This is a genomic window from Mammaliicoccus sp. D-M19, assembly GCF_022386695.1.
Classification (GTDB): Bacteria; Bacillota; Bacilli; order Staphylococcales; family Staphylococcaceae; genus Mammaliicoccus; species Mammaliicoccus sciuri.
Window position 1 is genome coordinate 115,343 of record NZ_JAJNHW010000003.1, and the last position, 57,671, is coordinate 173,013.

The 57,671-nt window shown below is 34.2% G+C and carries 71 protein-coding genes (2 of these 71 running past the window's edge); 9 read left to right on the plus strand and 62 right to left on the minus strand.

Features of this window, described 5'->3' with window-relative positions:
* The 33 genes from truA to rpsJ form a co-directional block, all read right to left on the minus strand.
* Nucleotides 1-6, minus strand: partial view of a tRNA pseudouridine(38-40) synthase TruA gene (gene truA / locus LQ675_RS08680; RefSeq protein ID WP_048541054.1) — the beginning only. It extends 798 nt beyond the left edge of the window; the window shows 6 of its 804 coding nt (coding positions 1-6); the start codon lies at nt 4-6; its stop codon lies off the left edge, out of view.
* Nucleotides 7-16: 10 nt separating this feature from the next.
* Nucleotides 17-814: an energy-coupling factor transporter transmembrane component T family protein gene (locus LQ675_RS08685; RefSeq protein WP_078354931.1), complete on the minus strand. Its 798-nt coding sequence runs from the start codon at nt 812-814 to the stop codon at nt 17-19.
* Nucleotides 807-1,670, minus strand: coding sequence for an energy-coupling factor transporter ATPase (locus LQ675_RS08690; protein WP_048541058.1), 864 nt, complete (start codon nt 1,668-1,670; stop codon nt 807-809). The genes LQ675_RS08685 and LQ675_RS08690 overlap by 8 nt, the downstream gene beginning before the upstream one ends.
* A complete protein-coding gene (locus LQ675_RS08695; RefSeq protein WP_048541059.1) occupies nt 1,667-2,473 on the minus strand; it encodes an energy-coupling factor transporter ATPase in 807 nt (268 codons plus the stop codon). The genes LQ675_RS08690 and LQ675_RS08695 overlap by 4 nt, the downstream gene beginning before the upstream one ends.
* A gap of 329 nt (nt 2,474-2,802) precedes the next feature.
* Nucleotides 2,803-3,168 (minus strand): 50S ribosomal protein L17, encoded by a 366-nt coding sequence (rplQ, locus tag LQ675_RS08700; RefSeq protein ID WP_025906481.1) that lies wholly within the window; start codon nt 3,166-3,168, stop codon nt 2,803-2,805.
* Nucleotides 3,169-3,184: 16 nt separating this feature from the next.
* A complete protein-coding gene (locus LQ675_RS08705; protein WP_025906483.1) occupies nt 3,185-4,129 on the minus strand; it encodes a DNA-directed RNA polymerase subunit alpha in 945 nt (314 codons plus the stop codon).
* An 82-nt stretch (nt 4,130-4,211) separates the two neighbouring features.
* Complete coding sequence (gene rpsK, locus LQ675_RS08710) at nt 4,212-4,601, minus strand: 30S ribosomal protein S11 (protein ID WP_025906484.1); 390 nt, start codon at nt 4,599-4,601, stop codon at nt 4,212-4,214.
* 22 nt (nt 4,602-4,623) lie between these two features.
* Nucleotides 4,624-4,989 carry a 30S ribosomal protein S13 gene (gene rpsM, locus LQ675_RS08715; RefSeq protein ID WP_048541062.1) on the minus strand — a complete coding sequence of 122 codons (366 nt, stop codon included), beginning with the start codon at nt 4,987-4,989 and terminating at the stop codon, nt 4,624-4,626.
* 20 nt (nt 4,990-5,009) lie between these two features.
* Nucleotides 5,010-5,123 carry a 50S ribosomal protein L36 gene (gene rpmJ / locus LQ675_RS08720; RefSeq protein WP_003156543.1) on the minus strand — a complete coding sequence of 38 codons (114 nt, stop codon included), beginning with the start codon at nt 5,121-5,123 and terminating at the stop codon, nt 5,010-5,012.
* 32 nt (nt 5,124-5,155) lie between these two features.
* Nucleotides 5,156-5,374 (minus strand): translation initiation factor IF-1, encoded by a 219-nt coding sequence (gene infA, locus LQ675_RS08725; protein WP_001118443.1) that lies wholly within the window; start codon nt 5,372-5,374, stop codon nt 5,156-5,158.
* Nucleotides 5,375-5,681: 307 nt separating this feature from the next.
* On the minus strand, nt 5,682-6,329 hold the full coding sequence (locus tag LQ675_RS08730; protein ID WP_048541064.1) for an adenylate kinase: 648 nt from the start codon (nt 6,327-6,329) through the stop codon (nt 5,682-5,684).
* Between the two features lie 18 nt (nt 6,330-6,347).
* Entirely contained in the window at nt 6,348-7,649 is a 1,302-nt protein-coding gene (gene secY, locus LQ675_RS08735; protein ID WP_048541066.1) for a preprotein translocase subunit SecY, read from the minus strand.
* Nucleotides 7,649-8,089, minus strand: a complete 441-nt coding sequence (gene rplO, locus LQ675_RS08740; RefSeq protein WP_025906782.1) for a 50S ribosomal protein L15 — start codon at nt 8,087-8,089, stop codon at nt 7,649-7,651. The genes secY and rplO overlap by 1 nt, the downstream gene beginning before the upstream one ends.
* Nucleotides 8,090-8,119: 30 nt before the next feature.
* Nucleotides 8,120-8,299 carry a 50S ribosomal protein L30 gene (gene rpmD, locus LQ675_RS08745; RefSeq protein WP_025906783.1) on the minus strand — a complete coding sequence of 60 codons (180 nt, stop codon included), beginning with the start codon at nt 8,297-8,299 and terminating at the stop codon, nt 8,120-8,122.
* 16 nt (nt 8,300-8,315) lie between these two features.
* Nucleotides 8,316-8,816 carry a 30S ribosomal protein S5 gene (rpsE, locus tag LQ675_RS08750; protein WP_025906784.1) on the minus strand — a complete coding sequence of 167 codons (501 nt, stop codon included), beginning with the start codon at nt 8,814-8,816 and terminating at the stop codon, nt 8,316-8,318.
* An 18-nt stretch (nt 8,817-8,834) separates the two neighbouring features.
* Nucleotides 8,835-9,197, minus strand: a complete 363-nt coding sequence (gene rplR / locus LQ675_RS08755) for a 50S ribosomal protein L18 (RefSeq protein WP_037589017.1) — start codon at nt 9,195-9,197, stop codon at nt 8,835-8,837.
* 27 nt (nt 9,198-9,224) lie between these two features.
* The gene (rplF, locus tag LQ675_RS08760) at nt 9,225-9,761 is read right to left on the minus strand and encodes a 50S ribosomal protein L6 (RefSeq protein WP_025906786.1); all 537 of its coding nucleotides are present in this window, start codon (nt 9,759-9,761) and stop codon (nt 9,225-9,227) included.
* 29 nt (nt 9,762-9,790) lie between these two features.
* A complete protein-coding gene (rpsH, locus tag LQ675_RS08765; protein WP_025906787.1) occupies nt 9,791-10,189 on the minus strand; it encodes a 30S ribosomal protein S8 in 399 nt (132 codons plus the stop codon).
* A 29-nt stretch (nt 10,190-10,218) separates the two neighbouring features.
* The gene (locus LQ675_RS08770; protein ID WP_016998812.1) at nt 10,219-10,404 is read right to left on the minus strand and encodes a type Z 30S ribosomal protein S14; all 186 of its coding nucleotides are present in this window, start codon (nt 10,402-10,404) and stop codon (nt 10,219-10,221) included.
* 27 nt (nt 10,405-10,431) lie between these two features.
* Nucleotides 10,432-10,971 (minus strand): 50S ribosomal protein L5, encoded by a 540-nt coding sequence (gene rplE, locus LQ675_RS08775; RefSeq protein WP_025906788.1) that lies wholly within the window; start codon nt 10,969-10,971, stop codon nt 10,432-10,434.
* A 25-nt stretch (nt 10,972-10,996) separates the two neighbouring features.
* Complete coding sequence (gene rplX, locus LQ675_RS08780; RefSeq protein ID WP_048541067.1) at nt 10,997-11,317, minus strand: 50S ribosomal protein L24; 321 nt, start codon at nt 11,315-11,317, stop codon at nt 10,997-10,999.
* Nucleotides 11,318-11,360: 43 nt separating this feature from the next.
* Nucleotides 11,361-11,729, minus strand: a complete 369-nt coding sequence (gene rplN / locus LQ675_RS08785; protein WP_016911102.1) for a 50S ribosomal protein L14 — start codon at nt 11,727-11,729, stop codon at nt 11,361-11,363.
* A gap of 33 nt (nt 11,730-11,762) precedes the next feature.
* A complete protein-coding gene (gene rpsQ, locus LQ675_RS08790) occupies nt 11,763-12,026 on the minus strand; it encodes a 30S ribosomal protein S17 (protein ID WP_016911101.1) in 264 nt (87 codons plus the stop codon).
* A 23-nt stretch (nt 12,027-12,049) separates the two neighbouring features.
* Nucleotides 12,050-12,265, minus strand: coding sequence for a 50S ribosomal protein L29 (gene rpmC / locus LQ675_RS08795; protein WP_016998808.1), 216 nt, complete (start codon nt 12,263-12,265; stop codon nt 12,050-12,052).
* Nucleotides 12,255-12,689 carry a 50S ribosomal protein L16 gene (gene rplP / locus LQ675_RS08800; protein ID WP_016998807.1) on the minus strand — a complete coding sequence of 145 codons (435 nt, stop codon included), beginning with the start codon at nt 12,687-12,689 and terminating at the stop codon, nt 12,255-12,257. The genes rpmC and rplP overlap by 11 nt, the downstream gene beginning before the upstream one ends.
* Before the next feature lie 2 nt (nt 12,690-12,691).
* The gene (gene rpsC / locus LQ675_RS08805; protein WP_025906790.1) at nt 12,692-13,345 is read right to left on the minus strand and encodes a 30S ribosomal protein S3; all 654 of its coding nucleotides are present in this window, start codon (nt 13,343-13,345) and stop codon (nt 12,692-12,694) included.
* 28 nt (nt 13,346-13,373) lie between these two features.
* Nucleotides 13,374-13,730 carry a 50S ribosomal protein L22 gene (rplV, locus tag LQ675_RS08810; protein WP_025906791.1) on the minus strand — a complete coding sequence of 119 codons (357 nt, stop codon included), beginning with the start codon at nt 13,728-13,730 and terminating at the stop codon, nt 13,374-13,376.
* Between the two features lie 25 nt (nt 13,731-13,755).
* Nucleotides 13,756-14,034, minus strand: a complete 279-nt coding sequence (gene rpsS, locus LQ675_RS08815) for a 30S ribosomal protein S19 (RefSeq protein WP_025906792.1) — start codon at nt 14,032-14,034, stop codon at nt 13,756-13,758.
* A 64-nt stretch (nt 14,035-14,098) separates the two neighbouring features.
* Nucleotides 14,099-14,932 carry a 50S ribosomal protein L2 gene (gene rplB, locus LQ675_RS08820; RefSeq protein WP_025906793.1) on the minus strand — a complete coding sequence of 278 codons (834 nt, stop codon included), beginning with the start codon at nt 14,930-14,932 and terminating at the stop codon, nt 14,099-14,101.
* 31 nt (nt 14,933-14,963) lie between these two features.
* Nucleotides 14,964-15,242 (minus strand): 50S ribosomal protein L23, encoded by a 279-nt coding sequence (rplW, locus tag LQ675_RS08825; RefSeq protein WP_025906794.1) that lies wholly within the window; start codon nt 15,240-15,242, stop codon nt 14,964-14,966.
* Nucleotides 15,242-15,865, minus strand: coding sequence for a 50S ribosomal protein L4 (rplD, locus tag LQ675_RS08830; protein ID WP_025906795.1), 624 nt, complete (start codon nt 15,863-15,865; stop codon nt 15,242-15,244). Before rplD ends, rplW begins: the two co-directional genes overlap by 1 nt.
* A gap of 29 nt (nt 15,866-15,894) precedes the next feature.
* Entirely contained in the window at nt 15,895-16,557 is a 663-nt protein-coding gene (gene rplC, locus LQ675_RS08835) for a 50S ribosomal protein L3 (RefSeq protein ID WP_025906796.1), read from the minus strand.
* 31 nt (nt 16,558-16,588) lie between these two features.
* The gene (gene rpsJ / locus LQ675_RS08840; protein WP_016998799.1) at nt 16,589-16,897 is read right to left on the minus strand and encodes a 30S ribosomal protein S10; all 309 of its coding nucleotides are present in this window, start codon (nt 16,895-16,897) and stop codon (nt 16,589-16,591) included.
* 317 nt (nt 16,898-17,214) lie between these two features.
* On the opposite strand from rpsJ, the gene LQ675_RS08845 reads away from it, so the two are divergent.
* Nucleotides 17,215-17,583: a hypothetical protein gene (locus tag LQ675_RS08845; RefSeq protein WP_048541070.1), complete on the plus strand. Its 369-nt coding sequence runs from the start codon at nt 17,215-17,217 to the stop codon at nt 17,581-17,583.
* 54 nt (nt 17,584-17,637) lie between these two features.
* Here the strand turns inward: LQ675_RS08845 and LQ675_RS08850 are convergent, their stop codons facing one another.
* Together LQ675_RS08850 and LQ675_RS08855 are read right to left on the minus strand one after the other, a co-directional pair.
* On the minus strand, nt 17,638-18,972 hold the full coding sequence (locus LQ675_RS08850; RefSeq protein ID WP_025906798.1) for an NCS2 family permease: 1,335 nt from the start codon (nt 18,970-18,972) through the stop codon (nt 17,638-17,640).
* A gap of 224 nt (nt 18,973-19,196) precedes the next feature.
* Complete coding sequence (locus LQ675_RS08855) at nt 19,197-21,332, minus strand: DNA topoisomerase III (protein ID WP_048541072.1); 2,136 nt, start codon at nt 21,330-21,332, stop codon at nt 19,197-19,199.
* Nucleotides 21,333-21,474: 142 nt separating this feature from the next.
* Between LQ675_RS08855 and LQ675_RS08860 the strand changes: the two genes are divergently transcribed.
* The 3 genes from LQ675_RS08860 (at nt 21,475) to LQ675_RS08870 (ending at nt 24,183) form a co-directional block, all read left to right on the plus strand.
* A complete protein-coding gene (locus LQ675_RS08860; RefSeq protein WP_048541074.1) occupies nt 21,475-22,347 on the plus strand; it encodes a GNAT family N-acetyltransferase in 873 nt (290 codons plus the stop codon).
* 162 nt (nt 22,348-22,509) lie between these two features.
* Nucleotides 22,510-23,367: a GRP family sugar transporter gene (locus tag LQ675_RS08865; protein WP_048541076.1), complete on the plus strand. Its 858-nt coding sequence runs from the start codon at nt 22,510-22,512 to the stop codon at nt 23,365-23,367.
* Nucleotides 23,368-23,397: 30 nt separating this feature from the next.
* Nucleotides 23,398-24,183, plus strand: a complete 786-nt coding sequence (locus LQ675_RS08870; protein ID WP_048541078.1) for a glucose 1-dehydrogenase — start codon at nt 23,398-23,400, stop codon at nt 24,181-24,183.
* 53 nt (nt 24,184-24,236) lie between these two features.
* Here LQ675_RS08870 and LQ675_RS08875 read toward each other — a convergent pair whose 3' ends face one another.
* The gene (locus LQ675_RS08875) at nt 24,237-25,148 is read right to left on the minus strand and encodes an AEC family transporter (RefSeq protein ID WP_037589023.1); all 912 of its coding nucleotides are present in this window, start codon (nt 25,146-25,148) and stop codon (nt 24,237-24,239) included.
* 104 nt (nt 25,149-25,252) lie between these two features.
* Nucleotides 25,253-25,735 (minus strand): Cys-tRNA(Pro) deacylase, encoded by a 483-nt coding sequence (ybaK, locus tag LQ675_RS08880; RefSeq protein ID WP_171992046.1) that lies wholly within the window; start codon nt 25,733-25,735, stop codon nt 25,253-25,255.
* A 45-nt stretch (nt 25,736-25,780) separates the two neighbouring features.
* Here ybaK and LQ675_RS08885 point away from each other — a divergent pair, with 45 nt between their 5' ends.
* Together LQ675_RS08885 and mspA are read left to right on the plus strand one after the other, a co-directional pair.
* Nucleotides 25,781-25,948, plus strand: a complete 168-nt coding sequence (locus LQ675_RS08885) for an SE1832 family protein (RefSeq protein ID WP_088592203.1) — start codon at nt 25,781-25,783, stop codon at nt 25,946-25,948.
* A 9-nt stretch (nt 25,949-25,957) separates the two neighbouring features.
* Nucleotides 25,958-26,284 carry a membrane stabilizing protein MspA gene (gene mspA, locus LQ675_RS08890; protein ID WP_231403564.1) on the plus strand — a complete coding sequence of 109 codons (327 nt, stop codon included), beginning with the start codon at nt 25,958-25,960 and terminating at the stop codon, nt 26,282-26,284.
* Nucleotides 26,285-26,353: 69 nt separating this feature from the next.
* Here mspA and LQ675_RS08895 read toward each other — a convergent pair whose 3' ends face one another.
* The 5 genes from LQ675_RS08895 to LQ675_RS08915 all read right to left on the minus strand — a co-directional run bounded on the left by LQ675_RS08895 (nt 26,354) and on the right by LQ675_RS08915 (nt 34,837).
* Complete coding sequence (locus LQ675_RS08895) at nt 26,354-27,514, minus strand: aminotransferase class I/II-fold pyridoxal phosphate-dependent enzyme (RefSeq protein WP_239727497.1); 1,161 nt, start codon at nt 27,512-27,514, stop codon at nt 26,354-26,356.
* Between the two features lie 428 nt (nt 27,515-27,942).
* Nucleotides 27,943-31,107: an efflux RND transporter permease subunit gene (locus tag LQ675_RS08900; protein WP_107602210.1), complete on the minus strand. Its 3,165-nt coding sequence runs from the start codon at nt 31,105-31,107 to the stop codon at nt 27,943-27,945.
* 125 nt (nt 31,108-31,232) lie between these two features.
* Complete coding sequence (locus LQ675_RS08905) at nt 31,233-32,483, minus strand: lipid II:glycine glycyltransferase FemX (protein ID WP_048541317.1); 1,251 nt, start codon at nt 32,481-32,483, stop codon at nt 31,233-31,235.
* 366 nt (nt 32,484-32,849) lie between these two features.
* The gene (locus LQ675_RS08910) at nt 32,850-33,617 is read right to left on the minus strand and encodes a VOC family protein (RefSeq protein ID WP_048541087.1); all 768 of its coding nucleotides are present in this window, start codon (nt 33,615-33,617) and stop codon (nt 32,850-32,852) included.
* A 17-nt stretch (nt 33,618-33,634) separates the two neighbouring features.
* Entirely contained in the window at nt 33,635-34,837 is a 1,203-nt protein-coding gene (locus LQ675_RS08915) for a putative multidrug effflux MFS transporter TcaB (protein ID WP_048541089.1), read from the minus strand.
* A 149-nt stretch (nt 34,838-34,986) separates the two neighbouring features.
* Between LQ675_RS08915 and LQ675_RS08920 the strand changes: the two genes are divergently transcribed.
* Nucleotides 34,987-36,027, plus strand: coding sequence for an SDR family oxidoreductase (locus LQ675_RS08920; RefSeq protein ID WP_048541091.1), 1,041 nt, complete (start codon nt 34,987-34,989; stop codon nt 36,025-36,027).
* A 141-nt stretch (nt 36,028-36,168) separates the two neighbouring features.
* Here LQ675_RS08920 and moaA read toward each other — a convergent pair whose 3' ends face one another.
* The 6 genes from moaA to LQ675_RS08950 are packed head-to-tail and all read right to left on the minus strand — an operon-like array spanning nt 36,169 to nt 40,223.
* Entirely contained in the window at nt 36,169-37,191 is a 1,023-nt protein-coding gene (gene moaA / locus LQ675_RS08925) for a GTP 3',8-cyclase MoaA (RefSeq protein ID WP_048541093.1), read from the minus strand.
* Nucleotides 37,192-37,219: 28 nt separating this feature from the next.
* On the minus strand, nt 37,220-37,810 hold the full coding sequence (mobA, locus tag LQ675_RS08930; RefSeq protein ID WP_239727498.1) for a molybdenum cofactor guanylyltransferase MobA: 591 nt from the start codon (nt 37,808-37,810) through the stop codon (nt 37,220-37,222).
* 7 nt (nt 37,811-37,817) lie between these two features.
* Nucleotides 37,818-38,051, minus strand: a complete 234-nt coding sequence (gene moaD / locus LQ675_RS08935; protein ID WP_048541098.1) for a molybdopterin converting factor subunit 1 — start codon at nt 38,049-38,051, stop codon at nt 37,818-37,820.
* Nucleotides 38,051-38,500 carry a molybdenum cofactor biosynthesis protein MoaE gene (locus LQ675_RS08940; RefSeq protein ID WP_048541318.1) on the minus strand — a complete coding sequence of 150 codons (450 nt, stop codon included), beginning with the start codon at nt 38,498-38,500 and terminating at the stop codon, nt 38,051-38,053. The genes moaD and LQ675_RS08940 overlap by 1 nt, the downstream gene beginning before the upstream one ends.
* Before the next feature lie 8 nt (nt 38,501-38,508).
* A complete protein-coding gene (gene mobB / locus LQ675_RS08945; RefSeq protein WP_239727502.1) occupies nt 38,509-38,967 on the minus strand; it encodes a molybdopterin-guanine dinucleotide biosynthesis protein B in 459 nt (152 codons plus the stop codon).
* Entirely contained in the window at nt 38,964-40,223 is a 1,260-nt protein-coding gene (locus LQ675_RS08950; protein ID WP_048541102.1) for a molybdopterin molybdotransferase MoeA, read from the minus strand. Before LQ675_RS08950 ends, mobB begins: the two co-directional genes overlap by 4 nt.
* Nucleotides 40,224-40,290: 67 nt before the next feature.
* On the opposite strand from LQ675_RS08950, the gene moaC reads away from it, so the two are divergent.
* On the plus strand, nt 40,291-40,770 hold the full coding sequence (gene moaC, locus LQ675_RS08955) for a cyclic pyranopterin monophosphate synthase MoaC (RefSeq protein ID WP_048541103.1): 480 nt from the start codon (nt 40,291-40,293) through the stop codon (nt 40,768-40,770).
* Here the strand turns inward: moaC and LQ675_RS08960 are convergent, their stop codons facing one another.
* The 14 genes from LQ675_RS08960 to LQ675_RS09025 all read right to left on the minus strand — a co-directional run bounded on the left by LQ675_RS08960 (nt 40,771) and on the right by LQ675_RS09025 (nt 57,180).
* Nucleotides 40,771-41,271: a MogA/MoaB family molybdenum cofactor biosynthesis protein gene (locus tag LQ675_RS08960; RefSeq protein ID WP_048541105.1), complete on the minus strand. Its 501-nt coding sequence runs from the start codon at nt 41,269-41,271 to the stop codon at nt 40,771-40,773.
* 11 nt (nt 41,272-41,282) lie between these two features.
* Complete coding sequence (locus LQ675_RS08965; RefSeq protein ID WP_048541106.1) at nt 41,283-42,284, minus strand: ThiF family adenylyltransferase; 1,002 nt, start codon at nt 42,282-42,284, stop codon at nt 41,283-41,285.
* A gap of 122 nt (nt 42,285-42,406) precedes the next feature.
* On the minus strand, nt 42,407-43,567 hold the full coding sequence (locus LQ675_RS08970; protein ID WP_058591163.1) for a nitrate/nitrite transporter: 1,161 nt from the start codon (nt 43,565-43,567) through the stop codon (nt 42,407-42,409).
* Nucleotides 43,568-43,773: 206 nt separating this feature from the next.
* Complete coding sequence (gene nreC / locus LQ675_RS08975) at nt 43,774-44,427, minus strand: nitrate respiration regulation response regulator NreC (RefSeq protein ID WP_075578149.1); 654 nt, start codon at nt 44,425-44,427, stop codon at nt 43,774-43,776.
* A 16-nt stretch (nt 44,428-44,443) separates the two neighbouring features.
* Entirely contained in the window at nt 44,444-45,478 is a 1,035-nt protein-coding gene (locus LQ675_RS08980) for a sensor histidine kinase (protein WP_048541111.1), read from the minus strand.
* Nucleotides 45,475-45,918, minus strand: coding sequence for a nitrate respiration regulation accessory nitrate sensor NreA (gene nreA / locus LQ675_RS08985; RefSeq protein ID WP_075578150.1), 444 nt, complete (start codon nt 45,916-45,918; stop codon nt 45,475-45,477). Before nreA ends, LQ675_RS08980 begins: the two co-directional genes overlap by 4 nt.
* A gap of 27 nt (nt 45,919-45,945) precedes the next feature.
* Nucleotides 45,946-46,626: a respiratory nitrate reductase subunit gamma gene (gene narI / locus LQ675_RS08990; protein WP_075578151.1), complete on the minus strand. Its 681-nt coding sequence runs from the start codon at nt 46,624-46,626 to the stop codon at nt 45,946-45,948.
* The gene (gene narJ, locus LQ675_RS08995) at nt 46,619-47,194 is read right to left on the minus strand and encodes a nitrate reductase molybdenum cofactor assembly chaperone (protein ID WP_048541117.1); all 576 of its coding nucleotides are present in this window, start codon (nt 47,192-47,194) and stop codon (nt 46,619-46,621) included. The genes narI and narJ overlap by 8 nt, the downstream gene beginning before the upstream one ends.
* On the minus strand, nt 47,187-48,743 hold the full coding sequence (narH, locus tag LQ675_RS09000) for a nitrate reductase subunit beta (RefSeq protein WP_058612384.1): 1,557 nt from the start codon (nt 48,741-48,743) through the stop codon (nt 47,187-47,189). The genes narJ and narH overlap by 8 nt, the downstream gene beginning before the upstream one ends.
* Nucleotides 48,733-52,404, minus strand: coding sequence for a nitrate reductase subunit alpha (locus tag LQ675_RS09005; protein ID WP_239727505.1), 3,672 nt, complete (start codon nt 52,402-52,404; stop codon nt 48,733-48,735). The genes narH and LQ675_RS09005 overlap by 11 nt, the downstream gene beginning before the upstream one ends.
* A gap of 200 nt (nt 52,405-52,604) precedes the next feature.
* Entirely contained in the window at nt 52,605-53,204 is a 600-nt protein-coding gene (locus tag LQ675_RS09010) for an ATP-binding cassette domain-containing protein (RefSeq protein WP_048541123.1), read from the minus strand.
* A gap of 6 nt (nt 53,205-53,210) precedes the next feature.
* Nucleotides 53,211-53,879, minus strand: a complete 669-nt coding sequence (modB, locus tag LQ675_RS09015) for a molybdate ABC transporter permease subunit (RefSeq protein WP_048541125.1) — start codon at nt 53,877-53,879, stop codon at nt 53,211-53,213.
* Between the two features lie 11 nt (nt 53,880-53,890).
* Entirely contained in the window at nt 53,891-54,658 is a 768-nt protein-coding gene (gene modA / locus LQ675_RS09020; protein ID WP_037589049.1) for a molybdate ABC transporter substrate-binding protein, read from the minus strand.
* 161 nt (nt 54,659-54,819) lie between these two features.
* Nucleotides 54,820-57,180: an FdhF/YdeP family oxidoreductase gene (locus LQ675_RS09025; protein ID WP_075578156.1), complete on the minus strand. Its 2,361-nt coding sequence runs from the start codon at nt 57,178-57,180 to the stop codon at nt 54,820-54,822.
* A 134-nt stretch (nt 57,181-57,314) separates the two neighbouring features.
* On the opposite strand from LQ675_RS09025, the gene fdhD reads away from it, so the two are divergent.
* Nucleotides 57,315-57,671: the 5' portion of a formate dehydrogenase accessory sulfurtransferase FdhD gene (gene fdhD / locus LQ675_RS09030; RefSeq protein WP_048541128.1), read on the plus strand. The gene runs 438 nt beyond the window's last position; only the first 357 of its 795 coding nucleotides appear in the window; the start codon lies at nt 57,315-57,317; its stop codon lies beyond the right edge, outside the window.

The following is a 57,671-nucleotide window of genomic DNA, read 5'->3' on the forward strand; positions in this document are numbered from 1 at the left end:
TCTCAAAGTCTGCACCTCAATTCCTTAATAAATATAATGCTATTGCTACAACAATAATTGTTGCGAATCCAATACTATCTCTTAGTTTCCATTTTAATTTACGATAGGTTGTTCGTTGATTTGAAGCGTTATAACCTCTAGCTTCCATAGCCACTGCTAAATCATCTGCTCGTTTAAACGCCGATATAAACATCGGAATGAGTAGCGGAATAATAGCTTTTAATCTGTTAAATATACTACCTGCTGTTACGTCAGATCCTCTAGATGTTTGTGCTTTTATGATTCTATCTAATTCATCCATTAATGTTGGGATAAATCTAAGAGATATGGACATCATCATTGCGAGTTCATGGACTGGGAACTTAACCTTTTTTAATGGTCTCAACATTGATTCTATTGCATCTGTTAAGCTTATCGGACTTGTTGTTAACGTCATGATTGTAGAAATCATCACTAAAAGCGCAAGTCTTAAAACGATAAATGCACCTTGTACAATACCATTTTGTTCAATTGTGAATAGCTTTAAATCAATGATGACTGGTCCGCCTTTCGTCACAATTAAATGCATGATGAACGTAAAAATAAACAGCAGCATTACAGGTGTTAATCCTTTAATTAAGAACCAGAATCTTATTTGTGCTAAATACATGATGATTAATACAGTTAACACCATAAAGCCATAAGATGCCCATGAATTACAAAAGAATATTAATATCATAAATATAAATACATACAGCATTTTCATACGTGAATCTAATCGATGGATAATTGTATTACCAGGTATGTATCGCCCGATTATTAACTTATCAGTCATGAGGCTTCACCTGCTTTTCATACATATCTTTAAACATCTCTTCACTTGTCGCGATTTGATCAAACTTCATATCATATTTAGCTTCAACTGCTTGTTGAAGTTTAATAATATTAGGTGGTTCAAGATGCGTTTGATTCAGAAGTTCATTATTTGTAAAAATATTAACTGGCTTATCTTCTGCAACGATTTCACCAGCTTTAATGACTTTAACTTCATCCGCATATTTAAGTACGATATCCATTTGGTGTGAAATTAAGATAACCGTAATACCGAGATTTTCATGGATGTCATTGAAGAGTTCCATCATATCATGTTGCCCTTTCGGATCTAAGCCCACTGTAGGCTCGTCAAGGACAAGTATTTCAGGTTCCATAGCTAATACACCGGCAATGGCTATACGTCGTTTCTGACCACCTGAGAGCTCAAATGGAGATTTCTTTAATAAGCTACGATCCATGCTTAACAAATCCATAAGAGATTCTGCTTTTTGAATAGCTGCTTCTTTATCCGTACCGTAATTGAGCGGTCCAAAAATAATATCTTTTTCAACTGTATCTTCAAATAATTGATGTTCTGCAAATTGAAAGACGATACCAACTTTTTTACGCACTGGCGCTAATTTCTTTGATTTCGTCTTCTTCGTAATGTTCGTATCACCGATTGTTAATTGTCCCTCTGTCGGCTTTAATATAGCATTTAAATGCTGAATTAATGTTGATTTACCAGAACCTGTTTGGCCTACAATGGCATAAAATTTAGATTCTGTGAATGTCGTCGAAACTTGATTTAAAGCTCTATATTGATATGGTGTCTTTATACTGTAGTCATAAGTGACTTGATCAAACGTTATTTTCATATTCGATTCACCAACTGTTCGAATGTTGTATATTCATAATTATGATTGAGCAAGTAGTTCATTCTCATAGCAAAAGGTAAGTCTAAACCAATTTCAGTTAAATAGGCACCTTGCTTAAATATTTCTTCAGGTATGTCTTGTTTATAAACTTCACCTTTATTCATCACAATAATTTCATCAGCATTAACAGCTTCTTCTAAATCATGTGTAATAGAGATAACTGTTAAGTGATGTTCACTTTGAATAGATTTAATTAAGTTCATAATACTTTCTTTACCTTCAGGATCAAGCATTGCTGTCGCTTCATCTAAAATCATAATATCTGGTGACATTGCTAATATGCCTGCAATAGCGACACGTTGTTTCTGTCCACCAGAAAGATGACTTGGTTCGAATGTTTTCATGTTTGACATGCCAACTTCTGTTAATACCTCATCAACTATTTCATGCATAACGTGATAGTCTATACTTTGATTTTCCATACCAAATGCTACATCATACTCTACAGTTGAACCAATAAATTGATTATCAGGATTTTGAAATACAATACCTACATGTCTTCTCACTTCATCAATTGTATCGTTCGACAGTAAGATGCCATCAACTACGATTTCACCTTCATAATTTTGGTTAATACCCATCATTAATTTAGCAATTGTAGACTTTCCTGAACCATTATGTCCGACAATAGATGTCCACTTGCCTTTTTGTATATTAAACGAAACATCGCGAAGTGCAGCTGGTTCATTTTCATCATATTTAAATGTAACGTTCGAGAACCTAATCAAATTTTCCTGCACCATAACATTCATCCTTCAACAAGTTAATTACTATATATTTTACAGTATACATACGAAATTGTAAGCATTAATTACTTTAAACATACTAACTATTATAAAATAAATTGCAATAAAAAAAATCCGTATAAACGGATTTAAAATAAAAAAGCGCGCACTCCACCATAGACGAGTTCACGCAATAAGTCATTCAAATGTGGTGGAGTACTCTGAGCTAGACAATATCTATGTGTGGTAAACATTATCATTGCACTCATTTGCTTTGTGTGTGTTAAATAAATTGTATTTATATAGAAATGATTGAAGTGACTTTCGTCACTCCAATAAAGAATAGATTATACTAATTCAATAATTACTGATTCAGCACCGTCACCGCGACGTGGACCAACTTTCATGATACGAGTATATCCACCTTGACGCTCTTCATAGCGTGGCGCAACATCATTGAATAATTTTTGTAATGCAGTGATTGTTTTGTCATCTTCTAAGATTTTAACGTCACGAATCGTTTGAGCAGCTCTACGACGTGAAGCTAGATCACCTTTTTTACCTAAAGTAATTAAGTTATCAACAACTTTACGAACTTCTTTAGCACGAGCTTCTGTAGTCTCGATACGTTCAGAAACGATAAGTTGAGTAGCTAAGTCACGTAACATTGCTTTACGTTGATCAGAAGTACGACCTAATTTTCTGTAACCCATGAATTAACCTCCTTTATTAGTCTTCTTTTCTTAAACCAAGACCAAGATCTTCTAATTTATATTTAACTTCTTCAAGAGACTTACGACCTAAGTTTCGAACTTTCATCATATCTGCCTCAGATTTGTCTGCTAATTCTTGTACAGAATTAATTCCTGCACGTTTTAGACAGTTATAAGAACGTACTGATAAGTCTAATTCTTCGATAGACATTTCAAGTACTTTTTCTTTTTGATCTTCTTCTTTTTCAATCATGATTTCAGCATTTTGTGCTTCATCAGTTAAATTAACAAAAATGTTTAAGTGTTCAGTCATGATTTTAGCACCTAAAGAAACAGCTTCTTGAGGAGATAACGAACCATCTGTCCAAACATCGATTGTTAATTTATCATAATCACTACTTTGCCCTACACGTGTATTTTCAACTGTATAGTTCACACGATTTACTGGAGAATAAAGTGAGTCGATTGGAATGACACCAATTGGCAAATCACTTGTGTTATTTTGTTCAGCTAAAGCATATCCGCGACCTTTATTAGCAATTAAGCGCATCTTAAGGTGTCCACCTTTAGAAACTGTTGCAATTTTTAAATCTGGATTTAAAATTTCAACATCACTGTCATGCATGATATCTTTCGCAGTAACTTCACCTTCATCTTTAATATCGATTTCAAGTGTTTTATCTTCTTCAGAGTAGATTTTTATAGCTAATTTCTTGATGTTCATAATGATAGTAGTAACATCCTCAACTACATTTTCAACTGCTGAGAATTCGTGAAGTACACCTTCAATTTCGATATTTTTAACTGCCGCACCTGGTAATGAAGATAATAGGATACGACGTAAGGAGTTGCCTAGTGTTGTACCATAACCACGTTCTAGCGGTTCAACAACGAACTTACCGAATGTAGAATCATCACTAACTTCTATTGTTTCAATTCTAGGTTTTTCGATTTCAATCATTTAAATATATCCTCCTTATAAACGTCGATTAAACTTTATTAATTTCTATCCAGTGACTCTTGAACATTAGAACTAACAAAAATTATACACGACGACGTTTTGGTGGACGACATCCGTTATGTGGAACTGGTGTTACGTCTTTAATTGCTGTGATTTCTAATCCAGCTGATTGTAACGCACGGATCGCTGATTCACGACCTGGGCCAGGACCTTTAACTGTTACTTCTACAGTTTTCAAACCGTGTTCCATAGCAGCTTTTGAAGCTGTTTCTGAAGCCATTTGAGCTGCAAAAGGTGTTGATTTTTTAGAACCTTTAAATCCTAACGCACCTGCTGAAGACCATGATAATGCATTACCGAAATCATCAGTGATCGTTACGATTGTATTGTTGAATGTTGAACGGATGTGAGCTACACCACTTTCAATATTCTTTTTAACTCTACGTTTACGAGAAACTTGTTTACGTGCCATTTATATGTGCCTCCTTTACTTATTATTTTTTCTTGTTCGCTACTGTTTTAACTGGTCCTTTACGCGTACGCGCATTGTTCTTAGTGTTTTGACCACGAACTGGTAAACCACGACGGTGGCGAATTCCACGGTATGAAGCGATTTCCATTAAACGTTTAATGTTTAAGTTTCTTTCACGACGAAGGTCACCTTCAACTTTGTAACCATCTACAACTTCACGGATACGACCTAATTCGTCATCAGTTAAATCGCGAACACGTGTGTCTTCAGATACGTTTGCTTCTTTAAGAATTTTTTGTGCTGTTGTTTTTCCGATACCATATACGTAAGTTAACGAGATTACTACGCGTTTCTCACGTGGTACGTCAATACCTGCAATACGAGCCATTTATTTACACCTCTCTTTTATTAGCCTTGTTTTTGTTTGTGTTTTGGATTTTCACAAATCACCATTACTTTACCTTTACGACGAATAACTTTACATTTTTCGCAAATTGGTTTTACTGATGGTCTTACTTTCATCTTTGTATACCTCCTTGTATTTGGAGTGACGATTATTTATAACGATAAGTGATTCTTCCGCGTGTTAGGTCATACGGAGACATTTCAACTGTTACTTTGTCGCCAGGTAGAATTCTAATATAGTTCATACGGATTTTACCACTAACGTGTGCTAAAATTTCATGTCCATTTTCTAATTCTACTTTAAACATAGCGTTTGGTAAAGTATCTAATACTGTACCTTCTAATTCGATTACATCTTGTTTAGCCATGATCATTTCCCCCTTTTTCTATTCATTCTCGTGAAATACAAACGTATTTCATGTTTTAAAACCTGGTCCAAAATTAGAGACATACTTTAGGTGATTAAATCACATAGAATAAGCACAGGTTTATAAAATTGGGATGATTTAATACTTAAGATTTGCATTCGACAACACTTCAAATACTTATCGCTTCTTGTAATCACTCCGATTGTATTCCAAAAACCTAAATACTATCTTGATTCTTAAAATTGAACGCATTCACGCGTTCAAGAATCACCTAAAGCTAGGCGAATTCGGGGTGAAAGCGTCATTACTATAATGATTCAAGAATTTGAATAACATCTTCAGTAACATTATCAATTTGTCTAGAACCATCGATGTTTTTAAGGACACCTTGATTTTCATAGAAATCTAAAAGTGGTTTAGTTTGTTTAACATTAACACTTAAACGATTTGCTACTGTTTCAGGGTTATCGTCTTCACGTTGATATAATTTACCACCGTCAAGATCACAAACACCTTCAACTTTTGGTGGATTAAATACTAAATGATAAGTTGTTCCACATACTTCACAAATTCTTCTGCCAGTTAAACGATTCATAAGTTCTTCTTCCGCAACTTCGATGTTAATAACAGCATCTACTTTACGATTTAAGTCACTTAAAATTTCATTTAATGCATCAGCTTGTTCAACTGTACGAGGAAAACCATCTAGTAAAAATCCTTTTTTCGCATCTTCTTCAGCTAGTCTTTCTCTAACGATACCTATAGTCACTTCATCTGGTACAAGTTCCCCGCGATCCATATAAGATTTAGCCTCTTTACCAAGGTCAGTCTCTTCTTTGATCGCTTTACGGAACATATCACCAGTTGAGATATGAGGAATAGGGTATTTCTTAACAATTTCACTCGCTTGAGTACCTTTACCTGCACCAGGTAAACCCATTAAAATGATGTTCATAAAAACCCTCCTACTTGCTTATCGTCTTCTAAAGCCTCTATATTCACGTTGATTGAGTTGAGCTTCTAAAGTTTTCATTGTTTCAATTGCAACACCGATAACGATTAGTAAGCTAGTACCACCAACTTGTATTGCTTGAGGTAAATTCATTAACTTAATTGCTAAAATCGGAATAATAGAAATTAAAGCTAAGAAAATTGATCCCACAAACGTTAAACGATAAAGCACTTTAGTGATGTATTTTTTAGTTTGATCTCCAGGTCTAATACCTGGTACATAACTACCTTGTTTTTGTAAGTTTTCTGCCATCTTTTCAGGATTAACCTGAACAAATGCATAAAAGTATGCGAAAGCTATAATTAAAATAACATATACAATCATACCAATATTATGAGAAGGATCTGCGTAATTTGTAACTGTTTGCGCCCATTCTTGATCAGGGAAGAATAATGTTAAAGTCTTCGGAAGCATAAAGAATGCCATCGCAAAGATTACCGGAATTACACCTGCTGCATTAACTTTTAAAGGTAAATATGTTGCGTTTGCAGATAAAGAACCACCTGCGCCTTGAGTTTGACGTTTAGCATATTGAATAGGAATTTTACGAATTGCTTGAAGTACATAAACTGCACCAACAGTAAGTAAAATCATACCTACGAATAAACCAATCGCTTTTAACCAAGCCATAGTAGTATCATCTGCGCCAACAAAACTTTGTTGGTAAAACTGAATTAATGAGTTTGGCATAGAAGATAATATACCAGCGAAGATAATAATAGATATACCATTACCAACACCAAATTGTGTTATCTGTTCACCTAACCACATTAAGAAAGCTGTTCCTGCAGTTAAAACAAGTGCTATTAACACATAATTTAAGACTGAAGTATTTTGAATTAAATTACCACCGAGCATATTATTAAATGAATATGACATACCTAAGCCTTGAACAAAGGCTAATACAATTGTGAAGTAACGTGTAAATTGATTAATCTTTTTACGACCAACTTCACCTTGTTTAGACCACTCTGTAAACTTAGGTACAACATCCATTTGTAATAATTGCATTACGATTGAAGCAGTAATGTAAGGCATAATACCCATAGCTAAAATTGAGAAGTTCTGCAAGGCACCTCCACCGAATGTGTTAAACAAATCGGTAATACCTTGCGAACCTTTATTTTGATTAAAAGCATCTGGATTAACACCAGGAGCTGGAATATATGTTCCAACTTTAAATATAACGAGCATTGCTAGTGTGAATAATATCTTGTTACGAATATCTTTAGTCTTCAAAAAACTAACGATCGTTTCAAACATTAGATCACCTCATGCGTTCCGCCCTTACCTTCGATTGCTTCAATAGCTGAAGCTGAGAATTTATGAGCTTTTATTGTTAATTTCTTTTCTAATGAACCGTTTCCTAAAACTTTAACGCCAGATTTTTCAGATTTAACAACACCTGATTCTACTAATAATGCTGGTGTAACTTCAGTTCCTTCTTCGAAACGATTTAATTGATCAAGATTAACAATTGCATATTCTTTACGGTTGATGTTAGTGAATCCACGTTTTGGTAAACGACGGAATAATGGTAATTGACCACCTTCGAAACCTAAACGAACACCGCCACCTGAACGTGCTTTTTGACCTTTAGTACCACGACCACTTGTTTTACCGTTACCTGTAGCCATACCACGACCAACACGGTTACGTTCTTTACGAGCACCTTTAACTGGTTTCAACTCATGTAATTTCATTTTGGCACCTCCTTAATACTTTAGATGAATTTATTTTTCAGTAACTTTTACTAAGTGACTTACTTTGTCGATTTGCCCACGAATCGCAGGATTATCTTCAACTACTACAGTTGAGTTTGTTTTTTTAAGTCCTAGCGCTTGAACTGTCTTACGTTGAGTTTCAGGACGACCAATAACGCTACGAGTGAGGGTGATTTCTAATTTAGCCATAGTGTTTGTTCCCTCCTTAATTTAATAATTCTTCTACTGATTTACCGCGTAGACTAGCTACTTCTTCGGCATTTTTAAGTTCTTTAAGTCCTTCGATTGTAGCACGAACCATGTTGATTGGTGTGTTAGAACCTAATGATTTACTTAAGATATCAGTGATACCAGCAAGTTCTAAAACGGCACGAACTGGTCCACCTGCAATAACACCTGTACCAGGTGCTGCTGGTTTAATTAAAACACGACCTGCACCAAAACGTCCAATAACTTGGTGAGGAGTTGTTCCTTCAACACGTGGAACTGTTACTAAGTCTTTCTTAGCATCTTCTACTGCTTTTTTAATTGCTTCAGGTACCTCTTGAGCTTTACCAGTACCGAAACCTACGCGACCATTTTTATCTCCAACAACTACTAAAGCTGTAAAACGGAAACGACGACCACCTTTAACTACTTTAGCTACACGGTTAATCGTAACTACGCGCTCTTCAAATTCTTTAACTTCTTGTTCTTTACGACGCATGAGTGTCCCTCCTTTAAATTAAAATTGAAGTCCGTTTTCACGAGCTGCATCAGCTAATGCTTTGATACGTCCGTGGTATAAATATCCTCCACGATCAAATACTACAGCGTCAACGCCTTTTTCAGCGGCACGTTTTGCAACGATTTCGCCTACTTTAGCAGCTGCTTCTACATTACCTGATTGCTCTAGGTTAAATTCTTTATCTACAGTTGATGCTTGAGCGATTGTTACACCGTTTAAGTCATCAATTACTTGAGCATAAATATGTTTGTTTGAACGATATACGTTTAAACGTGGCTTTTCGCTAGTTCCAGCTAATTTAGCACGTACGCGGGCATGTCTTTTCAAACGAACTTTATTTTTGTCGATTTTAGCGATCATGTTAGTGCTCCTTTCTTATCTTAATGATTACTTACCAGTTTTACCTTCTTTACGACGAACATATTCGCCTTCGTAACGAATACCTTTACCTTTGTAAGGTTCTGGTGGACGGATTGAACGGATATAAGATGCAATTGCACCAACACGTTCTTTTGAAATACCTTCTACTTTAACTTTAGTGTTTTTCTCTACTGATAATGTGATTCCATCTTCAGCAACGATTTCTACAGGGTGAGAATAACCAACGTTTAAGATGATATTTTTACCTTGCATTTGGGCACGGTAACCAACACCAATAAGTTCTAAGTTTTTCTCGAAACCTTTAGATACACCTTCAATCATGTTAGCGATTAAAGCACGAGTTGTACCATGGATTGTTTTATGTTCTTTAGAGTCAGATGGACGTACAACTTCTAAGCTGTTGTCCTCTTGTTTATATGTCATTTCTTCATTAAAAGTACTAGTTAATTCACCTTTAGATCCTTTAACTGTTACTGTGTTACCTTCGATAGTAACAGTAACGTCTGAAGGGATCTCAATAATTTTCTTACCAACACGGCTCATTATGTGGGCACCTCCTTATAATTTTATAATTACCAGATATAAGCTAATACTTCTCCACCGATTCCACGTTGTCTAGCATCTTTATCAGTTAAAACACCTTCAGATGTAGAAACAAGTGCAATACCTAAACCGTTAAGAACTTTTGGAAGTTCATCAGCTTTAGCATAAACACGTAAACCTGGTTTAGAAATACGTTTTAATCCTGTGATAACGCGCTCGTTGTTTTGACCATATTTAAGGAACATACGGATAACACCTTGCTTATCATCTTCGATATATTCTACGCTTTTTACGAATCCTTCTTTTTTAAGGATTTCAGCGATTTCTTTTTTAATGTTTGATGCAGGTAACTCTAATTTTTCGTGACGTACCATGTTTGCGTTACGCACGCGAGTTAACATATCTGCAATTGGATCTGACATTGTCATTTGTGTTTCCTCCTTTCATTCTTTTGAGTTTACCAGCTAGCTTTACGTACGCCAGGGATTTGGCCTTTGTATGCTAGTTCACGGAAACAAATACGGCAAAGTTTGAATTTACGATATACTGAGTGTGGACGTCCACAACGTTCACAACGAGTGTATTCACGAACTCCGAATTTTTGTTTACGTTGTTGTTTAGCGATCATTGATTTTTTAGCCACTTAATTAGCCTCCTTTATAATTAGAGATTACTTTTGAAATGGCATACCGAATTGTGTTAACAATTCACGAGCTTCCTCGTCAGTGTTAGCAGTTGTAACGATAACGATATCCATTCCTCGTACTTTACTTACTTTATCATAGTCGATTTCAGGGAAAATTAATTGTTCCTTAACACCTAAAGTGTAATTTCCACGACCGTCGAATGCTTTTTTAGAGATACCACGGAAGTCACGTACACGTGGTAATGAAACTGAGATTAATTTATCAAAGAATTCATACATTCTTTCTCCACGTAATGTAACTTTTGCACCGATTGGCATACCTTCACGAAGACGGAAAGTCGCAATAGATTTTTTAGCTTTAGTTACTAATGGTTTTTGACCAGTGATTGCTTGAAGTTCTTCAACTGCAGAGTCTAAAACTTTAGAGTTTTGAACTGCATCACCGATACCCATGTTTACAACTATTTTTTCGATTTTTGGTACTTCCATAACTGAACTATAGTTAAATTTCTTAACTAACTCAGCAGAAATTTCATTATTAAACTTTTCTTTTAAACGTGTCAAAGTGGATCCTCCTTTCACTTAATAATTATTCATTTGATGATTTGATTTCTTCGCCAGATTTTTTAGCGATACGAACTTTTTTACCATCTACTACTTTGAATCCAACACGAGTTGGTTCGTTTGTCTTAGGATCAAGTAATTGAACGTTTGATACGTGGATAGTACCTTCTGTTTCTAAGATACCACCTTCTGGATTGAACTGAGTTGGTTTTTGGTGTTTTTTAATGATGTTTACACCTTCTACAACTACGCGTTCTTTCTTAGGTAATGCTTCTAAAACTTTACCAGTTTTACCTTTATCTTTACCTGAGATAACGATTACGTTGTCACCTTTACGTACGTGCATGTGTAGGCACCTCCTTAGGAATTTTGTTTTTTATCATTATAGATTAAAGTACCTCTGGCGCTAGAGAAACGATTTTCATGAAGTTACCTTCACGTAATTCACGCGCTACAGGACCGAATATACGTGTACCACGTGGACCTTTGTCATCACGGATGATTACACATGCATTTTCGTCAAATTTGATGTAAGAGCCATCTTCACGACGTACACCTGATTTAGTACGTACAACAACAGCTTTAACAACTTCACCTTTTTTAACAACGCCACCTGGTGTAGCATTTTTAACAGTAACGACGATTACATCACCAATGTTAGCTGTCTTACGACCAGATCCGCCTAAAACTTTGATTGTTAATACTTCACGAGCACCAGAGTTGTCTGCTACTTTTAAACGTGTTTCTTGTTGGATCATCTTTGTTTGACCTCCCTTATCTTTATACTTCTATTAAATAATTACTGATTCTTCAACGATTTCAACTAGACGAAAACGCTTAGTTGATGATAAAGGACGTGTTTCTGCAATCTTAACGATATCGCCCATTTTTGCTGAATTGTTTTCATCATGCGTTTTATATTTTTTTGAATATTTTACGCGTTTACCATATAATTTATGAGTTTTGTATGTTTCAACAACTACTGTAATAGTTTTATCCATTTTATCTGAAACTACTTTACCAACGTAAACTTTGCGGTCATTTCTTTCACTCACAGTAATGAACCTCCTCTACTTGATTATTTATTATCTGCTGCTTTCTCTTCTTCGATTTCTCTTTCGCGAACGATTGTTTTTAGACGTGCAATCGTCTTTTTAACTTTTCGAATGTTAGCAGTCTCTTCAAGTTGACCAGTTGCTAACTGAAAGCGTAAGTTGAATAATTGCTCTTTAGCTTCTTTGATTTCTTTTTCAATTTCAGTAGTGGTTAAATTTCTGATATCCTTAGCTTTCATTTGTGTCACCACCCAATTCTTCACGTTTTACAAACTTAGATTTAACTGGAAGTTTGTGTGCTGCAAGACGTAATGCTTCACGTGCAACTTCTTCTTGAACACCTGCAACTTCGAACAAGATACGTCCTGGTTTAACTACTGCTACCCATCCTTCAACTGCACCTTTACCTGAACCCATACGTACTTCTAAAGGTTTTTTAGTATAAGGTGTATGTGGGAATATTTTGATCCATACTTTTCCGCCACGTTTCATGTAACGTGTCATTGCGATACGAGCTGATTCGATTTGACGAGAAGTAATCCAAGCTGCTGTTTGAGCTTGTAAACCGTACTCACCAAATGTTACTTCATTTCCGCCTTTTGAACGACCAGTTGTTTTTGGACGATGTTGACGACGGAATTTAACACGCTTTGGTAATAACATTATTATTTTCCTCCTTCACTAGACTTCTTTGTAGGAAGAACTTCTCCACGGTAGATCCATACTTTAACACCTAATTTACCGTAAGTAGTGTCGGCTTCTTCATGTGCGAAATCAATGTCTGCACGTAATGTATGAAGTGGAACAGTTCCTTCTGAATATTGTTCTGCACGAGCGATATCTGCGCCACCTAAACGACCAGATACTTGAGTTTTGATACCTTTAGCTCCCAATTTCATTGCGCGTTGGATAGCTTGTTTTTGAGCACGACGGAAAGATACACGGTTTTCTAATTGACGAGCAATATTATTTGCTACCAATGTTGCATCTAAATCAACTTTTTTGATTTCGATAACGTTGATGTGTACTTTTTTGTTAGTCAATGCGTTTAATTTGTTACGTAATTTTTCAATTTCTGAACCGCCTTTACCAATAACCATACCTGGTTTACCAGTGTGGATAGCGATATTGATACGATTTGCTGCACGTTCAATTTCAACACTTGAAACTGAAGCTTCTTTTAATGCTTCTGCGATATATTTACGAACTTTTAAGTCTTCATGTAAAAGTGTTGCGAAGTCTTTACCTGCATACCACTTTGCTTCCCAGTCACGAATTACACCGACACGAAGTCCGATTGGATTAATTTTTTGACCCACTATATTCCCTCCTTAATGATTTAGTTAATTATGCTTCTTTAACTTCTTTAGCTTCTTTTTCGCCAACTACGATTGTAATATGGCTAGTACGTTTGTTAATCGCACTTGCACGACCTTGTGCACGTGGACGGAAACGTTTCAATGTAGGTCCTTCATTAGCGTAAGCTTCTTTTACTACTAATGTGTCAGGATTTAAATCATAGTTATGTTCTGCATTTGCTAATGCTGACATTAATAATTTTTCAACAACAGGTGATGTTGCTTTGTTTGTTAATTTTAAGATGGCAATTGCTTCTGCCACTTCTTTACCTCTAATAAGATCTAAAACTAATCTCACTTTACGAGGTGCGATTCTTATTGTTCTAGCAACCGCTTTTGCTTCCATTGTGACTTCCTCCTCTTTTTAGAAATTAGCGTTTAGTCTTTTTGTCGTCTGCAGCATGACCTTTATAAGTACGTGTAGGTGCAAACTCTCCTAATTTATGTCCAACCATATCTTCAGTAATGAAAACTGGCACATGTTTACGACCATCATATACTGCTATTGTATGTCCGATGAAGTTAGGAAATACTGTTGAACGACGAGACCATGTTTTAATAACTGATTTTTTTTCACCTTCGTTTTGAGCTTCAACTTTTTTCATTAAATGATCATCAACGAAAGGTCCTTTTTTAAGACTACGAGCCATTATGGCGCCTCCCTTCTTATTTAATGCGCGCGGCATCTAAGCCGCACACGTAAATAAGGTATTATTATTTTTTCTTACGACCACGAACGATAAATTTAGATGAACGTTGGTTTTGTTTACGAGTTTTCTTACCAAGTGTTGGTTTGCCCCATGGAGACATTGGTGATTTAAGACCGATTGGTGTACGACCTTCACCACCACCATGTGGGTGATCGTTAGGGTTCATTACAGAACCACGAACTGTAGGACGTTTACCCATCCATCTAGAACGACCAGCTTTACCAATTGTGATTAATTCGTGTTGTTCATTACCAACTTGACCGATTGTTGCACGACAAGTAGATAAGATCATACGAACTTCACCTGATTTAAGACGAACTAGTACGTATTTACCTTCTTTACCAAGTACTTGAGCACTTGTACCAGCTGAACGGACTAATTGTCCACCTTTACCTGGTTTTAATTCGATGTTGTGAATTGTAGTACCAACTGGGATATCAGTTAATGCTAATGCATTACCTACTTTGATATCTGCATCTGGACCATTGAATACTTCTTGTCCTACTTTTAATCCTTTAGGAGCAATGATATATCTTTTTTCACCATCTGCGTATACTAATAATGCGATATTAGCTGAACGGTTTGGATCATACTCGATAGTTGCTACTTTAGCAGGAATTCCATCTTTGTTACGTTTGAAATCAATTACACGGTATTGACGTTTATGACCGCCACCTCTGTGACGAACTGTCAATTTACCTTGGTTGTTACGTCCCGCTTTTCTCGGAAGCGGTTGTAATAAAGACTTTTCAGGAGTCGTTGATGTAATTTCAGCGAAGTCTGAAGATGTCATATTACGACGACCATTTGTAATTGGCTTATACTTTTTAAGAGCCATTGTCGTTTTACCTCCTTAATGGTAATTGTTTTTAGTTAAATAGGTCTATTGAAGAACCTTCTTTTAGAGTTACGATTGCTTTACGACGTTTGTTAGTGAAACCATTGTAACGACCAACACGTTTAGCTTTTGCTTTAACGTTCATGATATTTACTGTATCAACTTTCACGTCGAAAATTTCTTCGATTGCGATTTTTACTTGTGTTTTGTTTGCACGTGTATCTACATCAAATGTGTATTTATCTAAAGCCATATCTGATGAAGATTTTTCTGTGATTACGGGGCGCTTAATAACATCTCTTGCTTCCATTATGCGAGCACCTCCTCTACTTTATCCACTGCTGCTTTAGTTATTACGACTTTACTAGAATCTAAGATATCTAATACGTTTAAGCTTTGAGCGTCGATAACTTTAACACCTGGAATGTTACGAGCTGATAATTCAACGTTGCTGTCTACAGTATCAACGATGAATAAAACTTTCTTAGAAAGTTCTAAGTTGCTCATTACATTTTTGAATTCTTTTGTTTTAGGTGCATCAAAGTTGAATGCTTCTAAAACTGTTAATTCGTTACCACTTACTTTTGAAGATAATGCAGAACGTAATGCTAAACGACGCATTTTCTTAGGCATTTTGTAAGAATAACTTCTTGGTGTAGGACCGAATACGATACCACCACCACGCCATTGTGGCGCACGGATTGTACCTTGACGAGCACGACCTGTACCTTTTTGTTTCCAAGGTTTACGTCCACCACCACGAACTGCTGAACGATTTTTAACTGCGTGAGTACCTTGGCGTAATGAAGCACGTTGTAAGTTGACTGCTTCGAATAATACGTGTTGGTTTGGTTCGATACCAAATACACTATCATTTAATTCGATAGAACCTGATTTTGATCCATCTACTTTTAATACATCAATATTAGCCATAATGTTGTTTCCTCCTTTCACCTAAATAATTATTTATTACCTTTTTTAATTGAAGTTGTAAGTTTTACTAAACCTTTTTTAGGACCTGGCACGTTACCTTTAACTAAAATTACGTTATTTTCTGCATCAACTTTAACTACTTCTAAGTTTTGCATAGTAACTGTGTTTCCGCCCATACGGCCTGGTAATTCTTTACCTTTAAATACTTTAGAAGCATCTGAAGCCATACCCATTGAACCAGAGCCTCTGTGGTAACGAGAACCGTGACTCATTGGTCCACGAGAGAATCCGTGACGTTTAATTGAGCCTTGGAAACCTTTACCTTTTGAAACGCCTGTTGCATCAATAATGTCTCCTGCTTGGAAAGTATCTACAGTGACTTCTTGACCTACCTCGTATGCTGAAACATCAATGTTTCTGAATTCACGAGTGAAGCGCTTAGGTGCTGTACCTGCTTTTTTAGCATGGCCTTCAGCAGCTTTAGTAGCATATTTGTTAGATTTACGATCTTTTTTATATGCTTGTTTGTCTTCAAAACCGATTTGAACAGCGTTGTAGCCGTCCACTTCTTCAGTTTTAGTTTGTAATACTACGTTTTGACTAGCTTCTACTACAGTAACTGGTATTAATTCACCGTTTTCTGCGAATACTTGTGTCATTCCAATTTTTCTTCCTAAGATTCCTTTGGTCATCGAAAGTCGCACCTCCTGTTATTTTAATGAATTATAATTTGATTTCGATGTCTACACCTGATGGTAAGTTTAAGCCCATAAGAGCATCAACTGTTTTTGGTGTAGGGTTAAGAATGTCGATTAAACGTTTATGCGTACGTTGTTCGAATTGTTCACGTGAGTCTTTGTACTTATGAACGGCACGGATTACAGTATAAACTGATTTCTCAGTTGGTAATGGAATCGGACCAGACACTTGAGCTCCTGAACGTTTAGCTGTTTCAACAATTTTCTCTGCTGATTGATCGATCATGCGGTGATCATACGCTTTTAAACGGATACGAATTTTTTGTTTTGCCATAATTTTCCCTCCTTGTTCGTCTACTTTATAGTGATAGACTTCTCCACGAAAACTCTCTTACACACCGCCATGGCAAAGCGGCCGGGTGTGTCAGTAACCTCTCGCTTCATCGCTTCTTAAAGTCCAACATTAGATATGATACATGATTTATTTCTATTAATCAATAGATAACCATATATTTTTTTCTAATTTCATCTAACACATACCCAAGTATTATAACGGATTATGCGTTCTTTTTCAATAGGTAAAATTTAAATAGATAATTTGTAATCTAAATGTTATAATATAACAAGCAATTTTAACTAGGTGGTGAAATCATGAAAAGAGGAATTAAATCAGTTTTGCTAGTTCTTTCTATTATATTAGTTGTATCTGAGTTATTATTAGCCATACCTTTTCTAGGTGGAGGAATCGTTCTTTCAACTGGTTATAATGCTTTGGTACTTAATGGAACGTTATACTTTATTACGACTCTCATCCTATTAATAGATAACCAGAATTCTGTTAAAGTAATATTTATCATTCCATTAATCGGACTAATCGCTAGCTTTGTTGCAATCATTCCTATTATTGGCTGGTTATTACATATCGTAATGGTCGTATTAATGATCATCTTCTTATTTACGATTATAATTGCGCCAGTATATATCCCATCTAAATATTACAAGACTACTTATAAAAGTTAATATATAAATAAAAAGCCACGAGACTTCATTAAATGAAGTCTCGTGGCTTTTTTATTATGCATGTACAAATACAAAGTAAGCGACAAAGACGAAGAATAAACCGTACATAATTGGGTGAATTTCTTTATGTCTTTTTGCTACGATCATTGTAATTGGGTAGAATATAAATCCACACGCGATACCTGTTGCAATTGAATATGTTAAAGGCATCATAATCATTGTTAAGAAAGCTGGTACTGCTATCTCAAATTTTTGCCAATCAATTTTACCTAAGTTACTAACCATCAACACTCCTACTATAACAAGCGCTGGTGCTGTAACCGCACTTGTAACAACTGCCATTAATGGAGAGAATAATAATGCTGCTAAGAAACAAATACCTGTTACAACGCTTGCGAACCCTGTACGTGCACCAACTGCAACACCTGCACTAGATTCTATATAACTTGTTGTAGTTGAAGTACCAAATATTGCACCTACAATCGTTGCTAATGAATCAGAGAATAATGCTTTACCTGCTCTAGGTAATTTATTATCTTTCATTAATCCAGCTTGGTTTGCAACCGCAACTAACGTTCCTGCAGTATCAAAGAAATCTATAAATAAGAAAGTTAAAACGACAATTAAGAATTGTACATTAAATATAGTAGATAAATCACCAAACGCTTCGAATGCTGCACCAAATGTTGGTGACACACTTGGTACTTTCCCTACTATACTATCTGGCATTGCAATTAAACCTGTAATTAATCCCGCAATAGCTGTTAAGACCATTCCGATGAAAATTGCTCCTGGTAATTTTTTAGCCATTAATATAATTGTAATGATAATACCGAATACTGCTAATAGTACTTCTGGGTTATGCATAGTTCCAAGTGTAACTAAAGTTGAATCTTCTTTTTTAACAATACCTGCTCCTTGTAAACCTACAAAGGTAATAAACAACCCTATACCGGCAGACACAGCCATCTTTAATTCAAATGGTATTGCATTGATAATAACCTCTCGTAAACCACTCATCGTTAATATTGCAAATATAACACCTGAGAATAACACGCCTGTTAAACCAGTTTGCCATGGAATACCCATTGTTAGCACAACTGTAAACGCGAAAAACGCATTTAATCCCATACCTGGTGCTAAAGCTATCGGGTATTTCGCAATGATACCCATAAATAAACAACCAACTAGTGCTGCTAAAGCTGTAGCAACAAACACAGAACCTTGGTCCATTCTCATTGAATCAGGTACATTTTCAACACTTGCCAAACTTAACATTGATGGGTTAACCGCTAATATGTATGCCATAGATAAGAATGTCGTTAAACCACCAAGAATTTCTCTTTTATAATTTGTTCCTAATTCATCAAACTTAAAGTAACGTTTCATCATAAGACTCCTTTATTAATTTCAACACTGTACATTGTATTACTGGGAACATCAAAAATCAATACTTTTTACGAACGTTTATATATTTTAATTTATTTATGTTCGTGTTATAGTTCGCTTTTTACGCTTTATAATCCGTGACAGTACGCCTCTAGCCAACTCAATTAAATACATAAACAAAAACTGAGACATCACATGATGTCCCAGCCTTTATTCAGATTAAGTTAGAACTTCAACCCTTTTAAAGCGTCTTTAAATGGATTGTTTTCTACTTCTTCAGTTTGCATATATTTCTTCATTTCTTTTTTGCCTATTTTACCTGATTTTCTATTTTTAAGTCTTTCGTCCATATGCTCTTGTGTTTCTGTATGACCACATACACATCTATAAGTCGCTTTTTTTCCTGTACCATAGAGTGTAAGTTTTTTCTTACAGTTTGGACATCTGGCATTCGTTTGTCTTTGTTGATTCTTTTTAGTCTTACATGTTGGATCTTGACACACAAGCATTTGACCATTTTTCGTTTTAACTTTAAGCATAAATTTTCCACAAGTCGGACACTCAGTAGTTGTGATATTATCATGCTTGAATTTGTCATCACTTTCTTTAATATCTGTGATGATTTCTCTCGTGAAGTTTCTCATTTCATCCATGAATTTATTTTTAGAATAATTTCCTTTTTCGATTTGAGTTAACTTCATTTCCCAATCTGCTGTTAATTCTGGTGATGTCAGTTGTTCAGGTGCTAAGTTTAATAATTGTTTACCTTTTGGCGTAATCTTAATTTTACCTTGTACCGATTCTATAACATTAGAACTATATAACTTCTCAATGATATCTGCTCTAGTTGCAACTGTTCCGATACCACCTGTTTCATTTAAAGTTTGAGCCAATTTCTTATCTTTAAGTTTAAAGAAATGATGTGGTGATTCCATCGCTTTAAGTAAAGTTCCTTCATTGAAGTATGCAGGTGGTTCTGTATCTTTACTAACGACATTCACTTTTTGTATATTCACGTGCTGTTGTTCTTCAAAAGGTAAAACTTTCACATGCGTCTTTTCTTCATATAATTCCTTAAAGCCTAATTCAACTGCTACTTCTTGTGTCAGTTTAAAAGTTTCTCCTTCACATGTTAATGTCACAGTTGTTTCTTCATATTGATATGGTGGTAATAATACTTCTAAAAATCTCTCAGCTACAAGCATATATATTTTTTGTTCTCTAGGAGATAACTGATCAAAGTTAGGTCTCACTTCTGTTGGTACAATCGCATGATGGTCTGATACTTTTTTATTATCAACAAAATGTTTACCCGCTTTAATTGGTTTCTTAAGCAATGGTACAGCATGAGATTTAAGTGGCGTAGCACTTAATGATGATACTCGTTCTTTCATAGATGAAACCATATCATCTGTTAAGTAGTTAGAATCTGTTCTAGGATAAGTCAGTACTTTATGCTGTTCGTACAATGCTTGCATTGTATTCAACGTTTCTTTCGCACTCATTTTATATCGTTGATACGCTGTTTGTTGCAAACTTGTAAGATCGTATAACTTTTGAGGGTACTTTGTTTTTTTCTTCTTCGAAATATTTTGGATAATACCCTTTTTATTTTGAACTTTTTGTTTAACTTGTTCTATTAAATCAGAATCAAATGTTTTATCCCCACTCTTACTCAACCATTTAAATTTATATCCTTCAACTTCAATATTCATTTGATAATACTTTTCAGGTTTAAATGATTGAATTTCTTGTTGTCTCATTTGTACAAGATTTAAAGTTGGTGTTTGAACACGACCACATGATAATTGCGCGTCATATTTCGTTGTTAAAGCTCTAGTCGCGTTTATACCGACAATCCAATCCGCTTCACTTCTACATAATGCTGCTTGATATAAATTGTTGTATGCTTCACCAGGTTTTAAATTTTGAAAACCTGCTTTAATTGCTTTTTCAGTAACCGAACTGATCCATAGTCGCTTAATTTGCTTTTTGACTTTTGCTTTTTCAATAATTAATCTTGCAACAAGTTCTCCTTCCCTACCAGCATCTGTCGCAATAATAATTGAATTCACATCGTCTCGCTTCATCAAATGTTGAACTGTGTTAAATTGGCTTCTTGATTTCTTAATTACAACATGTTTCATATAATCAGGAATAATTGGTAAAACATTTAAATTCCATTCTTTAAATTTTTTGTCGTATTCTTCAGGCGTAGCATTCGTTACAAGATGTCCTAATGCCCAAGTAACGATATAATTTTTATTTTCAAAGTAACCTTTTTTCTGATCATGAATACCTAATGCTTTAGCGATGTCACGACCTACTGAAGGTTTTTCTGCAAGAACTAATGCTTTCATTTCTTTTCACCCATTCTTTTTTACATTCGTACTATTATAACATGAATAAAAAGTGTTCTAAAGGCATGAAAAACTTTTATAAATTTTCGATTAATCGTATAATGGAATAAAATAATCGTTGAATATTAAAGGAGTGACTATCATGCAAATACTGCCTCTTAAAGAAATCGATCCGATTGCTTCTTATTTACACGAAAAAAATAGGCAAGAAACAAACTACGTGACACATATACCTCAGTCAATAGAAGATATAAAGAATGACTTAAGCCATAAATTTGATGAGAATACCTTCTACTATATAGAAGATCATGACACAATTATCGGGATATTAGGATTTGAAAGCGTAGATGATGAAACTGCAAATGTATGGGGACCAATCGTTAATGATACAAGTGAAGAAACGTTAAGCGCGTTAAAAGAAATATGGGAAACACTTTTAAACGATCATCCAAACATTAAATATTGTCACATTTCACTACATAAAGATCACATTTTAAATAACAGTAAACTGAAGAGACTACATGCGGGATATGTAGAAACGCAATATACGTTAGAAATTCAACAACCACCTTTACCAATTGATAAGAAACACCAAATGACGCCGTACAGCAAACCATATTACTATGCATTTAATAAATTACATTCCAATAGTTTCAAACATAGTGATATCAGTGCTGACGATATAATAGACTCACTAGATGATAATCATGCGCTTTATTTATATATAGCTGAAGGGCTCGTTAAAGGCTACATATATCTATCCATAGATATACCTGAGAAATTAGCCACAATTCCTAATTTAGCTTCTCACCATGATTACAGAAAACAAGGCATTGCTTTTCAAATGATTCATTTCGCGACGACAGAAGCATTTAATCACCAAGATGTCGAAACAGTTCGTATCTATGTAGATAGTAAAAAACATGAACAAATACAATTATTATATGAAAAAGTCGGTTTCCACATCGTCAATGAAACACATCATTTCAAATATGTTAGACCATACGATGTTTAACATTTAAACTAAGACCCACGAATGCTTATTGAACATTCATGGGTCTATTTTTAATAGTAAAATTACATTGTGAGCTATATGTTTTACATTAAAAAAGTTTCGGGCGTATAATACTTGGGTAGTTTAAATAATACAAATAAATAGAGAAAGCGAGTCTTGTGTATGGAATACCTTATAGCGCTATTACCAGCATTGTTCTGGGGAAGCGTCGTATTAATCAATGTTAAAGTTGGTGGAGGTCCTTATAACCAAATCTTAGGTACAACAATCGGGGCTTTCATCATCGGTTTATGTTTATTCTTCTTTGGTGATGTACACTTTACATTCACTACAGTTATTATCGGTATGATTTCTGGTGCTTTCTGGGCACTTGGACAAGGATTTCAACTTAGAAGTGTAGACTTAATTGGGGTTTCAATTACGATGCCTATATCTACAGGCTTACAATTACTTGGAACAACATTATTCAGTGCTGCATTTTTAGGAGAATGGTCAACAGGTACGCAAGTTGCACTTGGCCTATCAGGTTTAGTGTTACTAATTATCGGCGTGATATTTACATCTGTTCAGAAAAAAGGTTCTGGCAATAGCGGAAATACTAAAAAGCTTGGTAAAGCTATTCCAATATTACTCATCTCTACAGTCGGTTATGTCGTATACGTTGTAATCGGCCAAGTATTCGGTGTTGAAGGTTGGGATGCGCTATTTCCACAATCTATAGGTATGGTAATTGGTGGTATCATTTTATCATTCAAACATAAACCTACTGTTAAACATACGTCACTCAACTTATTGCCAGGGATTGTATGGGCATTAGGTAATATGTTCCTATTCATTTCACAACCAAAAGTTGGTGTCGGAACGAGCTTTTCATTTTCACAAATGTTAGTAATTGTTTCTACTCTAGGTGGTATTTACCTATTAGGTGAACAAAAAACAAAACGTCAAATGACATTTATTTGGATAGGTATCGTGTTAATCATTATTGCCGCATTTATTATTGGTGCAGCTAAAGGGTAAACTCAATATATAAAAATAGGAGTGTTTAATATGTATGAAGATTTAAAAGATAAAGTTGTGATTGTCACTGGAGGTAACAGTGGTATTGGTAAAGCAACTGCTGAACGATTTGGTAAAGAAGGATCAAAAGTTGTCATTGGATATTTAGATCACGTTGAAGAAGCTGAAAAAATCGTTCAATCTATTAAAAATTCTGGTGCTGACGCGGTTGCTATTAAAGCAGACGTTTCAGTAGAAGCAGATATCAAAAACTTGATTCAACAAACACATGAAACATTTGGTCGTATAGATGTGTTGATCAATAATGCTGGTTTCGAAAAACCAATTCCATCTCATGAAATGAGTTTAGAAGAATGGTCTAAAGTTATCGATATCAACTTAACAGGTGCTTTTATTGGTAGTAGAGAAGTCATTAATTACTACTTAGAGCATGATATTAAAGGTCAAATCATCAATACTGCAAGTGTGCACGATGTTATTCCTTGGCCAAACTACGTCAATTACGCAGCAAGTAAAGGCGGCTTAAAATTGATGATGGAAACTTTATCTATGGAATACGGTAAAAATGGTATAAGAATTAATAATGTTTCTCCAGGGGCTATTGTTACAGAACATACTCGCGAAAAATTCTCTGACCCAGCAACACGTGAAGAAACATTAGAAATGATTCCATTACATGAAATTGGTGAAGCGGATCAAGTTGCAAATATTAATGCATTCCTAGCTTCAGAACAAGCAAGTTACATTCACGGTACAACAATATATGTTGATGGCGGAATGACAAACTATCCTGCTTTCATGGGCGGTAAAGGTTAATATATAACAAAAAGCGTTTGGATGCGAAATCCAAACGCTTTTTTAATGTTTAATTAAACAAAGAAAAATTGATATACATATAATATGACGATTGATATGACAATACTTAAATTAGTAGCCATGCCGACTATAGGTAAGGTCTTATATTTAAATGTAATAGCATAAGACAATACTGAAACACCTATAGGTAATAACCAACCAATAAGTAACGTCGTTTTGATCATTGGATCATCAACAGGTAAGAAGAAATGAACAATTAAGCCCATTAATAAACCAAAGCCATAATGAAATGCTAAGTATTTAACAACAATTGGTAAGTATGCTTTTTCGATTTTAAAATTCAAGAATAAACCTAATAAGATCATGGATAATGGCATATTGGCATTTGCAATAATTTCAAAGAAATCTATCGCTTTATCAGGTACTTTAATGCTCATTATATTTAAGATAAACATAATCATATATGTCATAAGTGGTACGGTCTTTAATAAATTTAAACCCATTCGTTTAAAGTCAAACTGATCGCCACCATCATTGAAGTAACTACCAACAAAATAAGTTACACCAAACATAATGATAGCTGTACCAATGTCTAACATACCAAAGTATAATAAACCATTTTTAGGCCAAATTTGTGCGACTAATGGATATGCAAACAGTCCAATATTAACTGAAGCGGCCATCATGCCAACAGTACCTCTTATTTGATTATTATATTTTTTCTTGAATAACCATATGATTAGTAGCTTTGCTATAATGCCGTATAATAGCATTAATATAGGTAGCCATCCTAAAGATAAATCTAAATCAGATCCATTTAAATTTACAATCACTAATGAAGGCAAAGTAACATTTAGTACAAGTGTTGCAAGTACATTACCATCAGAAGCTTTAAAGAATTTAAGCTTCTTTAGAACGTATCCTAAAGCAATTAATAAAATAATCATTATAAATTTTTCTGTCACTTTATCACTTCTCTCATTAAACTCACATTTATCTATATTAACAACAGTTTAACTTCTATGCACACTTTTTGTTTGAAATATTAATAAATTATACTAAAATTAGTTTAGTTATATTTAATAATATCATCAAATCTTACATCAATGACTTTGGCTAAATCTGCTGGATCAAGTTCAATTTGATAACCACGTTTACCTGCACTTACGATAAACGTAGTTAATGGTTCTGCATTGATATCAATTACGGTTTGATATGTTTTTTTCATACCAATTGGAGAACAACCACCTCTGACATACCCTGTAACTTTGGTGAGTTGATCAAGTGGTAAGAGTTCTAATTTTTTCTGACCAACAGCTTTACTAGCTTTTTTCATATCAAGATGTTCAACGACTGGAATAACAAAAACGAAATATTCACGATTCCCATTTGTTAATACAAGCGTCTTATACACTTGATGTTCTGGTTTCTGAATTAATTGCGCAACTTCATGACCATCTAAATGATCTTTTCCTATTTTAAATTCATGAGTATGATAAAATATATTATATTGATCTAAGATGCGCATAGCATTGGTTTTTACTTTTTTCAATTTATCACCTACTTCATAGCTATTTTATAAAAAGGAGTGTTTAAAATGGATTTAAACCAACATCTTTCTGAACTTAAATATGATTACATACGTATACAAAATGACCTAGAAAAGAGAGAATCTACTGGTCAAGCAACCGACTTACTTGAAAAACAACTTGTCAAAATCGAAGAAGAAATCAGTAAAGTTCGCGCTCAACTTGATCAAGATTAACGAAAGGAAATGACTATGTTAATTCTCATACTTTTATTATTTACCATTATTTATCTTATTATTAGTTACTTAAGTATATATCAACTACATACGATGCTTACGCAAGCTTTAAGATTTATAATGGGGCTTATGCTTATTGTCTTTTTAGGCAGTATTGTATTTAGTTTTGCAATGCAAACTTGGTGGATATTAGCTGTATTGGTTTGTCTCGTTATCAATGTTGAAATCACAGCATTTAAATATCGTATTAAAGACCAAAAAGCGATTCAACTACTCAATTATATGTCGATCTTTATATTAATCATATTTGCGATTTTATTATTTATAGTGTTTTAATACCCTAAAGCATATCATCAAAATCTCATTTATGTGAAAAAGCTGAGAATCATTATTTCTCAGCTCTTTTTATTTGTATAAGTGAGCTAGACCTTGTAACCTCTTAGCACCTTCCAATAGTTCATCATCACTTAACGCTAATGAGATTCTAACGTAATTTTGACCATTATCGCCAAACGGTATACCTGGTGCGACTAAAATAGACACCTCTTGTAATAAATATTCTACAAATGCTTCTCCATCATATTCTGGAGGTGTTTGTAACCAAAGGAATATACCACCTTTCATTGGCTCAAATGGTATACCTACTTCTCTTAATGACGCTTCAAATTGATCTCTTCTCGTCTTAAATATTTCGTTTTGTTTAATAAGAAAATCATCGCATTCATTTAATGCGACAGTACTCGCATCTTGTAATGCACCAAACATACCGGCATGTGTGTGCGTTTGATATTTCTTTAAAGCGGCAATCATTTCTTTGTTACCGACTGCAAAGCCTACCCTGTATCCAGACATGTTATACCCTTTCGATAAGGAAAATATTTCTACAGCTATTTCTTTAGCACCTTCCGATTGGAGAATACTTGGATTCTTCTGATCAAATCCAAAAGCACTATATGCAAAGTCATGTATAATATTTGTTTTCGTATCTTTAAATTTAGCAATCGTTTCATCAAAAAATTCAGTATTTGCAACAGATCCAGTTGGATTATTTGGATAAGTTAAGTAAATTAATTTTGTCTTATCTAAGATTTCAGGTTCTATCTCATCCCACTGTGGTAAGTATTGATGTTCAGGCGCTAATTCTAAAGAATATGGCTTAGCACGAGCAAGTAGAACACCTGCTAAATAATCTGTATAGCCTGGATTCGGTAATAACACATAGTCTTTAGGTTCTACGACACAGATCGGTAAACCTACCAAACCATTTTTTGTACCATATAAAATACAAACTTCCTCTTCTTTATCTAAATCCACATCATATTGTCTCTTATAAAAATCTACAATCGCTTGTTTAAACGTGTCTTTACCATGAAAAGCACCATATTTCTGGTTTTCTGGCTTTTGTACGGCATTTATAAATTCATCTACAATAACTTTTGGCGTCTCACCATCTGGGACACCAACTGCCATATTAATTAACGGTAACGGACCATGTTCAACCTTACGACCCATTGTCTTTCCAAAGTAACTGTCTGGTATCTCTGATAATAGTTTTGATGTTGGCACAATAACGACTCCTCGAAATAAAATTCTTCAGACTATATTTTTGTATATGAATATATTTTATCAAAGTATGAAACACGAACAAGTATTTTCTTATTAAATTACTAAGAAATAAATCATAGTAGGCGTTTGGAATTGTTATTCTGGATGCTTATATTAGGATAGGCTGCCTTAGTTACAATTCCGCTGACTTTTGTTACTATGGGTGTCCTTAGTTACAATTCCCACGACTTTTGTTACTATGACCGCCCTTAGTTACAATTCCCACGACTTTTGTTACTATAGGCGCTTTTAATTACACTTCCACCAACTTTTGTTACTAACGGCCTCCTTAGTTACAATTCCGACGACTTTTGTTACTAACAACACCAATATATATACAACATACAAAAAGCCCCTCCTTGTCTCATAGACATGGAGGGGTTAAACATCTATTCTATACGTTCTTTTGGTCTTTTAAATATTGCTCGTTTAAATTTCATAATGATTTCATATGAAATTGGCACAACTAATAGTGTTAATATCGTTGAAGAAATTAATCCTCCTATTACTGTAATTGCTAATGCTTTAGAAATAAGGACAGAACTTCCGCCACCAAATAATAGTGGTACTAATGCCCCGATTGTCGCAATAGCTGTCATTAAGATAGGTCTTAAACGCGTGCCTGCTGCTTCTATTAATGCTTCTCTTGTAGTCATGCCCGCTTCTTCCATATTAATTACTCTATCTATTAATACAATCGCATTCGTTACAACAATACCAATCAACATTAACATACCTATCATGCTTGGTACGGATATTGTTTCTTGTGTAATTAACAGTCCTGCAATTACACCAATGATAGATACTGGTAATGAGAATAATATTGCAAATGGTGCTAATCCACCTTTGAATGTTAATACGATTACTAAATATACGATTAGAATCGCTGCGCCCATCGCAAGCAACAATTGTTCTATTGCTTCGTTGATGTCGTCGTTTGTACCGCCAACATTCAATTCAACATCTGTTGGTGTATCAATTTTAGAAACTCTTTGATTAACATCTGTTGTCACTTTCGCAACATCGTCTGCAGTGATTTTAGCATCTACAGAAACAGAAATTTTGTCATTTTCTCTTGTGATTGTATCTGGTGAAGTTGTTTTCTTCAATGTCGCAATATCACTTAGTTTCACATCTTTACCTAATGGAGATGTAATCTTAGTATCTTCTAATTTCTTCTCTGACCAATCTATTTTTTCTTTTTTAGTCAGTTTAACGTCGATAGATTTACCATCATCATTTAATTTAGTAACAACTTTTTCTTGTGTTGTTTGATTAAGCGTCATAGCAATTTGACCTGCAGAAAGTCCTAATTTGCTCGCTTTATTTTGATCAACTTTCACATCGTATTGCTCATAAGATTTAGAAAGGTTCGAACTTACATTTTCTACACCTTTAACTTTCTTCATTTCTTTCTCTACATCTTTAACTGTACCTTCTATTGCGTCAGTTGATGGACCTGATACTTTTACAGATACTTCGTTCGCTGTACCACCAGTAGAGAAATCTTGTTGTTTCCATTCACCTTTATGATTGAATTTACCGATATGGTCCATAACTTCTTTACCGACATTATCCCAGTTAGGTGTATCTTTATCGTATTTAACCATTAAAGCCATGTCATTTTTGGCAGAAGGATTAAATGGATTTTCTCCGCCTACGCTATATTGAACAAAATCTACGTTTTTATCTTTTGATAAATATTTCTCAGCTTGTTCACCGTTTTTAACAACTTGATCTTCTTTTTCACCTGGTGAAGGTTTATAAGTCAGTGCTAACATTTTATCTTCGCCTGTATCGATAAATGATTTACCAATATAAGGCGTGAATACAAGTGCAATACTTGCGATAACAAGCACAATACTTAGTACGATAACGAGCCATTTATGATTTAAATTCCATTTTAAAATGCCTTTGTATTTATTCGCTAACCAATGTCCTCTTTCTTTTTTAGCTTTCTTAATACCATTTCTAAAGAAAATGTGTGAAAGTACTGGCACAATTGTTAATGCTATAAGTAGTGAAGCTAATAAGCTAAATGCTACTGCTAAAGCAAATGGTCTAAACATTTCTCCAATTTGTCCAGTTACAAAAGCTAACGGTAAGAATACGACAATTGTAACGATTGTTGAAGACATGATTGGTATAAACATTTCTTTCGTCGCACTTGTAATCAGTTTACTACCTTTCAGTTCTTCACCTTTATCCGACATACGTCGATAAATATTCTCTATTACAACAATGGAGTCATCAATAACACGTCCAATTGCGACTGTTAATGCCCCTAAAGTTAAGATATTTAATGAAACATCCATCGCTTTTAGACCAATGAGTGCCATTAATAATGACATTGGAATAGATACCATCGCGATAATAGTTGATTTAATATCTCTTAAGAAGAACATAATGATAATAACTGCAACGATAGAACCGATTAAAGCTTTCTCAACCATCGTCGATACTGAGTCTTTAATTGTTGATGCTGTTTCCATCAATTGCACAGATTCTATGTTTTTATGATCTTTCTTATAAGCTTCGAGTTCTTTGTCTACATTATCAACGACATCTACTAAATTGGCATCTGTAGATTTCGTTACTTGAAGAGCTAAAGCATCTTTACCGTTTGTCTTAGAAATTGAATCTCGTTTCTTCTCTTGTTTAACATCTGCGATATCAGATAATTTTACAGATGGGATACTTTGAGATGCACTGCTATCATTTGATTCGGAGCCTTCTTGAGCTTGTTGTGCTTGCTGGCCTTGTTGTGATTGACTTGCAGCACTTTGTTGACCACCACTTGAAGCACCACCTGTCATAGGTATTTCTAAGTCTTTCAGCGCTTTAATTGAAGTAAATCTTCCATCTACGACAATTGATTTCAAATCATCACCAAATGTATATAAACCTAAAGGTGATTCTTTCGTAGCACCGTCGATATATTGAAGCACTTCATCCTCACTCATACCACGTTTCGTTAATTCATTTTGGTCAAATTCTAAATTTACTTCTTCTAACGTTTGACCAGACAATGATACATTTTGAACGCCGTCTACTTTTTCAAGTTTAGGTATTAAATCTGATTGCATTTGTTTTGTTACTTTTTCAAGATTATCATCTTTATCAGATATTGAATAACTCACAACTGGGAATGAATACATAGACATTCTACTCATATCTGGGTCTTGAACTCCGTCAGGTAAATCTAACGCTTCTAATTTCTTTCTTAATTCAGTCTCAGCTTCATCCATGTCTGTTTGATATGTATATTCTAATGTAATTGCTGAAGCATTTTCTAAAGACTGACTTGTTACATTTTGTACGCCTTCTAAATTTTGAACTTCTTTTTCAACTGGTTCTGTTACATTTTCTAGTACACTTTCAGGTGTTGCACCAGGATATGGTGTCGTAATAGTAATAACAGGAGTTGTAATATCCGGTAATAACTCTAGTTTCATTTTGAACGCTGAATATATGCCGCCAAGCAAAATAATAATCGTCATAAGCAAAATAGCAAATTTATTATTCAGCGAGAACTTGATCATTTTTTGAACCACTCAATTTCCCCCTAATTTATGATTTGTAAGTAATTGTATAATAATTTAATGTTGAAACAAACCTTATACATAAAGAAAGCACTAAAATTTTAATAATTTAAAGTTTTAGTGCCTTAATCTTATGTCTAGTTTCTTTTGATTTTCTTTTCGATTTTTCTTTTATATGTGACTACTGCCGGTTTTACTTTCTCGATTGCAGTATAAAGTGGTTTATTTAATACATAATCAAATTCACCGATTTTCTCACTTAAATAAGTGCCCCAAACTCTCTTGAATGCCCATAATCCATAATGTTCATGGTCTTGGTCAGGGTTATTATCCGTACCACCGAAGTCGAACTTAGTAGCGCCTTTCTCTTTAGCAAAGCGCATCATTTCAATAATCATGCGGTGATTCGGTAAAAATTCACGATATTCATTTGATGACGCACCATATAAATAATATGATTTCTTACCTGAGAAGATTAAGATACCGCCAGATAAATACACGCCATCTGGTTTTTTACTTTTTAATTCTTCCATTTCTTGAATACGTTTTTCAAAGTTACCTAGTTTTTCATCAGCATCATTTAACTGATTAACGACTTTCTTAGTTTGTCTTCTATTTGCTAATTTTTCTTTTTCTTCTAATAGTGCATCACGTTCTTTAAATAAGTCTTTTAAGACTGTATCTGGCACGACTTTGACTAAGAATAATTCACAATCCCCATCTGGATGTAAATGATCATAAATATTCTCAAAGTATGAAACATCTCTTGTTAAGAAATTATCTCTCTCGCCTGTTTCTTCCATGATTTTCGCAAAGATTTTCAAGTCGTCACGGTTACCGATGACTAATTCAGTACCTCTTTTTAGAGAGTTTCTAACACGTGAACGGTTTCGTTTATCAAAGCTTTGCATTAAGTCTTCTTCAGGTTGATCGATTTTTGTGATCATCGTCATTCTAGGTTGGATATATTTCTTACTTAATCCATCTTCAAAACCTTTATGTTCAAATCCTAATGAAGTTAAATATTCAAGAACACCTTCAGATTGATCCACTTCTATATCTGGGTCAATTTTAATGGCATAACTTTTCTCATTACGTGCGATTTCTTTAGATAATTCAAAAAGTACTTTAACAGATGTTTCGTCTTTATAATCAACAACAAAACCTCTAGATATGTAACATAATGTATATGGTAGCTTTGGCACTTTCTTAAATAAAAGTTGTGCTACACCTGTTATTTTTTCACCATCGCCCACTGCTATACGACGAGAATACCAACCTGTAAGCTTTTTGGATTCTGCCCACTTTGTAAGTTGCAACATATCACCATTTGGATGTTGCTTTACAAATTCATCATGTTGCTCATGAGTGATATTCATTTTCTTTATCGTCATTTATAAATCTCCTTTTTATCAATTCGTCTTTTAATTATACAATGAAACGTACTATAATTTCACGCAAAAGACCAATATTTGTTATACTTGTCATATAAAACATACAGTTAGGATTGAAATATATGAGACAACTTGTTCTAACGCTTTTTATTATTATAAATATCATACTGATTGCGGTCAGTCTAAATTTTGATAGCACGATTAATTATTTAAGCTATCGTATCATAACTGTTGCCTTCACCTTGCTACTAAGCATCGTCTTTATTCTCGAAAACGCACGCAAATCTATATTATTTATAGCCATTATAAGCGCCTTGATTGCACTCGTGAATTTAAGTATTATTATTCAAAGTGTCTATCTCAATGTTTATGCGAATTAGCTTTGAATTCGTAACACGCGCCTTTATATAAAATGCGCGTGTCTTTTTTTATATTTGTTGATGAGAGTGATAATGTTGTGTATTTCTCTTCTGCATCCTCTATAAGTTTAATGACAACATCATCTTCTTTAAAGCCTAACTTAACATCATCTTCGCTTTTCTCAATCTCTTTCAATCCATACCATGATTGCCAATTTTGACTAGATTCTTGAAGATTACCGACTTGAATCGTCACTTCATCAATTGATAAGTTATAATGAAAATTATCTTCTAATGAAGCTTCTCTTTCTTCATCACTTTCGCCCCACTGAATGATGAATGGTAAATTTAACTCTTGCTTATCATCTAAATATAGTAATTGCCATTGTATCGTTGTGCCGTCCTGTTTCGTTCTCGACATTTCAATTGGACCTATAATATCTAAATCAAATTGCTCTAGATGAGTCTTAACGCTATCGATATTTTGTGTTCTAAGACAGATCCTTTTAAATCCTTCTTGTACATGCTCATCTTTAAACGTATTCGCAAAGCTTAATCTACCTTCTTCCGTTTGAGCATATGAACGCGCTAAAGCTGCATCAAAGACATCAATCCACTCTATATAATGTAAATCTATATAACTTAATTGATTGTACGTTCCTAATTGTGTATGTTTACCACCTTGGATGGCTTGAATATATTGATGTGGAAATTCAATTGATTCTATACCGTCTACGTAATGAATAATATGATCAAATTTTAAATTCATGTACATACCTCCTACTTTTAAGCTGCTCTTTTAAACACTTTACTATTAATGAAGAATAAAATAATCAGCAATATTGAAACGATAATAATCGTAAGGACATATGGATATACTTCGTGTTCTCCTTTTATACCCACTAACGGTGAAACGATACCACCGAATAGAAATTGAGATAGTCCTAATAAACTTGCCGCACTTCCAGCGCCACCTTTATTGTTAGCCATCGCAATAGAAAAACCAGTCGTACCAATTGCAGATACTGGACTAACGAGTATGAAGAATCCAATCATTAATATCCAAATGGATAATCCATTCATCAATGTGATTGAAACGATAATCACACCTATAATTTGAATCATTCCGAATAAACGCATAAGTACATGTTCGTCATAATAGTCGACTAATTTATTAATAATTTGACCTGATAATATTAATCCAAAACCATTAAAAGCAAACATACAACTAAAAGCTAATGGTGAAATATGATAGACAGATTGCGTTATGAATGATGAAGCGGATATATAACTAAATAACAATGCGTATGTACATCCTTGTATAAATAAAGGCATTAAAAATTTTGGACTTTTGAGTAAATTTTTAAAGTCTGTTAGCACTTCACTGATTCTACCTGATGAACGTTCTGCTTCTGATAATGATTCTGTTAATTTTAATGAAGATAAACTAAACATAATAAAGCCGAATATCGTTAGTAAAATAAAGACCACTTTCCAAGTTGAAAATGATAATATAATACCACCCAATACAGGTGCTAAAATAGGCGCAACACCATTAACAAGCATTAATATCGCTAAGAATTTCGTTAAAGCTTTACCTTTATATAAATCACTGGAAATTGCCCGGGAAATAACTGCGCCTGCCCCACCAGTAAAACCTTGTACAAATCGTAATGCCATCATGACGTATATATTAGGTGCAAATACGCATAATATTGAAGCAACTGTATAAACAATTAATGCAACCATGAGTGGTCGCTTACGCCCTATAAAGTCAGATAGTGGCCCGACAAATACTTGTCCAACTGCTAAACCAACCATAAAGAGTGTGAGCGTTAATTGCGTGTTTGACGTTGTTGTATCAAAATCACGACTAATTTCTGGTAATGCTGGTAAATACATATCTATTGAAAATGGTCCAAATGCGGTTAATAAACCGAGAATCACGATTAAAAATAATGAAGGCTTAGCCATCTTTTGTTCGTTCATGAAATACGCTCCTTTTATATCTATTACCTAATATTATTGCTTAACAATTTTCAAATAGCAATGTTATATGTGAACACTTATTAAAATACTTTACTTTCAGATAGTCATCATTCAAAATATAGTCAGAAACTTAGAATCGGAGTGGAAACATGAACATTTTTTTAACAGGTGCTACGGGATTTGTAGGTGCAGAGTTAATACAATCACTTGCAAAAGATGCACAAAAGCAATTTTATGTATTATACAGGAGTGAGCAGAAGAAAGATCAATTGCTCAATAAATTAAATCCATCGTATCATTCAAGAATTCACTTTATTAATGGAGACATTACAGAAGTATTATGTGGTGTGTCTGAAGGTGATATTGAAACGATACCTCAAATAGATAAATTTTATCATTTAGCTGCACTCGTCAAATTTAATTTCGAACTTGCAGATGATCTTTATCAAATCAATTATATCGGCACACAACATGCTTTGGATTTAGCAGAACATATACAAACAAAGCATTTTTTATATGTATCAACAGCCTATACAGTTGGTGAGCAAGAACGTGGTAATGAAGTACTGCATTCAATCGATTCACCAACAAATAATCCTTATGAAGCGACTAAAATTAGAGCTGAACATATTGTGATGCAAAATAAAACAATGGCAACTTCAATTATTCGTCCTGCCATTATAATAGGTGATTCCGTAACAGGCGAAGCTGATTCAAACTTCACATTGTACGGCTTTATGAAAGCATTAAAAGTCTTCAAAAGACGTGTAGAAAAAAAGAAAGATCATGCAATATATAGACTATTTGGAGATGCAAGTCATACGTCGAATTTCGTACCAGTTGATTATGTTGTACAAGTACTCACAGTAGCATGTGATTATGCAGAAAACCATAAAATTTATCACGCAACCAATCAGAACCCACCATCAAATGACTTTATATTTGAGACAATCAAGAAACACTTAAACTTCCATCAATTAGAAGTTGCTCCAATGAGTGAGATAAACACAATAACAGATGAAGAAAGAGTACTGAATAGTTTTATCGATGTATTTGCACCTTACTTCTCTAAATCTATCAAATTTAATGATGAGAATACTGAAGAAATGCTCAAAAAAGCAAACGAACAGACACTCGTACTTTCAAAAGAAACATTGGATATGATTATCGGAAAATATTTTATGAAATAGTAAAACAAGCTAGGACAATCGTTTTGTCCTAGCTTGTTTTAGTTGTATTAGAATGCTGTAACTTCCACTATTTCGAATTGTGGTAGTTAGATGGGCGCTCATTTAGAGACATTTCTCAGAATTCTGTCCCTAACTTTTAATCTAACCACCTATATAGTTCATATTAATTTTATTTTTCTTTCGTCTAGCTACAGTAGCTGCTGTTCGTTCATCTGAGTATCTGTCATCTCTTATATTCCATAAATACTTTAATATGGTTAATAATTCTTCGTCCGTCTTACCGCTTCTTAGCTCTGATTTTATATCATAGCCATTCTTTTCAGCAAATAAGCAACCATAAAATTTACCATCAGATGAAATTCTTGCTCGTGTACATGATGAACAAAACGATGCTGATACACTCGTGATCAAACCAAATTGTGCGCCATTATCTTTATGGCGATAGTATGTTGCAACTTCTCCAAAATAATTGGCTTCTACTGGTTCTACATCATAGGCTGAAGAAATGATATTTAACATTTCTTTCTTAGTGACGACTTTATCAAAATTCCACCCATTATCATTACCTACATCCATAAATTCTATAAATCTTACGATAATGTTTTTCTCTTTAAAATGCTCAACAAGTGGTAGTATTTCTTGGTCGTTCACCCCTTTTTGGATTACGACATTCACTTTAACTTTTAAACCTATGCTCACTGCATAATCTATTTGATCGAGTATTTGAGAAGCGGATATTTGACGATTATTAATCGATTTAAATAATTCATCATCCATTGCATCTATACTTACATTCACTCTACGTAGTCCTGCATTGTATAAATTCAATCCATGTTTTTTTAACAACATACCATTTGTTGTTAGTCCGATGTCTTCAATACCTTCTATTTTGTTCAAAGCTTCTACAAGCTCATATAGATTTCGTCTTAGAAGCGGCTCTCCGCCTGTAATTCTAATTTTCTTTACACCAAGTGTGCTGTATAACTTAGATAATCTCGTAATTTCTTCAAAACTCAACAATTCTTCTTTAGGTAAGAAGACGTAATCATCTCCAAAAATTTCTTTTGGCATACAGTAATCACAGCGAAAATTACATCGGTCGGTAACGGATATTCTTAAATCTCTAATTGGTCTTCCTAATTTATCTTTGATAGGTTGATGCATCGTAACGCCCCCTCTACCTATACAATCGTTAAGACTCTGCTTTTTCTAAATCTTCAATGTAATTTATGTTTTGGTACCAATTAGTTGAATCTTTCACATTTGATACATCTAACCATTGTGAAGGTTTCTTTTCGTATATTTCTTTCATTCTAAAGGCTTCATGGTCTAACGCTTCTTTAATGTCCGCTTCGACACGATGACTATAAAATGCTAACGTCGGCATTTTTTTACCATTTGCTTCGTATCCAGCAATATCTAGCTGTTCTTCCATTACACGCGAAATAAAAAATTGATACAAATGACTAATCGCTTTTTCGGTAATTTTAGGTGTATCGCAAGCAATCACAAAATAACATTCCGAATCATGTTTTTGCATCACGCTATATATCCCACCTAAAGGACCATTATTTTTGTACTTTGATAAATCTACGACAACATCATGGTAATTGAATGAATCTTTCAATTCTTCACTCGTACTAATCACAACTTTTTCAAATAAATTCGTTTGATTTAAAGTTTGAATGATTTTTTCATAAAAAACTTCTCCATTAATTGTCGCTAACGCTTTTGGTGAACCAAATCTACTGGACTTACCGCCAGCTAGAACTATTGCTATCATTTTCTCTTTACCCTCCACTAACTGGTGGAATCAATGCAACAACATCTTGGTCTGTTATAACACTTGAATCTTGCACGAATTCCTCATTTACAGCAACTTGAAAAGTTTCATCCTTTAACTCTGGATGCTTCTCAACTAAATATTGCTTAAAGTTTAACACAGAGTAGTCTTGGTTAAGAGTTATTTGCTCTTCATTTATGTTTATTATTTCTTTTAAATGAGCAAAATACAATACTTTCATTATTCACCCTCCATTTGAATAGAAGAATGGTACTGTTTTTGACTGCCTTGCCATTCTTCACCATCTTCCCATATTTCTTTTTTCCAGATTGGTACGATTTCTTTAATCCTTTCAATTGCATATTCATTCGCCTTATAAGCATCTTGTCTATGCGGTGAAGATACACTGATGACAACAGCTATATCTGATATTTGTAATTCACCAACTCTATGTGCAATTGCAACTATTGTACCTGGCCATTTTTCTTTAATTTCATCACCTATTTGAGCTAATTTCTTCTCTGCCATTGGGATGTAAGCCTCATAAGCTAAGTACTCCGTTTTAATGCCTTTTGTCCATTCTCTGACATGTCCTGTAAAGACAACGACTGCACCTTGCTTTTCATTGAGTGTCCAGTTTCTGTATTGTTCAGGATTTATTGGATCATTGACGATTTCAAATTGTTTCACTTCAACACCTACTTTTTCAACCAATTTTCAAACCAAACTATAAAGTCTTTCTTTTCTTCAAGATTAAACGCATCAAACTGATATACGATATTTTGTAGCGTTTGTTCCAAATCTTCAGATTGCTTCGTTAAAAGTACTTTTGGAAAATGATCATGCTTAAATCCTTCAATTAGTAGTACATCAGGCTCATTAGACAAATCTTCATCTATTATTTGCTGTAATGACTTCTCCTCAAATGTTACTCTCTCTATTAACTGTTTACCCAATACGATACTTTCTTTAGCACCGCTATTTATAAACTTTAAACTGTCTACTTCTTTATGATTTAAAGAAATTTCGTCTGCACCATGCCCATGATGTTTAATTGTAGTAACTGTTAATTGCTGACTGCGAATTTCTTTAATTAATTCATTTATTAATGTTGTTTTACCACTATTTTTATAGCCAACTATTTGTAATATCTTCATAGTGTTAATTGACTTTCATATGACTGATGATCCGTTAATAGAACTTTCACATCGTCATCTTTTTGATAGCCTCTTGTTCCACCAGGTAAAATAATCATACCATTACTTTTAGCAATCGCTACAACCGCATTAGATTTATTAAATCCTGATGGTTCAGCATAAACACCTTGTGAAGTGAATGATAATTTACCTCTTATAAATCTCGTAAATGGGTTAGCTTTTTTAAAGTCTTCATTCAACTTCGCGTCTATTATGACCGGGTATATAGCATCTGCAGACATCATTTTTAGAATGGTTGGCTTAGTAAACAAATGAAATCCTGAGTAACAAGCTGATGGATTACCCGATAAACCAAACAACAACTTCTCACCTTTGCAAGCAACCGTTGTTACGCTACCAGGTCTCATTTGCACTTTATTAAAGAATACTGTTGCACCAATTGCATCATACACTTTCGGTAAATAGTCGAAGTCTCCTACTGATACGCCACCAGTTGTAATCACGATATCATGTTGTGACATTGCTTTTTCAACAATATCAATGCAACCTTGTAAGTTATCTTCTTGAATTTTGTATGTAGTAGCTTCGATATCAACTTCTTTACATAACGATTCAATCATAGGACCATTTGAATTTCTAATCTGTCCTGGTTCTAATGGCTCATTTGGTCCAACTAACTCGCTACCTGTTGCTATGACTGCAACGGTTGGCTTCTTGGATACTTTAACAGTTTCGTAGCCAAATGTTGCCAACACTGCAATAACTCCACTATTAATACGTTGACCTTTATGTAAGACGTATTCATTTTCTTTACATTCTTCTCCTTGAAACGCGACATTTTCACCTTCCGTAAATGGTTTACGAATGGTAAATCCTGTTTCTGTTTCCACTGTTTGTTCAAACATTACAACTGCATCTGCACCTTCAGGTATAGGTGCGCCAGTCATAATACGTACCGCTTCTCCACTATTTAAAGTCACATTTGAAGCTGTTCCAGCACCGATATGATCTACAACTTTAAATGATATTCTATTATCTCCTGATGCCCCTTTAGAATCAGCGCTTTTAATTGCAAACCCATCGTAAGGTGATTTATTAAATCGAGGAATATCGTAAGTTGCTTGAATATCTTCAGCAAGTATATAGTTTAAACTTTCATTTATTGATACTGTTTCTGTCTCTAACTGCTTTACTACTTTAATAACACGTTCAATTGCTTCTTTTACTGGTATAGGTGTTCTCATTTCAACTGTCAATTGTCTACACTCCCTATCAATTTATTTAAACTTACATGTTATAATATCTTTAGAAAGGATGATGATTTTGTCTGAATTTACACATTTTAACGAGCAAGGCCATGCAAAAATGGTCGATGTCTCAGATAAAGAAACAAGCACACGTATCGCAATTGCAAACTCAAGTATTAAAGTAAATCAAACAATCTATGATCAAATAAAAAATGCAACAAATAAAAAAGGCGATGTACTTGGCACAGCACAAATTGCAGGCATTATGGCTGCTAAGAATACAAGCCAATTGATACCTATGTGTCACCCACTTCAATTAACAGGCATCGATATCTCTTACGAATGGGATAAAGATCAACCATACACAATCAACATTTCAGCAACCGTTAAGACGAAAGGTCAAACGGGTGTAGAAATGGAAGCTTTAACTGCTGCAAGTGTTACAGCTTTAACAATATATGATATGTGTAAAGCCGTTGATAAAGGCATGGTTATTGGTGAAACATATTTATCTTATAAGACTGGTGGCAAAAATGGCGACTTCAAACGCCAATAGTTATTTATTAAGCTCATGTACTAAATGATTCAATTCTTTAGTTATGAGCTTTTCCATTGCTAATTTAACTGCACCTGTAGAACCCGGTATTGAAATAATAACTTGATGCCCTACTGTACCTGCAATTGCTCTAGAAAGTATCGCTCTCGTACCTACATCTTCTGTATAACTTAAATATCTAAATATCTCACCGAATCCTTCAATTTCTTTATCTAGTAAAGGCTTAATCGCCTCGATCGTAACATCTCTTTGACTAATACCTGTACCGCCAGTTGTAATAATGGCGTCAACATCATTATTAAGCCACTCATTTACTTGTGTTTGAATTTCAGTGACATCATCTTTAACAATTTGGTAATGGCCTTCTTTAATTTCAACATTGAGATCTTTCAAATATTGTTGAACAAGTTGTCCACCTTTATCTGTTTCTTTCTTTCTCGTATCACTTACGGTTAAAACTGCCACATTTATAAGACGATCTATTCTATTAACTACACTCATCGATTTAACTCCTATCCAAACATATTCTCAACAAACTGTCTGCCTTCTTCTACAGAATCCAAATCATGAATTAATAACCTACCATTATTAAATGCTACGACACGATGGTCATCGTATAAATACTGAATCATATACGCATTAGAACGATGCAATAATCCATTTTGAGCAACAAACTTTTCAATAGCTGGTCGATTAAGCTTCTCGTTTATATATTGAACAGTATGACGACCACATAATTCAGTTAGTTGTTTGTCTGAATTTGATAATTTTGAATAAGTTGGTTCTGCTCCACAAGTCTCACAATAGTCTTGTTTCATTTGTTCAAATCCAAATGATTGATGTTCACCGAACCAAACGTCACCGTACGTAATTTTAGGTGTAAATGAATAACCAGCCAATATTTTAAGTGCATCTGCAACTTGTAAACTTGCTGCCATTGTTACTGCTGGATTTATCACGCCTACTGTGTCACAAGTTCGGTTAATCACTGGCAATTGTGGTAATACACAGTTCAAGCAAGGTGTTTCTTTAGGCACAAAAGTCGCTTGAACATAAGTAGATTCTAAGCATGCGCCATATATCCACGGAATATTCATCTTGTACGCAAAATCATTAATAATTTGTCTCGTATTAAAATTATCTGTCGCATCAATAATAATGTTTGAATAACGCGCTACTTCATGTAATAACTTTGCATCACATTGCGCAATATAAGATTTTATTGTAATATCTTCACGAATTTTCATTAAATGTCTTTCTGCAGCTACAACTTTAGGTAGCATTTCTTTAATATCATTCTCTATAAATAATGTTTGTCTTTGTAAGTTTGACGATTCAACATAATCTCGATCAATAATATTGAGTCTCTGTATCCCCGACCTAGTCAACTGTTCAGCAACATGCGTACCAAGTGCACCCATGCCTACAATTGTGACACTCGCTTGTTCAATTCTTTCTTGACCTTGTTCTCCAATTTTATCGAATAAAATTTGACGAGAATAACGTTCGTTCATTTATATCAACCTTTCACGAATCTCTTTAACTCTATTATAAAGTTAAACGCTTTTATCCTCAATTAATTGTAAGGCTGAGACAATACATTGTCCCAGCCTTCTTAATTTTTAAAGACAAACAACTATAGATACTTTCTTTCTATTTTAGTCATATGCATCATTGTGATAAGTGCAATCACACCAAATATAGCAAGCATAAAGAATGCTAAATGATTTGAACCAGTCAAACTCGTTACTAACGTTATAATTAATGGTGGGAAAAAGCCTCCGAGTCCACCCATCATAGATACAATTCCGTTTACAACACCCGCTTCTTTTGTGAAGTATGTTGGTACAAGTTTAAATACAAGTCCATTACCAATACCTGCACAAACACTTACCGTCAAACATCCAATTGTAAACAAGATGAGATGATGTGATATTGAAAGTACGATTGCACCTGCTATTAAACCGATAAAAAATACTTTCAATACGTTTAAAGCATTAAATTTATCTCCTAACATACCACCTATTGGTCTAAGTAATGTTGCGATTGCAATAAAGATACCTGTTCTAATACCAGCATCTACTTTATCAATTTCAAAATGACTCACTAAAAAGTTTGGCAAGAACAAACCAAATGCAACAAATGCACCAAACGTAATAAAATACCAGAAACTAAAATAGTAAAGTTTATAGTTATTGATAACTTGTTTCGTTTGTGAAATCATTGGAATTTTGACTTTATGTTCTTCCTTATCTCCAAAGATAAACATTAATACTGCGAAGATAAGTAATACGATTAAATAAAGTTGAACAGTATGTTGCCATCCGATAATGCCTGCTATTGGAGGCGCTAAAAATGATGATACGGCTGTCCCTAAATTACCCATTCCATAAATACCATTCGCAAAACCATGTTTTTCTTTTGGAAAATATTTAGGAATAGATGTAACACCTACTGAAAAGATTGCACCACCAAGACCAATAAAGAATCCTGCAACCATCAATCCTGTAGTTGAATGTGCTTGACTTAAATAAAATACTGGAAACAATAAAATAATAAAACTCACTAAAAATACCAATCTAGAACCTAACAAGTTCGTATAATAGCCAATCGGTATTCTTAATATTGATCCTAAAATAACGGGGATTGCTAAAATAATAGCTTTCTGACCTTCTTCAACACTTATATCTTGTGTAATATAAGGCATTAAAGGTGCGAGTATACTCCAAACCATAAATCCTGCCATTAAACTAAAGGTTTGGAGTGGTAGTTGAACTTTTCCTAAGTTATTTCTCATGTTTTTCACCCTTCGAAATTAATCTTTATGTATAATCTTTCCAATATTATTGTAGGTCATTTGTGAAAAAGTGCACATAAGGATATCCCCTTATTGAAACATGGAAAATCCCTATATTCATTTATAAATTCAATACACTAAAAAAACATAAAAAGACCTGATAAATTGAGGCTTTTGAGCCAAAAATTTATCAGGTCAATTTCATTTTAGAAGTCCAATAATTTTTTCTTCATAGCATATTCAACTAATTCTGGGCGCGATTTTAAACCAAGTTTATCCATAATTCTCGCTTTATGTGCTTCAATCGTTTTGACAGAAACAAATAATTTCTCCGCGATTTCTTTATTACCATAGCCCTTTGCAATTAAAGGTAAGATTTCTAGTTCTCTTTGAGATAATATTTTAAATGGATCAGAAGTACTTTGATCACTGTTATCTTGATGATTAAAAAGTTCATTTACAAGAGAACTTGTAACTTTAGAATCAATATACATATCACCTCTATATATCGTTCTTACAGCATGTATTAATTCTTCATCTGGTGCATTTTTCAAGATATATCCTTTAGCACCACTTCTTAGTACATGAAATAAATATTCTTCATCATCATACATTGTTAATATTAATATTTTAGTTTGCTTAAAGTCATCTGATATTTTACCAGTTGCGATTAATCCCGATTCACCAGGTGGCATACTTAAATCCATGATCAATACATCTGGTGAATATTTTGCAACCATTTGATATGCTTCTATACCATCTGCAGCTGTCGCAACAACTTCCATGTCTTCTTGATAATTTAAAATCATTGAAAAGCCTGTTCTCACCACTGCATGATCATCTGCTATTACGATGTTCATATATACCACCCACCATTTATGCTATTGGTACATTCAATTTAATATTTGTACCTTTTTTAAGTTTACTTTCGATATTGATTTTACCGCCAACGATTTCAGCTCGTTCTTTCATACCATATATACCTAGTCCTGAACCTTTTGGCTGACTACCTAATACAAATCCATTCCCTTGGTCAGCAATTTCAACTTCTATTTCATTTCCATCACAAGACATATGTACATCAACACTATCCACATTAGCATACTTTAATGCATTAAACACTGCTTCTTGTACAATTCTATATACGACCGTTTCTATTTCCGTATTAAAACGTTTAATAGACGAATCATAATGATAGTGAACATGGAAACCGAAATTTTTCTCAAGCTGTTTAAAATATGACTTGAATGCTGCGTCTAATCCAAGATCATCTAATGATGAAGGTCTTAGTTCTAAAGATAAGTTTCTAATATCATCGATTAATCGAGACATTAACGTTTCAATATGTTGAGATTGTTGCTTCAATTCGTCAATATCATTCTGATATTTCAATAATCTAAGTTCAACACTGACATTAAGCAATTCTTGAACAACACCATCGTGTAATTCTCTAGAAATTCTTTTACGCTCGTTTTCTTGTGCGGATATTGTTTTTTGGATCATCGTTTGCTGATGTAATTTCTGTTGTCTTTCAATTTGTGGTGATACATTTTGTAATGTATACACTTTAACATCGTCTTCTTGACTAATCGTTTGATAAGTCGCTGTAAAAGGTTCAACAGTCCCGCTATTCGTCTGCATAAACACTTGAAAGCTTGTGTTGCCAATCTTTGAAGACTCTAAAAAGCAGTCTCTACATGATTGTAAGGCATATTCATTTGAATAACCTTCACATCTACTACAAATGGCATGTGTCAATGATGATTGATTGTCTTCAGAGATTACTTTTCGGGCAGCTTCATTCATATTAATAACCTGTCCTTTACTATTTAAAAACACAATCATTTCGCTCGTTTTTTCATAGTATTGTTTTAATATATCCATCAATATTGAAGCATCTTCTGAACTCATACATTCATCATGTCCTTTCCATAAAATGGTCCAAAGCGATTAAAATCATTCATATCTATTTCAGGAAATCGTTTTTCATCACGTTGTCCGAGCAAGAGTACACCACAAACTCGGTATTTTTTCCATAATGGAATCGCAAGCAATGATGTTAATTGTTCACTTTGTACGATCGGATAGTTAAAGGGGTGATCATGATAGGGACTTTCTTTCAAATCATGAATTTTAACAGGTTTCCCACTTTTGATAACAATTCCTGCTATTCCTCTTCCGCTTCTTAATACGATGTTTTGATATCTATGATTTAAATTTCCAGATACATACTGCCATTTTATATGAAAGTGAGCAGCGTTTTCAGAAGTCATTGCTAATCCGACAAAATCAACACCATAAGTACTACGAATAAGATCCAACTGTTCCTGAAAATCAAAATCATTAGACATTTTAAACACCTCGCTTTTACTTATAGTTTAATTCGTTTTATGTTTTCTGTAAATAATGTAACTTCTACTAAAGTAATTAAGTGGAACACTCCAAACATGTACCAATCTCGTAAATGGCCATAAACTTGTGATTAAGAATCCTAAAATAATATGTACCTTAAATGTTAAAGGGACGTCATTCATTAAAGCAACATCCGGTTTAAAGATTAACAAGCCTCTAAACCAAACAGAAATTGTTTGTCTATAATCAAAGTCTGGTGTTGTCGCGTTCGTCCATAACGTCGAGATACAACCCATCAACACGATAACTAACAATAATATATTTACAATAATATCCGATGCTGAACTTAACCTTCTTACATTTTGTTTCGTGATTCTTCTAGCTGTTAAGAGGACCATACCGATTAATGTCACAATACCGAAAATACTCCCAATATAAACTGCGCCGATATGATATAAATGATCATTAACGCCGACACTACTTAGCCATTCTGCAGGTACACCTAAACCAACTACATGTCCGAATATAACTGGAATAATACCTAAGTGAAATAAAATACTTCCCCACATCAATTGTTTCTTCTCAATAAACTCACTAGACTTTGCTGTCCATGAAAATTGATCATATTTAAATCTAAATAAATGACCAATAATAAAAATAGCGATACATAAATAAGGATAGATAACCCATATAAATTGATTAATCACCGTTGATCACCTTCTCTTGCTCTACTACACATGATTTTAACGTTTCTCTAATTGCTTTAATCAAATGAAAGTACGGACTGTTTTGTTTACCTAATGCTTGAAGCAATTCATATGTTCCATCTTCAATGACCATCACAACAAGCGTTAAACTTTCTTGTGCACGACTGTCGCCTCTCCACTCAGCAGCATATAAGAATTCAAGCATAAGTGGTAAAAAATCTGATAGTTCATTTTGAGGCATTTCTAGCCCGAACATTTCATAAAGTACTTTTAATCTTGCAAGCATTTGACCTCGTTCTTTTTGTTCTGTTAGTTTATTGTACGTCATATATAACGTCGTCTTTTTTTCAAAATCAAATGTTCTTGTATATACTTCTTGAATATCATCTAAAGAAATATCATGCATATTTTCCCAGTATTGTTTAATTTCGTGATAGGCAGGATGATTGGTATCGAAAGCTTTATCAAATGCTTTAGGATGAAAGTCTAGCTTTTCTGGATAAGTTAACTGGTTACTAAAGAAACCAAAGCTTTCTTTAAGTTGATATAATGCATCTAAATTAATCACGGAAAATCCCTCCATAGAAGTTCTCATTGTATATTTCTTGTCCGGATTTTTGTTCTGATAATCCTTGAACACCACAACCATCACAATTTGAGCCAAACATTTCGCCACCATAACCTTGGCTACCTTGTGCTCTATAAGTATCCATATAACCTTCTTTATGTGATGTCGGTACAACAAAACGATCTTCATGTTTAGCAATCGCGAGTAATCTATACATCGATTTCGTTTGTCTTTCAGTGAGTCCTACACGTTCAAGTCTTGAAATATCAAAATCTTTACCACTTGATTTAGCTCTCATATAACTACGCATCATGGCCATTTTTTGCAATGCTTCTTTAACCGTCTTCGTATCACCAGCTGTTAACATATTCGCTAAATATTGAACGGGTAATCTCATTTCTTCGATAGCTGGGAAAATCATATCTGGATTTCTAATAGAATCTTTACCTTCAAAGTAATTCATAATCGGACTTAATGGTGGGCAATACCATACCATTGGCAATGTTCGATATTCAGGGTGTAAAGGAAATGCTAATTTATATTCTATTGCCAGTTTATATACTGGTGAATTTTGTGCAGCTTCAATCCAATCTTGTGAAATACCATCTTTTTCAGCTTGTTGAATAATATCTTCATCAAATGGATCTAAAAATAGATCAAGTTGCTTTTGATATAAGTCTTTTTCGTTTTCTGCAGAAGCTGCTTCTTGAACTTTGTCAGCATCATAGAGTAATACACCTAAATATCTCATACGACCTGTACAAGTCTCAGAACATACTGTTGGTAACCCGGCTTCAACTCGAGGGAAACAGAATGTACATTTTTCTGCTTTGTTCGTTTTCCAGTTGAAATACACTTTCTTATACGGGCAACCTGTCATACAATATCTCCAACCACGACATGCATCTTGATCGACAAGTACAATACCATCTTCATCTCTTTTATACATTGCACCAGATGGACATGATGCAACACAACTTGGGTTTAAGCAATGTTCACACAGTCTTGGTAAATACATCATAAATGTTTGGTCGAAGTTAAATTTAATTTCTTCTTCGATTTTTTGAATGTTAGGATCAGTAGGTCCTGTAACATGAGCACCAGCTAAATCATCTTCCCAGTTTGGTCCCCATTTAATATCTAATTTTCTACCTGAAATAACAGATTCTGCTTTTGCTACTGGAGAATGGTTTCCTTCTTTAGCTGTTGTTAAATGTTTATAATTATATGTCCACGGTTCATAATAATCTTTCATTTCTGGCATATCAGGATTATAGAAAATTTTACCCAATGCAATTTTAGATAGTTTACTACCTGACTTTAATTCTAATTTTCCTTTTTTGTTGAGTACCCAACCACCTTTATAAGTTTCTTGGTCTTCCCAACGTTTCGGATAACCGATACCAGGTTTTGTTTCAACATTATTAAACCATATATATTCAGCGCCCGGTCTATTTGTCCATGTACTTTTACATGTGACACTACATGTATGGCATCCTATACATTTATCTAAATTCATAACCATAGCTACTTGCGCTTTAATCTTCAAGCCAATCTACCTCCTTCATTTTTCTTATCGCAACATATACATCTCTTTGGTTTCCAATTGGCCCATAGTAATTAAAGCCATAACTTATTTGTGCATAACCGCCTACTAATTGCGTAGGTTTCAAGTGAATACGTGTAGGTGCATTATGTGAACCACCACGAGTATCTGTAATTTCTGATCCAGGTGTCTCAATATGTTTATCTTGTGCATGATACATAAACATCGTACCTCTAGGCATTCTATGCGATACAACTGCTCTAGCTGTAACAACACCATTTCTGTTATATACTTCTAACCAATCATTATCTTGAATGTCGTTCGCCATTGCATCTTCTTTCGCAATCCAAACAGTTGGACCACCTCTAAATAACGTCAACATATGCAAATTATCTTGGTAAGTTGAGTGAATATTCCACTTACCATGAGGCGTTAAATATCGTAATACTAATGTATCTACGCCACCTTTTATGTTTTTATCTTTAGTACCGAATACCATTGGCGGTAATGTTGGTTTATAGATTGGTAAGTTCTCGCCAAACTGTAAGAATACTTCATGATCAATATAATAACTTTGTCTACCTGTTAACGTTCTAAAAGGGACAAGACGTTCGATATTTGTCGTAAATGGCGAATATCTTCTGCCTAATTTATTTGAACCAGGGAATACTGCTGTCGGTATAACTTCTCTCGGTTGTGCTGTTATATTTTGGAACGTTATTTTTTCTGATGCACGTTCACTAGAAATATCTTTCAATGTCATCCCCGTTTGTTCTTCTAAGTCATCGTAAGATTTTTGTGATACTTTACCATTTGAAGCTGATGAAACATTCAATATAACATCTGCTACTTTTCGTGCTGTATCCATTCTAGGAAGGCCATTTTTAACAGTGTCATCTTCCCACGTATCTAACATAATCTTTAATTCATCGTATTGCTCTTTAACTGAGAAACTTACACCATGAGCACCGACTTTACCTTTTTCTAACAACGGTCCAACTGATATATATTTATCGTATATAGCTGTATAATCTCTTTCTACAACTGCGAAACCAGGCATCGTTTTACCAGGTATTGCTTCAATTTCACCTTTAGACCAATCTTTAACAATTCCGTAAGGTGTTGAAATTTCTTGTTTAGAATCATGCGCTAAAGGGGTTGTCACAACATCTTTAAATGTGCCTTTCATATGTGTCTTCGCTAAATCAGAAACAGATTTTGCTAACGTTTTATAAATATCCCAGTCTGATTTTGATTCCCATAATGGGTCAACTGCAGGGTTAAACGGATGTATGAATGGATGCATATCAGTAGAAGATATATCATGTTTTTCATACCATGTTGCTGCCGGTAATACGACATCTGCATACAACGGTGTTGCTGTCATTCTAAAATCTAGCGCAACTAATAAATCTAATTTGCCGGTTGTTTCTTCTCGCCAAACAATCTCTTCTGGTTTATCTGTTTCATTAGGATTTGCTAATAGACCTGATTTAGTACCTAATAAATGTTTCATAAAGTACTCTTGTCCTTTTGCTGAACTAGAGATTAAATTTGAACGCCATACAAACAATGTTTTTGGATGATTTTTCTTTGCATCTGGGTCTTCTATAGCAAATTTAGTCTTTTTAGATTTTACTGATTCAATTGCCCTTTGAAGAATCGCTTCATTTGAGTCATCCCCTGCATCTTTCGCTTCTTCTCCAAACAATAAGCTATTACAATCAAATTGAGGATATGATGGTAGCCATCCTAATCGTGCAGCTAATACGTTATAATCAGCTGGATGTTGATGTTTCAATTCATTTGATAATGGTGACTGTAATTTATCAACACCAGACTCTTCATATTTCCACTGATCCGTTGCAAAGTAGAACCAACTTGTTGCATTTTGAAGTCTAGGTGGTCCTTGCCAATCCTTCGCAAAAGCAATCGTTGACCAACCTTCTATCGGACGACATTTTTCTTGACCAACGTAATGCGCCCATCCGCCACCATTTACACCTTGGCATCCGCATAATATAACAAGGTTTAATATAGAGCGATAAATTGTATCAGAGTTAAACCAGTGATTGATACCTGCCCCCATAATAATCATTGAGCGACCATTTGTATCAACTGCATTTTGCGCAAATTCTCTTGCCACTTGCGTCACTATTGAAGATTTAACACCTGTTACTTTTTCTTGCCATTTAGGTGAATACATAGAATTTTCATCTTCATAACTTGATGCTTCAAGTGGATGATTTAATCTTCTTACGCCATATTGACTTGTCATTAAGTCGTATATTGTCGCGATATAAATTGTTTCTCCGTCCTTATTTTCGATTTCTTTAACGATAATAGGTCTTTCGAAAATACCATTTCCATCATTATCAAAATACGGAAATTGAATTGTGATCACTTTAGAATCATGGTCTTTAAAAGATAGAGCTGGATCTATTTCTTTTCCATCTTCACCTACTAAATTTAAGTTCCATTTAACGCCTTCTTCATATCTTTGTCCCATCGTTCCATTAGGTATGACAAGTTGTTCACTATTTTGGTCGTAAACTACTGGTTTCCATTCTGCATGTTCTGTTTCCATACCTAAATCACTTGATCTTAAGAAACGACCTGCTTTATAACCTTCTCCATGTTTATCAAGTTGTATGATAAAAGGCATATCAGTGTATTGTTTTGCATAGTTGATAAACATTTCTTCTTGTTTATCTTCATAATATTCTTGAAGAATGACATGTGTCATAGCTTGCGCTAATGCTGCATCTGTACCAGGATTTGGTGCTAACCAGTTATCAGCAAATTTTACATTTTCAGCATAGTCTGGTGCGACAGACACAACTTTAGTACCTTTATATCTTACTTCAGTCATAAAATGCGCATCTGGTGTACGCGTTAATGGTACATTCGATCCCCACATAATAATATAACCGGCGTTATACCAATCACTTGATTCAGGTACATCCGTTTGTTCACCCCATATTTGTGGTGAAGCAGGTGGTAAGTCAGCATACCAATCATAAAAACTAAGCATTTCCCCACCTAATAACGATATAAAACGCGCACCTGAAGCATAGCTAATCATGGACATAGCCGGTATAGGTGTAAATCCAGCAATTCTGTCTGGACCATATTTTTTCACAGTATATATAATTTGTGCTGTGATGAGTTGTGTAACATCTCTCCAATTTACGCGAACATGTCCACCTTTACCGCGTGCACTTTTATAAATTTCAGCTTTCTGTTCATCTTCAACAATGGATGCCCAAGCGACAACAGGATCTCCGTATTCACTTAAAGCAGCTTTCCAAAGTTTCCACAACTTACCTCTAACGTAAGGGAATTTCACACGTAATGGACTATATTCATACCATGAAAAAGAAGCACCACGCGGACATCCTCTAGGTTCAAATTCAGGCATATCAGGTCCACAAGAAGGATAATCAATTTGTTGATTTTCCCATGTAATCACACCATTTTTCACGAACACTTTCCATGAACAAGAGCCTGTACAGTTTACACCATGAGTCGTTCTGACAACTTTATCGTGACTCCATCTTTCTCTGTACATTTTCTCCCATTCTCTACTTTTTTCTTCTAAGATAGACCAATTTCCATTAAATTTTTCGGTTGGCTTAAAGAATTTCAAACCTAACTTAGACATAGTTAGAACCTCCTATTATTTGCCCTTAATTATCTATATCAATTGTAATTTTTTTCACAATGTTTATGTATTAGGGGATTACCTATACAACATGACGAATTCCCTACATTCCTTTATTTGCGCAAAAAAGCCTCAAACAAAGTGTTGATCTTTGTTTGAGGCTTCGGACATATTATTTATTTTCACCTTACAATTAACTGTTAATTAATTTCGATAACTTCATCTGCTAAAATTTGAACTTCTTTTTTAGAATGGGACACAAGTATGATCGGTATTTGCCAAGTCTTGAAAATGGACTTTACTAATGCCATACCTTCGTCTTTTGTTTCATCATCTAAACTTGAAAATGGTTCATCTAATAGTAATAAGTTAGGTTTGACACTTAATACTCTACATAATGCAACTCTTTGTGACTCTCCACCAGATAAAGTAGATGGATATTGATTTAAACAATTTTCTATACGTAAATGTTTAATCAATTGCTCTGTCTCTTTATTAGGCTCAATCATATAATGAATATTTTCATGAACTATCTTATGTGGAAAAAGTTGATAATCTTGAAACAGATAGCCAATATTTCTATCTTGCACTTTAATCACATGCTTTTGATCACTGAGCACTTTTTGATTAATTTCTATTCTGCAAGTTTCCGCTTCTGTAAGTCCTGCAATAATGTTCAATAATGTAGATTTACCTATACCTGATCGTCCAACTATCGCATAAATTTTCGGAGTATCAGATTGGATATTTAATGATATCGTTCTGTCTTTGATTAACTTTTTAATTGATATATCAATCATCCATATCTACTCCCATTTATGATTCTTTTGATTTAATATATTAAGTGAGCTAATCACACAAACTGCAAATGCGATAAGTACAATAACCCATAACCATGCTTTGTATTCCTCACCAGCTTGCACTAAGAAATAAATTTCTAATGGCAATGTGTTCGTTAAACCAGGAATATAGCCAGCAATCATGAGCGTTGCACCAAATTCTCCTAACCCTCTAGCAAAACTCATTACTACACCAGAGAAAATGGATTGTTTTGATAACGGTAAAATAATCGTTCTAAAAATTTTCCCTTCACTAGCGCCCATCGTTCTTGCTGAGTTTAGCATCTTTGGATTAATAGATTGAAATCCATTCATTACATGTTGGTACATAAGCGGTAAACTTACAATAATCGCTGCAATCACCGCACCTACCCACGTAAAAATCACATTGATATGCAATACATCAGATAAAAATTGTCCAAAAAATTTATTTTTACCAAATACAATAAGGAGTATAAAACCCATAACTGTCGGTGGTAATACAATTGGAAGCATAATGATGCTTTCGATTACAGGCTTTAATTTACCTTTATAATTGAGCATCAGCTTTGCCAGAATAATACCTAGGATACAAACAATGATTGTACTGATAATTGTTACTTTAATTGATATCCATAGTGGTGTTAAGTCTGGCATAGCGTTATCTCCTATCCTTCAAAGTGATATTCTTTAAGAATTTCTTTTGCTTCTTTTGATTTTAAGAATTCAAACCATTCTTTAGCTTCTTTCTTGTCAGTAACAAGACCAGCTCTATAAGTAATTGGATGATCTAAAGGTGCATCTGCTAATTTAACGACGTTATCGACTTTTTTATCTTTACCTTTATACATATCTGTTGCGTATACAAATCCTGCTTCTGCATTTTCTTTTTGAACATAGTTTAATACTTGTTTAACATCTTTTGCGAAAACAAATGTACTTGTCATGCCGTTATATAGATCTTCTTTTTTCAAATACTCTACAGCGTAGCGACCTGCTGGTACACTTTTTTCTTCACCAATTGCGACTTTGTTAGGCGCACTAACATCTTTAATATTTTTGATGCTAGAGTTTTCGTATTTAATGATAATTAATTTATTTTTAGCGTAATCATAAACTTCTTTAACTTTTTTACTATCTTGTAATTTATCAACATCAGAAGTGTTTGCAGACATTAATACGTCTACATCTGCACCAGCTTCTACTTGTTTACGTAAACTACCTGAACCACCATAATTGAATTTAATATTGGTATTCGGATGCTTCTTTTTAAATTCTTTTTCTAGAGCTTTAGAAACATCTGTCAAACTTGCTGCTGCTGATACTGTTAACGTCTTGCTTTCAGTTTCTTTTTTAGCTTTATCTTGGTTAGATTCTGTGCTACAACCAGCTAATACAAGTAACAAAGCAAAGACTAATGTTAAAAATCTTTTCATGACTTCTTTCCTTCCTTTTTAGATATGTACAAACTTAATTTACACCTTTATCTATACTATTGTAAGACTCTTATACATTTTTTCACAAATTATTCTTAAAGTATAGTGAAATATGTAATGATAGGGAATATCCTTATTTATTTGAGGATACTCCCTATCTATTATTGCATCGGTATTTCTTCTAAATCTTTAATCGGTTTTTCATAATAGTCTCTATCTTTTTTGGCGTTAAATCTGTCCGCTTTTTCTACTTTGACTGTAATGTTATAATCTGGAATCTTAGCGTATTTCTCGTATCTACCTCTAGGTAATAAATAGTTGCCTTCAGGGAAGTAGACTTCAATGTTTCCTTTTAAGATATCTACATATTTTGCGACACCTTGAAATACGCCGAAACCATTATGCAATACAACACCTTCCCCTTCAGCGATGCTTAATCTATCAGCATCTTCTTTATTCATTAATACATCATATCTTCCACCATGGTTAAAGGATTCATAATCACCATATACCATTGAGTTAAATTGTTTACCTCTTCTAGTCGTTAACATGAAATCATCAGGTTGTCTGTTTAAGTCTGGAATATCTACGCTAATTAAATGACCTTTACCATCTTCAGTTGGACAAATCCCATCTTCACATAACCAAGCGCCCCCCCACTGGAAGACGTCTCCTTGATTTCTTAAATGTTGGATACCATCATAATCTGGATTTGCTTTTGCAATCTCTTCTCTAATAGCTTGACCATCTTTAAAATCAATTAAATGTGCTTGTTCAGGTTTAACACGTTTAGCTAAATCAATATATATTTGCCATTCTGATCTTGCTTCTTTTATTCTATTTTGATTCCCTTCAATTACTGGTGAGTAGTAAACCATGCGTTCTGTTGAAGTAGACGTACCGCCACCATCTTGCTCATAACGTGTCTTCGAAGGTAATACAATAACGGTTTCTTTCGCATCAACTAAAGTAGATGTATTTAATATAATATCTTGATGTACTCTAAGTTCTAAGTTTTCTAAAGCTTTTTGTATAAATGTTGGGTCAGGCATTGTTTCTAAGAAATTCCCACCGGACATGTAATAACATTTAATTTTACGCTCATGATCATCTGGTAACATAATATTTTCCAACGTTACACCGACAGTATCACCTTGCCAATCCGCAATATCAAATCCCCATAACTTCTCAATACGCTTTTTATTTTCTCCATCAAATGCACCGCCTGGCAATACAAATGGATCACAGCCCATTTCTCCAGTACCTTGCACACTAGAATGTCCCCTGAACGGCATTAGACCACTGTGCTTTCTACCTAAGAAACCTCTTAATAAAGCTAAATTACATACTTGAGATATATTATCCGTCGCAAACTCATGCATCGTTAATCCTAGTGCCCAGGCAAATACAGCATTTTGGGCATTGGCAAGTTCAAGCGCTAATTTATAAATTTGATCTTTAGAAATACCACTTGATTGTTCAATGTCTTCCCACGACTGCTTCTCGACTGTTTCTTTAAGTTCTTCATAGTTCGTAACATGTTCCTCAACAAACTTATGGTTAATTGCAGAACCGTATGCCTGTTCTTCCATTTCAAACCAGTGTTTCATAATGCCGTGCATAAATGCAATGTCACCACCAATATTGACTTGATAGAATTCGTCTGCGACATTTGTACCAAATAATGCTGATTCTGCCACAGATGGAATCCAATATTTATCCATTGCTGGTTCCTTATATGGATTGATAACGATGATTTTTGTTCCTTTTTTCTTTGCTTCAAGCATATATTTAGTTGAAACAGGTGAAGCATTAGATGCTACACTTCCCCAAAACAGTAACACGTCTGTACCTATCCAGTCTTGGTAATTCGCTGTTGAAGCTCCAACGCCTACTGAACGTTTCATCGCTGTTTTACTAGGTGAATGACATATTCTAGAAGCATTATCGATATTGTTAGCACCTAAATATCTCGCGACCTTACCTGCAACATAATATGATTCATTCGTAATCCCTCTTGAAGTTAAATAAAATGCATAATTTCTTGGATTCAATGATTTCATTTTTTCAGCTATTGTTTGCATCGCTTCTTCCCAAGAAATACGGATAAACTTACGATCACCTTTTCGTCTCATCATTGGATAAGGAATACGACCTAATTGCCTTAATTCTGTGCTATTATATTTTCTCAATTCATCTATATCTTGATGCAAAATTTCTGGTTTAATTTCTGGCATTGTATTCAATCTTAAAACATTAAATCGTGTTGTACACATGTGAGGACCGGTTAAAGTTTGATCACTTAATCCAGATACACCTAATGCACATCCATCACAGACACCTTTAGTGATAATATTTTTAGCGTAATTTAAATTATCTTTATTATCCCAAACAATTTTCATTGTATCTCTTATATGTTTAGGCTTTACTTTTCCTAGTCCAAAAGGTATTGGACTCACCCAAAATTCTGGTGCTGGCTTTAAATCTTTCTTCATAGGACCTTGATGTTTTGTCTTACCCATATTTAACCCTCCATGATTTCACTTACATTTATTATATGAAATCACAATATATTTTGAAAGTGCTTTCACTTTATTATTCATAGGTTACAAAGTAAAATAAACCTATTAAACAATTATTTAAATGGGGAATCATTATGAAGCAAAATATGACTTACAATCTTCCAATATTAAAATACCAAAATGATCAATTTATAGAGACAACGGATAGCTACGCAACAGAATTTCCTATTACGATTATTATAAATGGAGAAGAATTTGCAACAATCGTTTGTTCACCTAAACATTTAGAAGAACTCGTGCTCGGCTTTATTGCATCTGAAGGAGTTATTAAGAAGAAATCTGAAATTAAATCTATTTCAATAGATGATTCTAAAGGTTTTGCTCATGTAGAGCTCACAAAAGAAATTGATATCAATTTCAAAAAAAATACACAACGCATGATTTCGTCGTGTTGTGGTAAAAGTAGAGCTTTCTATTTTAATAACGATGCC

What these genes read in the sequence shown, in the direction of transcription:
- LQ675_RS08685 (WP_078354931.1), bottom strand. Translation starts at nt 814, where the DNA reads ATGACTGATAAGTTAATAATCGGGCGATACATACCTGGTAATACAATT.
- LQ675_RS08690 (WP_048541058.1), bottom strand. Translation starts at nt 1,670, where the DNA reads ATGAAAATAACGTTTGATCAAGTCACTTATGACTACAGTATAAAGACA.
- LQ675_RS08695 (WP_048541059.1), bottom strand. Translation starts at nt 2,473, where the DNA reads ATGGTGCAGGAAAATTTGATTAGGTTCTCGAACGTTACATTTAAATAT.
- rplQ (WP_025906481.1), bottom strand. Translation starts at nt 3,168, where the DNA reads ATGGGTTACAGAAAATTAGGTCGTACTTCTGATCAACGTAAAGCAATG.
- LQ675_RS08705 (WP_025906483.1), bottom strand. Translation starts at nt 4,129, where the DNA reads ATGATTGAAATCGAAAAACCTAGAATTGAAACAATAGAAGTTAGTGAT.
- rpsK (WP_025906484.1), bottom strand. Translation starts at nt 4,601, where the DNA reads ATGGCACGTAAACAAGTTTCTCGTAAACGTAGAGTTAAAAAGAATATT.
- rpsM (WP_048541062.1), bottom strand. Translation starts at nt 4,989, where the DNA reads ATGGCTCGTATTGCAGGTATTGACGTACCACGTGAGAAACGCGTAGTA.
- rpmJ (WP_003156543.1), bottom strand. Translation starts at nt 5,123, where the DNA reads ATGAAAGTAAGACCATCAGTAAAACCAATTTGCGAAAAATGTAAAGTT.
- infA (WP_001118443.1), bottom strand. Translation starts at nt 5,374, where the DNA reads ATGGCTAAACAAGATGTAATCGAATTAGAAGGTACAGTATTAGATACT.
- LQ675_RS08730 (WP_048541064.1), bottom strand. Translation starts at nt 6,329, where the DNA reads ATGAACATCATTTTAATGGGTTTACCTGGTGCAGGTAAAGGTACTCAA.
- secY (WP_048541066.1), bottom strand. Translation starts at nt 7,649, where the DNA reads ATGTTTGAAACGATCGTTAGTTTTTTGAAGACTAAAGATATTCGTAAC.
- rplO (WP_025906782.1), bottom strand. Translation starts at nt 8,089, where the DNA reads ATGAAATTACATGAGTTGAAACCAGTTAAAGGTGCTCGTAAAGAACGT.
- rpmD (WP_025906783.1), bottom strand. Translation starts at nt 8,299, where the DNA reads ATGGCTAAATTAGAAATCACCCTCACTCGTAGCGTTATTGGTCGTCCT.
- rpsE (WP_025906784.1), bottom strand. Translation starts at nt 8,816, where the DNA reads ATGCGTCGTAAAGAACAAGAAGTTAAAGAATTTGAAGAGCGCGTAGTT.
- rplR (WP_037589017.1), bottom strand. Translation starts at nt 9,197, where the DNA reads ATGATCGCTAAAATCGACAAAAATAAAGTTCGTTTGAAAAGACATGCC.
- rplF (WP_025906786.1), bottom strand. Translation starts at nt 9,761, where the DNA reads ATGAGCCGTGTTGGTAAGAAAATTATTGAGATCCCTTCAGACGTTACT.
- rpsH (WP_025906787.1), bottom strand. Translation starts at nt 10,189, where the DNA reads ATGACAATGTCAGATCCAATTGCAGATATGTTAACTCGCGTGCGTAAC.
- rplX (WP_048541067.1), bottom strand. Translation starts at nt 11,317, where the DNA reads ATGCACGTACGTAAAGGTGACAACGTAATCGTTATCTCAGGTAAAGAT.
- rplN (WP_016911102.1), bottom strand. Translation starts at nt 11,729, where the DNA reads ATGATCCAACAAGAAACACGTTTAAAAGTAGCAGACAACTCTGGTGCT.
- rpmC (WP_016998808.1), bottom strand. Translation starts at nt 12,265, where the DNA reads ATGAAAGCTAAGGATATCAGAAATTTAACCACTACTGAAATTGAAAAA.
- rplP (WP_016998807.1), bottom strand. Translation starts at nt 12,689, where the DNA reads ATGTTATTACCAAAGCGTGTTAAATTCCGTCGTCAACATCGTCCAAAA.
- rplV (WP_025906791.1), bottom strand. Translation starts at nt 13,730, where the DNA reads ATGGAAGCAAAAGCGGTTGCTAGAACAATAAGAATCGCACCTCGTAAA.
- rpsS (WP_025906792.1), bottom strand. Translation starts at nt 14,034, where the DNA reads ATGGCTCGTAGTCTTAAAAAAGGACCTTTCGTTGATGATCATTTAATG.
- rplB (WP_025906793.1), bottom strand. Translation starts at nt 14,932, where the DNA reads ATGGCTCTTAAAAAGTATAAGCCAATTACAAATGGTCGTCGTAATATG.
- rplW (WP_025906794.1), bottom strand. Translation starts at nt 15,242, where the DNA reads ATGGAAGCAAGAGATGTTATTAAGCGCCCCGTAATCACAGAAAAATCT.
- rplD (WP_025906795.1), bottom strand. Translation starts at nt 15,865, where the DNA reads ATGGCTAATATTGATGTATTAAAAGTAGATGGATCAAAATCAGGTTCT.
- rplC (WP_025906796.1), bottom strand. Translation starts at nt 16,557, where the DNA reads ATGACCAAAGGAATCTTAGGAAGAAAAATTGGAATGACACAAGTATTC.
- rpsJ (WP_016998799.1), bottom strand. Translation starts at nt 16,897, where the DNA reads ATGGCAAAACAAAAAATTCGTATCCGTTTAAAAGCGTATGATCACCGC.
- LQ675_RS08845 (WP_048541070.1), top strand. Translation starts at nt 17,215, where the DNA reads ATGAAAAGAGGAATTAAATCAGTTTTGCTAGTTCTTTCTATTATATTA.
- LQ675_RS08850 (WP_025906798.1), bottom strand. Translation starts at nt 18,972, where the DNA reads ATGAAACGTTACTTTAAGTTTGATGAATTAGGAACAAATTATAAAAGA.
- LQ675_RS08855 (WP_048541072.1), bottom strand. Translation starts at nt 21,332, where the DNA reads ATGAAAGCATTAGTTCTTGCAGAAAAACCTTCAGTAGGTCGTGACATC.
- LQ675_RS08860 (WP_048541074.1), top strand. Translation starts at nt 21,475, where the DNA reads ATGCAAATACTGCCTCTTAAAGAAATCGATCCGATTGCTTCTTATTTA.
- LQ675_RS08865 (WP_048541076.1), top strand. Translation starts at nt 22,510, where the DNA reads ATGGAATACCTTATAGCGCTATTACCAGCATTGTTCTGGGGAAGCGTC.
- LQ675_RS08870 (WP_048541078.1), top strand. Translation starts at nt 23,398, where the DNA reads ATGTATGAAGATTTAAAAGATAAAGTTGTGATTGTCACTGGAGGTAAC.
- LQ675_RS08885 (WP_088592203.1), top strand. Translation starts at nt 25,781, where the DNA reads ATGGATTTAAACCAACATCTTTCTGAACTTAAATATGATTACATACGT.
- mspA (WP_231403564.1), top strand. Translation starts at nt 25,958, where the DNA reads ATGACTATGTTAATTCTCATACTTTTATTATTTACCATTATTTATCTT.
- LQ675_RS08910 (WP_048541087.1), bottom strand. Translation starts at nt 33,617, where the DNA reads ATGAATTTAAAATTTGATCATATTATTCATTACGTAGACGGTATAGAA.
- LQ675_RS08915 (WP_048541089.1), bottom strand. Translation starts at nt 34,837, where the DNA reads ATGAACGAACAAAAGATGGCTAAGCCTTCATTATTTTTAATCGTGATT.
- LQ675_RS08920 (WP_048541091.1), top strand. Translation starts at nt 34,987, where the DNA reads ATGAACATTTTTTTAACAGGTGCTACGGGATTTGTAGGTGCAGAGTTA.
- moaA (WP_048541093.1), bottom strand. Translation starts at nt 37,191, where the DNA reads ATGCATCAACCTATCAAAGATAAATTAGGAAGACCAATTAGAGATTTA.
- mobA (WP_239727498.1), bottom strand. Translation starts at nt 37,810, where the DNA reads ATGATAGCAATAGTTCTAGCTGGCGGTAAGTCCAGTAGATTTGGTTCA.
- moaD (WP_048541098.1), bottom strand. Translation starts at nt 38,051, where the DNA reads ATGAAAGTATTGTATTTTGCTCATTTAAAAGAAATAATAAACATAAAT.
- mobB (WP_239727502.1), bottom strand. Translation starts at nt 38,967, where the DNA reads ATGAAGATATTACAAATAGTTGGCTATAAAAATAGTGGTAAAACAACA.
- LQ675_RS08960 (WP_048541105.1), bottom strand. Translation starts at nt 41,271, where the DNA reads ATGAGTGTAGTTAATAGAATAGATCGTCTTATAAATGTGGCAGTTTTA.
- LQ675_RS08965 (WP_048541106.1), bottom strand. Translation starts at nt 42,284, where the DNA reads ATGAACGAACGTTATTCTCGTCAAATTTTATTCGATAAAATTGGAGAA.
- LQ675_RS08970 (WP_058591163.1), bottom strand. Translation starts at nt 43,567, where the DNA reads ATGAGAAATAACTTAGGAAAAGTTCAACTACCACTCCAAACCTTTAGT.
- nreC (WP_075578149.1), bottom strand. Translation starts at nt 44,427, where the DNA reads ATGAACATCGTAATAGCAGATGATCATGCAGTGGTGAGAACAGGCTTT.
- LQ675_RS08980 (WP_048541111.1), bottom strand. Translation starts at nt 45,478, where the DNA reads ATGAGTTCAGAAGATGCTTCAATATTGATGGATATATTAAAACAATAC.
- nreA (WP_075578150.1), bottom strand. Translation starts at nt 45,918, where the DNA reads ATGTCTAATGATTTTGATTTTCAGGAACAGTTGGATCTTATTCGTAGT.
- LQ675_RS09005 (WP_239727505.1), bottom strand. Translation starts at nt 52,404, where the DNA reads ATGTCTAAGTTAGGTTTGAAATTCTTTAAGCCAACCGAAAAATTTAAT.
- LQ675_RS09010 (WP_048541123.1), bottom strand. Translation starts at nt 53,204, where the DNA reads ATGATTGATATATCAATTAAAAAGTTAATCAAAGACAGAACGATATCA.
- modB (WP_048541125.1), bottom strand. Translation starts at nt 53,879, where the DNA reads ATGCCAGACTTAACACCACTATGGATATCAATTAAAGTAACAATTATC.
- modA (WP_037589049.1), bottom strand. Translation starts at nt 54,658, where the DNA reads ATGAAAAGATTTTTAACATTAGTCTTTGCTTTGTTACTTGTATTAGCT.
- LQ675_RS09025 (WP_075578156.1), bottom strand. Translation starts at nt 57,180, where the DNA reads ATGGGTAAGACAAAACATCAAGGTCCTATGAAGAAAGATTTAAAGCCA.